This is a genomic window from Streptomyces boluensis (assembly GCF_009908195.1).
Taxonomy (GTDB): Bacteria; Actinomycetota; Actinomycetes; order Streptomycetales; family Streptomycetaceae; genus Streptomyces; species Streptomyces boluensis.
In genome coordinates this window covers 1-46,066 of record NZ_JAAAHS010000014.1, presented here as the reverse complement: position 1 = coordinate 46,066, position 46,066 = coordinate 1, and the positions used below count along the sequence as shown (strand labels likewise).

At 70.7% G+C, this 46,066-nt stretch carries 37 protein-coding genes and 2 tRNA genes; 35 read left to right on the top strand and 4 right to left on the bottom strand.

Features of this window, described 5'->3' with window-relative positions; all coding sequences use genetic code 11:
• Window positions 1-152: 152 nt before the first annotated feature.
• A complete protein-coding gene (locus tag GUY60_RS03745; RefSeq protein WP_161693693.1) occupies window positions 153-1,160 on the bottom strand; it encodes a rod shape-determining protein in 1,008 nt (335 codons plus the stop codon).
• A 101-nt stretch (window positions 1,161-1,261) separates the two neighbouring features.
• On the opposite strand from GUY60_RS03745, the gene folC reads away from it, so the two are divergent.
• The 17 genes from folC (at window position 1,262) to obgE (ending at window position 24,276) form a co-directional block, all read left to right on the top strand.
• Window positions 1,262-2,800 carry a bifunctional tetrahydrofolate synthase/dihydrofolate synthase gene (gene folC, locus GUY60_RS03740; protein WP_161693691.1) on the top strand — a complete coding sequence of 513 codons (1,539 nt, stop codon included), beginning with the start codon at window positions 1,262-1,264 and terminating at the stop codon, window positions 2,798-2,800.
• Window positions 2,801-2,804: 4 nt separating this feature from the next.
• Window positions 2,805-3,158 carry a DUF4233 domain-containing protein gene (locus GUY60_RS03735; protein ID WP_161693689.1) on the top strand — a complete coding sequence of 118 codons (354 nt, stop codon included), beginning with the start codon at window positions 2,805-2,807 and terminating at the stop codon, window positions 3,156-3,158.
• 138 nt (window positions 3,159-3,296) lie between these two features.
• A complete protein-coding gene (gene ndk, locus GUY60_RS03730) occupies window positions 3,297-3,710 on the top strand; it encodes a nucleoside-diphosphate kinase (RefSeq protein WP_161693687.1) in 414 nt (137 codons plus the stop codon).
• Between the two features lie 350 nt (window positions 3,711-4,060).
• The gene (locus tag GUY60_RS03725) at window positions 4,061-5,080 is read left to right on the top strand and encodes a rod shape-determining protein (RefSeq protein WP_161693697.1); all 1,020 of its coding nucleotides are present in this window, start codon (window positions 4,061-4,063) and stop codon (window positions 5,078-5,080) included.
• Between the two features lie 173 nt (window positions 5,081-5,253).
• Complete coding sequence (mreC, locus tag GUY60_RS03720) at window positions 5,254-6,285, top strand: rod shape-determining protein MreC (protein ID WP_161693685.1); 1,032 nt, start codon at window positions 5,254-5,256, stop codon at window positions 6,283-6,285.
• A 5-nt stretch (window positions 6,286-6,290) separates the two neighbouring features.
• Window positions 6,291-6,962, top strand: a complete 672-nt coding sequence (mreD, locus tag GUY60_RS38765) for a rod shape-determining protein MreD (RefSeq protein WP_161693683.1) — start codon at window positions 6,291-6,293, stop codon at window positions 6,960-6,962.
• Window positions 6,959-9,139 carry a penicillin-binding protein 2 gene (gene mrdA, locus GUY60_RS03710; protein WP_161693681.1) on the top strand — a complete coding sequence of 727 codons (2,181 nt, stop codon included), beginning with the start codon at window positions 6,959-6,961 and terminating at the stop codon, window positions 9,137-9,139. Before mreD ends, mrdA begins: the two co-directional genes overlap by 4 nt.
• On the top strand, window positions 9,139-10,329 hold the full coding sequence (rodA, locus tag GUY60_RS03705) for a rod shape-determining protein RodA (RefSeq protein ID WP_161693679.1): 1,191 nt from the start codon (window positions 9,139-9,141) through the stop codon (window positions 10,327-10,329). Before mrdA ends, rodA begins: the two co-directional genes overlap by 1 nt.
• A 60-nt stretch (window positions 10,330-10,389) precedes the next feature.
• A complete protein-coding gene (locus tag GUY60_RS03700; protein ID WP_161693677.1) occupies window positions 10,390-11,934 on the top strand; it encodes a CYTH and CHAD domain-containing protein in 1,545 nt (514 codons plus the stop codon).
• A 69-nt stretch (window positions 11,935-12,003) separates the two neighbouring features.
• On the top strand, window positions 12,004-13,929 hold the full coding sequence (locus tag GUY60_RS03695; protein ID WP_161693675.1) for a TIGR03960 family B12-binding radical SAM protein: 1,926 nt from the start codon (window positions 12,004-12,006) through the stop codon (window positions 13,927-13,929).
• A 108-nt stretch (window positions 13,930-14,037) separates the two neighbouring features.
• Window positions 14,038-15,165 (top strand): phosphatidylglycerol lysyltransferase domain-containing protein, encoded by a 1,128-nt coding sequence (locus GUY60_RS03690; RefSeq protein WP_246234239.1) that lies wholly within the window; start codon window positions 14,038-14,040, stop codon window positions 15,163-15,165.
• A gap of 48 nt (window positions 15,166-15,213) precedes the next feature.
• Window positions 15,214-16,005, top strand: coding sequence for a TIGR03936 family radical SAM-associated protein (locus GUY60_RS03685; protein ID WP_161693671.1), 792 nt, complete (start codon window positions 15,214-15,216; stop codon window positions 16,003-16,005).
• 240 nt (window positions 16,006-16,245) lie between these two features.
• Window positions 16,246-20,283: an Rne/Rng family ribonuclease gene (locus GUY60_RS03680; RefSeq protein WP_161693669.1), complete on the top strand. Its 4,038-nt coding sequence runs from the start codon at window positions 16,246-16,248 to the stop codon at window positions 20,281-20,283.
• A 215-nt stretch (window positions 20,284-20,498) separates the two neighbouring features.
• The gene (locus GUY60_RS03675; RefSeq protein WP_161693667.1) at window positions 20,499-21,854 is read left to right on the top strand and encodes a phospholipase D-like domain-containing protein; all 1,356 of its coding nucleotides are present in this window, start codon (window positions 20,499-20,501) and stop codon (window positions 21,852-21,854) included.
• A gap of 214 nt (window positions 21,855-22,068) precedes the next feature.
• On the top strand, window positions 22,069-22,389 hold the full coding sequence (gene rplU, locus GUY60_RS03670; protein WP_161693665.1) for a 50S ribosomal protein L21: 321 nt from the start codon (window positions 22,069-22,071) through the stop codon (window positions 22,387-22,389).
• A 14-nt stretch (window positions 22,390-22,403) separates the two neighbouring features.
• Window positions 22,404-22,658, top strand: a complete 255-nt coding sequence (rpmA, locus tag GUY60_RS03665) for a 50S ribosomal protein L27 (protein WP_161693664.1) — start codon at window positions 22,404-22,406, stop codon at window positions 22,656-22,658.
• Between the two features lie 178 nt (window positions 22,659-22,836).
• Window positions 22,837-24,276, top strand: coding sequence for a GTPase ObgE (obgE, locus tag GUY60_RS03660; protein ID WP_161693662.1), 1,440 nt, complete (start codon window positions 22,837-22,839; stop codon window positions 24,274-24,276).
• A gap of 70 nt (window positions 24,277-24,346) precedes the next feature.
• Here obgE and GUY60_RS03655 read toward each other — a convergent pair whose 3' ends face one another.
• Window positions 24,347-26,413, bottom strand: a complete 2,067-nt coding sequence (locus GUY60_RS03655; RefSeq protein WP_161693660.1) for a CDP-glycerol glycerophosphotransferase family protein — start codon at window positions 26,411-26,413, stop codon at window positions 24,347-24,349.
• A 430-nt stretch (window positions 26,414-26,843) separates the two neighbouring features.
• On the opposite strand from GUY60_RS03655, the gene proB reads away from it, so the two are divergent.
• The 5 genes from proB (at window position 26,844) to GUY60_RS03630 (ending at window position 32,017) form a co-directional block, all read left to right on the top strand.
• Window positions 26,844-27,950, top strand: a complete 1,107-nt coding sequence (proB, locus tag GUY60_RS03650) for a glutamate 5-kinase (RefSeq protein ID WP_161693658.1) — start codon at window positions 26,844-26,846, stop codon at window positions 27,948-27,950.
• 223 nt (window positions 27,951-28,173) lie between these two features.
• Window positions 28,174-28,635: a DUF8830 family protein gene (locus GUY60_RS03645; RefSeq protein WP_161693656.1), complete on the top strand. Its 462-nt coding sequence runs from the start codon at window positions 28,174-28,176 to the stop codon at window positions 28,633-28,635.
• A gap of 197 nt (window positions 28,636-28,832) precedes the next feature.
• Window positions 28,833-30,116 (top strand): glutamate-5-semialdehyde dehydrogenase, encoded by a 1,284-nt coding sequence (locus tag GUY60_RS03640; protein WP_161693653.1) that lies wholly within the window; start codon window positions 28,833-28,835, stop codon window positions 30,114-30,116.
• 75 nt (window positions 30,117-30,191) lie between these two features.
• Entirely contained in the window at window positions 30,192-30,791 is a 600-nt protein-coding gene (locus GUY60_RS03635) for an SCO2584 family spore wall biosynthesis protein (protein WP_161693651.1), read from the top strand.
• Between the two features lie 122 nt (window positions 30,792-30,913).
• Complete coding sequence (locus GUY60_RS03630) at window positions 30,914-32,017, top strand: SCO2583 family membrane protein (RefSeq protein WP_161693649.1); 1,104 nt, start codon at window positions 30,914-30,916, stop codon at window positions 32,015-32,017.
• 106 nt (window positions 32,018-32,123) lie between these two features.
• On the opposite strand, the gene GUY60_RS03625 is transcribed toward GUY60_RS03630, so the two are convergent.
• On the bottom strand, window positions 32,124-33,281 hold the full coding sequence (locus GUY60_RS03625) for a M48 family metallopeptidase (protein WP_161693647.1): 1,158 nt from the start codon (window positions 33,279-33,281) through the stop codon (window positions 32,124-32,126).
• 143 nt (window positions 33,282-33,424) lie between these two features.
• Here GUY60_RS03625 and GUY60_RS38180 point away from each other — a divergent pair, with 143 nt between their 5' ends.
• From GUY60_RS38180 to GUY60_RS03590, 9 genes are all read left to right on the top strand, one after another.
• The gene (locus tag GUY60_RS38180; protein WP_187369922.1) at window positions 33,425-33,598 is read left to right on the top strand and encodes a hypothetical protein; all 174 of its coding nucleotides are present in this window, start codon (window positions 33,425-33,427) and stop codon (window positions 33,596-33,598) included.
• Between the two features lie 84 nt (window positions 33,599-33,682).
• Window positions 33,683-33,847 carry a hypothetical protein gene (locus GUY60_RS38175; protein WP_187369921.1) on the top strand — a complete coding sequence of 55 codons (165 nt, stop codon included), beginning with the start codon at window positions 33,683-33,685 and terminating at the stop codon, window positions 33,845-33,847.
• 54 nt (window positions 33,848-33,901) lie between these two features.
• Window positions 33,902-34,528 carry a nicotinate-nucleotide adenylyltransferase gene (gene nadD / locus GUY60_RS03620; RefSeq protein ID WP_161693645.1) on the top strand — a complete coding sequence of 209 codons (627 nt, stop codon included), beginning with the start codon at window positions 33,902-33,904 and terminating at the stop codon, window positions 34,526-34,528.
• Window positions 34,529-34,544: 16 nt separating this feature from the next.
• Complete coding sequence (locus tag GUY60_RS03615) at window positions 34,545-36,383, top strand: LCP family protein (RefSeq protein WP_161693644.1); 1,839 nt, start codon at window positions 34,545-34,547, stop codon at window positions 36,381-36,383.
• A 153-nt stretch (window positions 36,384-36,536) separates the two neighbouring features.
• Window positions 36,537-36,974 (top strand): ribosome silencing factor, encoded by a 438-nt coding sequence (gene rsfS, locus GUY60_RS03610; protein WP_161693641.1) that lies wholly within the window; start codon window positions 36,537-36,539, stop codon window positions 36,972-36,974.
• The gene (locus tag GUY60_RS03605) at window positions 36,971-37,642 is read left to right on the top strand and encodes a histidine phosphatase family protein (protein WP_312866170.1); all 672 of its coding nucleotides are present in this window, start codon (window positions 36,971-36,973) and stop codon (window positions 37,640-37,642) included. The genes rsfS and GUY60_RS03605 overlap by 4 nt, the downstream gene beginning before the upstream one ends.
• 94 nt (window positions 37,643-37,736) lie before the next feature.
• Window positions 37,737-37,809 (top strand) — tRNA-Ala (locus GUY60_RS03600).
• A 198-nt stretch (window positions 37,810-38,007) separates the two neighbouring features.
• On the top strand, window positions 38,008-38,241 hold the full coding sequence (locus tag GUY60_RS03595; RefSeq protein ID WP_161693639.1) for a hypothetical protein: 234 nt from the start codon (window positions 38,008-38,010) through the stop codon (window positions 38,239-38,241).
• A gap of 3 nt (window positions 38,242-38,244) precedes the next feature.
• Entirely contained in the window at window positions 38,245-38,478 is a 234-nt protein-coding gene (locus tag GUY60_RS03590) for a hypothetical protein (RefSeq protein WP_161693637.1), read from the top strand.
• Here the strand turns inward: GUY60_RS03590 and GUY60_RS03585 are convergent.
• A complete protein-coding gene (locus GUY60_RS03585) occupies window positions 38,457-39,707 on the bottom strand; it encodes a glycosyltransferase 87 family protein (protein ID WP_246234241.1) in 1,251 nt (416 codons plus the stop codon). The two genes, GUY60_RS03590 and GUY60_RS03585, sit on opposite strands and share 22 nt — an antisense overlap.
• A gap of 251 nt (window positions 39,708-39,958) precedes the next feature.
• On the opposite strand from GUY60_RS03585, the gene GUY60_RS03580 reads away from it, so the two are divergent.
• The 4 genes from GUY60_RS03580 (at window position 39,959) to GUY60_RS03565 (ending at window position 45,533) form a co-directional block, all read left to right on the top strand.
• Window positions 39,959-40,031: transfer RNA gene (locus GUY60_RS03580), tRNA-Ala, on the top strand.
• A 450-nt stretch (window positions 40,032-40,481) separates the two neighbouring features.
• Complete coding sequence (gene leuS / locus GUY60_RS03575; RefSeq protein WP_161693633.1) at window positions 40,482-43,367, top strand: leucine--tRNA ligase; 2,886 nt, start codon at window positions 40,482-40,484, stop codon at window positions 43,365-43,367.
• 179 nt (window positions 43,368-43,546) lie between these two features.
• A complete protein-coding gene (locus GUY60_RS40040) occupies window positions 43,547-44,527 on the top strand; it encodes a hypothetical protein (RefSeq protein WP_446696994.1) in 981 nt (326 codons plus the stop codon).
• Window positions 44,528-44,687: 160 nt separating this feature from the next.
• Complete coding sequence (locus GUY60_RS03565; protein ID WP_161693631.1) at window positions 44,688-45,533, top strand: DegV family protein; 846 nt, start codon at window positions 44,688-44,690, stop codon at window positions 45,531-45,533.
• Window positions 45,534-46,066: the final 533 nt, after the last annotated feature.

Here is a 46,066-nt window from a genome sequence, read left to right as displayed (position 1 = left end):
GCATCGGGGGATGCGGTACGAGGTGGTGGCGGAGGTGCCGGCCGGAAAAATCAGCCCCTCCGGCGTTTGAGGTGGGGGCACCTCCCAGCGGTAGCTGGGGGAAGGGGTCCGGGGGCGGAGCCCCCGTGGCGGCAACACCCGTGCCGGGCGCCTCAAACCGCAGACAGCAACCGTTCCAGCGAGTCGAAATCCTCCACGCACCTGCCGCAGCCGAGGGCGACCGAGTCGAGCGGGTTGTCGGCCACCACGACCGGGATGCCGGTGGCGGAGGCGATGCGCAGGTCGAGCGCGGGCAGCAGCGCGCCGCCGCCGGTGAGCACGATGCCGTGTTCCATGACGTCGCCGGACAGCTCGGGCGGGCAGTCCTCCAGGGTGGCGCGTACAGCGGTGATGATCGCCTCGACCGGCTCGTCGAGCGCGGCCCGCACCTCCTTCACGGTCAGGTCGACGGTCTTCGGCAGACCGCGCACCTTCTCCCGTCCTCGTACCGCGTGGGTCCGCATCTCGAAGGAGTCGGCGCCCGGCACCGGCCAGGCCGAGCCGATGGCGACCTTGATGTCCTCGGCGGTGCGCTCGCCGATGAGCAGCCCGTGCTCCTTGCGTACGAAGTCGGTGATCGCCGTGTCCAGGCGGTGGCCGCCGACCCGCAGCGACTGGGCGGTGACGATCCCGCCGAGGGAGATCACGGCGACCTCGGTGGTGCCGCCGCCGATGTCCACGACCATCGAACCGCGCGGCTCGGACACCGGCAGGCCCGCCCCGATCGCGGCGGCCATGGGCTCCTCGATGAGATGCACCGCGCGGGCCCCGGCACGCTCCGCGGCGTGCACGATCGCGCGCCGCTCGACCGGGGTGACCCCGCTGGGCACGCAGACGACCATGCGGGTACGGGGACGGCGGCCCGGCACGGCCTTGCGCACGAAGTGCCGGATCATCTCCTCGGCGGCCTCGTAGTCGCTGATCACACCGTCCCGCAGCGGGCGGATCGCGGTGATCGACCCGGGGGTGCGGCCGATGGTCTCCTTGGCCTCCGCGCCGACGGCGAGGGCCCCGCGGGCGCCCGCGCGTACGGCGACGACGGAGGGTTCATTGAGCACGATGCCCTGGCCGCGGGCGTAGAGCAGGGTGTTGGCGGTGCCGAGGTCGATACCTATGTCCATGATCGCCAAGTTTGCCCGGCGTTCCGGGCGAAGGGCGGGCCCAAGGTCCTGAACCGGGCGGGTCGAAGGACCTGTCACACCCCCTCCGTAGACTGGTCGGCGTGAGCGACCTCCCCCCGCCCGGCAGCCCGAGCGACCACAACGACCCGGACGACCTCGACACGCATGACTCCTTCGAGGGCATCGTGGAGAACGAGACAGAACGAGACCCCGACCTCGCCGTGATCGAGGCCGGCAGCCGCACCCTGCGTGCCCAGTCGGCCCCGCAGCAGGCCGATGTGCCGGCGCGCCCCGAGGACCCCGAGGTGGACCGGGCGCTGCGCGAGGTGGAGACGGAGCTCGCCTCCCGCTGGGGCGAGACGAAGATCGACCCCTCGGTCACCCGCATCCAGGCCCTGATGGACGTGCTCGGCGACCCGCAGCGCGCCTACCCCTCGGTGCACCTGACCGGCACCAACGGCAAGACGTCCACGGCCCGCATGATCGAGGCGCTGCTCGGCGCCTTCGAGCTCCGCACGGGGCGGTACACATCGCCGCACGTCCAGTCGATCACCGAGCGGATCAGCCTGGACGGCGCCCCGATGTCGGCCGAGCGCTTCATCGAGACGTACCAGGACATCAAGCCGTACGTGGAGTTGATCGACGCACAGGAGGACTTCCGCCTGTCGTTCTTCGAGGTCCTGACGGGCATGGCGTACGCCGCGTTCGCGGACGCCCCGGTGGACGTCGCCGTCGTCGAGGTCGGCATGGGCGGCACCTGGGACGCGACGAACGTCATCGACGCCGATGTCGCCGTGGTCACCCCGATCGACCTGGACCACACGGACCGGCTCGGTTCGACGCCCGGCGAGATCGCCACCGAGAAGTCCGGTGTGATCAAGCAGGACGCGACGGTCATCCTGGCCCAGCAGCCGGTGGACGCCGCGCAGGTGCTCCTGAAGAAGGCCGTCGAGGTCAACGCCACGGTGGCCCGCGAGGGCCTGGAGTTCGGTGTGGTGTCCCGACAGGTCGCGGTCGGCGGCCAGTTGATGAACCTGCGCGGACTCGGCGGGGAGTACGAAGGCATCTTCCTGCCGCTGCACGGCGCCCACCAGGCGCACAACGCCGCGGTGGCGCTCGCCGCGGTGGAGGCGTTCTTCGGCGTGGGCGCCCAGCGCGCCGAGCCGCTCGACGTCGACACGGTCCGCAAGGCGTTCGCCTCGGTCATCTCGCCCGGCCGCCTCGAAGTGATCCGCAAGTCGCCGACGGTCGTCCTGGACGCCGCGCACAACCCGGCCGGGGCCCGCGCCACCGCCGAGGCGATCAGCGAGGTCTTCGACTTCAGCCGGCTCATCGGTGTGGTCGGCGCGAGCGGCGACAAGGACGTACGCGGACTCCTCGAGGCCTTCGAGCCGATCTTCGCGGAGATCGTCGTCACGCAGAACTCCAGCCACCGCTCCATGGACGCGGACGCCCTCGCCGCCGTGGCCGTCGAGGTCTTCGGCGACGAGCGGGTGCAGGTCGAGCCGCGTCTGGACGACGCGCTCGAAGCCGCGATCACCCTCGCCGAGGAAGAGGGGGAGTACGCCGGTGGCGGTGTGCTGATCACCGGTTCCGTCATCACCGTCGGCGAGGCCCGACTGCTTCTGGGGAGGCGCTGACTCCATGCGCACGCTCTGTTCGTCCACGCTGATCGGCGAGTTCTTCATCATCGGCTTCGCCGGTCTGGTCGCCATGAAGGACCCGGACCTGACGATGGGCACGGTCTGGACGGTCTGCGGCATCGCCATGGTCGTCTCGGTGCTGCTCTGCGCCATGGTCAGCAGGCCCGGCGGTGTGCAGCTCGGCTGGGCCCTGCAGATCGGCCTGATCCTCTCCGGCTTCGTGGTCCCGACGATGTTCTTCCTCGGCGCGTGCTTCGCCGCGCTGTGGTGGTGCTCGGTGCACTTCGGCCGCAAGGTCGACGAGGCGAAGGCCCGCTTCGCCGCCCAGGCGGAAGCGAGCGCGGATCCTGTGTAGGTCTTGCGGGTGTCCGTCGTCCGGACCGGGGGCGACGGCCCTGCCGCGGGCTTGACGCTGCGTAACCGGTGCTGCTCCTGGCCCTGTAGCCTCTGACGCACCGCGAACCCGCATTTGCACTTTGAAGGAGCCGACACAGTGAGCCAGCGCACCCTCGTCCTGCTCAAGCCCGACGCCGTACGCCGTGGTCTGATCGGCGAAGTCATCGGCCGTATCGAGCGCAAGGCGAACTGGACCATCAGCGCGCTGGAGCTGCGCACCCTGAGCCAGGACGTCCTGGAGCAGCACTACGGCGAGCACAAGGGCAAGCCGTTCTACGAGCCGCTCGTGGAGTTCATGTCCTCGGGTCCGGTCGTCGCCCTGGTCGTCGAGGGCGAGCGGGTCATCGAGGGCGTGCGCGCGCTCGCCGGCCCGACCGACCCGATCGCCGCCGCACCCGGTTCCATCCGCGGTGACTTCGGCACGATCGTGCGCGAGAACCTCATCCACGCCTCGGACTCGGAGGAGTCCGCGGAGCGCGAGCTGAAGCTCTTTTTCCCCTCGCTGGTCTGAGACTTCATCTGAGATCTCGTCCGAGACATCGACTGAGACCTGTCCGGGACGCGGCTGACGCGCCCTGCTGAGAGGTCGTCAGAATCTGCTTCTGTGTCAAGAGGTGGCCATGAATTACGGGCCGCCTCTTGGCATATGCAAGCCGTTTGGGGGAACGCATCCTTCCGTCGGCTCGTCCCCATTAGCGGGGCGGCGAGTCATCTGCTGACAATGGCGGAGACCCTCGCGCCGTGTCCGTGCAGGCGAGACTACGATGTAAGCCTCCACGCCACAGCACCCACCTTGCCGACCTGACAAAGCCATTGACGCTCGACTTTGGGAAGGCCAGACGCATCCTGATGGGACCAAACATGTCGTTCATCGGCCGGGACATGGCTGTCGACCTCGGGACCGCCAACACGCTGGTGTACGTCAGGGGCCGCGGCATCGTACTCAACGAACCGTCCGTCGTCGCCATCAACACGAATACGGGCGGCATCCTCGCGGTCGGCGCTGAGGCGAAGAAGATGATCGGCCGCACCCCTGGCAACATCGTCGCGGTCCGCCCGCTGAAGGACGGCGTCATCGCCGACTTCGAGATCACCGAGCGGATGCTCCGCTACTTCATCCTCAAGATCCACAAGCGCCGCTACCTGGCCCGCCCCCGCGTCGTGGTGTGCGTGCCGTCCGGCATCACCGGTGTGGAGCGCCGCGCGGTCATCGAGGCCTCCACGCAGGCCGGTGCCCGCCAGGTGCACATCATCGAGGAGCCCATGGCCGCCGCCATCGGCTCCGGCCTCCCGGTGCACGAGGCCACGGGCAACATGGTGGTGGACATCGGCGGCGGCACCACCGAGGTCGCCGTCATCTCGCTCGGAGGAATCGTCACAGCACAGTCGATCCGGGTCGCCGGCGACGAGCTGGACAACGCGATCATCCAGCACATCAAGAAGGAGTACAGCCTCCTCCTCGGTGAGCGCACCGCCGAGCAGATCAAGATCACGATCGGTTCGGCGTACGACCTGGACGCCGACGAGCACACCGAGATCCGCGGCCGCGACCTGGTCTCCGGCCTCCCCAAGACCGTGGTGATCTCCGCGGCCGAGGTGCGCAAGGCCATCGAGGAGCCGGTCAACGCGATCGTGGACGCGGTGAAGACCACCCTCGACAAGTGCCCGCCGGAGCTCTCCGGCGACGTCATGGACCGCGGCATCGTCCTCACCGGCGGCGGCGCGCTCCTGCGCGGCCTCGACGAGCGGCTGCGCCGCGAGACCGGCATGCCGATCCACATCGCCGAGGACCCGCTGGACTCCGTGGTGCTCGGATCCGGCAAGTGCGTGGACGAGTTCGAGGCCCTGCAGCAGGTCCTCGACTCCTCGCCCCGTAGATGAACCAATTCCACGACATCCGCCGTACGGAGCTGTCTTTTCGTACGGCGGATCGTTGATATAGAGGCATGAGTCCGACCTGCCCCGGACCCCCGCCCGACAGGACAAACGCGCCCCGCAGGCGTACATAAGCAAGAGGCACAACCATTCCGACGAGGAAGGCACGGCCGCCGCACGTGAGGGACACACGAGAGAGCCGGCTGCTCCTGGTGCTGCTGATCGCCATCGCGTTCGCATTGATCACGGTGGACATCCGCGGTGGAGGGGACTCCCCGGTCGACGGTGCCCGACAGGCCGCCGCGACAGTCTTCGGACCGGTGGAGAACGGCGTTTCGACAGCGGTCGACCCGCTGGGCAACGCCATCGCCGCGGTCCGCGACTCCGACGGCAGGCACAGCCGTATCAGCGAACTGGAGCGGGAGAACGCCGCGCTCAAGGCGAAGCTCGGCAGTGACGACCGGAACCGCAGCCGGGTCCGCCAGCTCGACCAGATGCTGAAGAAGGCGGGCGCCGGCCAGTACGGCATCAAGGGCGCCGAGGTCATCGCCATAGGAGCCGCGCAGGGCTTTTCCTGGACCGTCACCATCGACGCGGGCGCCAACGACGGCATCCGCCGCGACATGACCGTCCTCAACGGTGACGGACTCGTCGGCCGGGTCACCACGGTCGGCCCCGGCACCGCGACCGTACTGCTCGCCAACGACCCGGACTTCACCGTGGGCACCCGGATGGAGAAGACCGACGAACTGGGCTTCGCCACCGGCCGCGGCGACCGTGACCTCGCCGTGCAGATGCTCAACGGCAAGGCCAAGGTCAAGAAGGGCGACCGGATGGTCACCTTCGGCTCGCAGGCCGACAAGCCGTTCGTGCCGGGCGTACCGCTCGGCGAGGTCGTCAAGGTCGACCCCACCGGCGGCGACCTGACCCGCACCGTCCACGTCAAGCCGTACGTCGGCTTCACCAAGCTCGACATCGTCGGCATCGTCGTCGAAGCGCCCCGCACCGACCCGCGCGACAAGGTGCTGCCCGAGCCGGTGAAGCCCAAGCCGACCCCGACCGTCACGGTCACCGTCGCCCCGCCGGGCCCCGGCCAGGAAGGCCAGGCGGGACAGGGTGAGCAGGGCCAGGACGGCCAGGCGCCACCCGCCGACGGCGCCGCGGACGACGCGGCCGGGACCGGTCAGCAGCCCCAGGACGACCAGGAGTAACACCCATGCGCTTCAACCGGATGCTCCTGTCCACCACGCTGGTGGTCGTCGCCCTCGTCATCCAGGTCACCGTGCTCGCCAGGCTCCATCTGCCCGGCGCCGTACCGGACTTGATGCTCCTCACCGTGCTCGCCCTCGCACTCGTCTACGGACACGTCGGCGGCGCCCTCATCGGCTTCGGCGCCGGACTCCTCGCCGACCTCGCCCCGCCCGCCGACCACGCCGCCGGGCGGTACGCCCTGGTGCTCTGCCTCGTCGGGTACCTCGCGGGCCTGATGAAGCCCGACTCGGGCCAACTGCGGTCCGCCACAGGCCCGATGGCCGTCGTGGTCGCCGGAGCGATCGGCTCCACCCTGCTGTACGCCGGAGTCGGCGCCCTCGTCGGCGACACCGCCGCCGCACAGGTCGGCCTCGGCAGCCTGCTGTTCACCGCGACGCTCTACGACCTGCTGCTCGCGCCCTTCGTGGTGCCCGCGATCATGGCCCTGGCCAGACGCGCAGAGAACGACCCGCTCGCCGACTCGGGCGGCGGCAAGACCAGTGACGTCTCCACCGGCTGGCTCTCCGCCGGCACCGGACTGCGCATCGGCAGCCAGCGCGGCTCGGGTCTGCGGATGAAGTCGGCCAAGGCACGCGTGGCCCGCGCCGGCCGCATCAAGGGGGTCAAGCGGCTGTGACCAACATTCCCGAAACAGGCCGGACACCCCGGGTCCGGATCCGGCTCGTCATCATCCAGGTACTCGTCTTCTCCCTCCTGCTCACCCTCGGCGGCCGCCTCTGGTACCTCCAGGTGCGCAACGGCGAGGAGTACGCCGACGAGGCCAACGGCAACCATGTGCAGCGCGTCGTCGACCCCGCCGTACGCGGCTCGATCCTCGACGCCACGGGTGTGCCCCTCGCCGACAACCAGACCCGGCTCGTGGTCTCCGCGTCGCGTACCGAGCTGATGAAGATGAAGGACGACGGGGACGCCGTCCTCACCCGGCTCGCCGGGGTGCTCGGCATGACGCCCAAGGAAGTCGGCGACAAGGTCCGGCTCTGCGACGCCAAGACCCCGCAGCCCTGCTGGAACGGTTCGCCGTACCAGCCCATCCCGATCACCGACGAGGCCACGCCCCGGCAGGCCCTGCAGATCCGGGAGCGCGCCGAGGAGTTCCCCGGCATCAGCGCCGAGCCCACCGCCGTCCGCCGCTACGCCGCACCCGGCGGTGCCCAGACCTCGCAGGTGCTCGGCTACCTCTCGCCGGTCACGGACGCGGAGATCCAGGCGGCCAAGGACACCGCGTCACCGTATCTGCGCTCCGACTCGGTGGGCCGCTCCGGTCTTGAGCGCACCTACGACAAGGACCTGCGCGGCAAGGCGGGCGTCACGGCCTACGAGGTCGACAAGCTCGGCCGCGTCATGGGCAAGACCCAGTCGGACCCGGGGCGGCCCGGCTCCAACGTGGTCACCAGCATCGACGCCCGGGTGCAGCGCGTCGCCGAGTACGAGCTCAACGAGGCGATGAAGACCGCCCGCCTGGAGACCGACAAGATCACCGGCCGTAAGTACGAGGCCGACTCGGGTGCCGTGGTCGTCATGGAGTCGAAGACCGGCCGCGTCGTCTCCATGGCCTCGCAGCCGGACTACGACCCCAACGCCTGGGTCGGCGGCATCTCCGGCAAGGACTACGCCAAGCTCACCACCAAGAAGTCCAACTACCCGCTGCTCAACCGGGCCATCCAGGGCCAGGCCCCGCCCGGCTCCATCTTCAAGGTGGTCTCCGCGAGCGCCGCCGTCCGGGGCGGGCATCCCTTCGACGGCAAGTACAACTGCTCCAGCTCCTACAGCCTCGGCAACCGCAGCTTCGCGAACTTCGAGTCGAAGGGGTACGGCCCGATCACCCTCGGCCGCGCCCTCGAAGTCTCCTGCAACACCGTCTTCTACGCCCTCGGCCACAGCGAGTGGAAGCGCGACGGCGGCAACCAGCCGAAGAAGAGCCCTTCCGACTGGTTCTACAAGACGGCCCGCGACTTCGGCCTAGGCAAGGAGACCGGCGTCGACCTCCCCAACGAGGTCACCGGCCGCATCCCCGACCGCCAGTGGAAGAAGGACTTCTGGAAGGCCAACAAGGACGTCTGGTGCAAGCAGGGCAAGAAGGACGGCGACTACGCCGAGAAGATCGCCTTCGAGAACTGCCTGGAGGGCAACCGCCTCAAGGCCGGTGACAGCGTCAACTACGCCATCGGACAGGGCGACGTCCTCGTCACGCCCATCCAGATGGCCACCATCTACTCCGCCATCTCCAACGGCGGGACCCTCTACGACCCCACCGTCGGCAAGGCGGTCATCAGCCCCGACGGCAAGCAGGTCGAGGAGATCAAGCCCAAGTCGCACGGCAAGTTGCCGGTCGACGCCAAGACCGTCGCCGACCTGAACAAGGCCCTGGCCGGCGTCGCCACCAACGGCACGGCCGCCTGGAGGTTCGGCGGCTGGCCGCAGGACAAGATCCCGATGCACGCGAAGACCGGTACCGCACAGGTCTACGGCAAGCAGACCACCGGCTGGCTGGCCACGTACACCGACGACTACACGATCGTGATGACCATCTCCCAGGGTGGTACCGGATCCGGCTCCGCCGGCCCCGCCGTCCGCAAGATCTACGACGCGATCTACGGCCTCGACGCCAAGGGCCAGCAGAACCTCAAGAAGGCCCTGCTGCCCAAGCCCCAGTCCGCGCTGCCCAAGATCCAGGGAGACGGTTCCATCGACGCGCCCGAGGTCAAGCCGTACGACCCGCAGAAGGAGGAGCCGCCCGCCGAGCAGGAGCTCGCGGCCGGCCTCGCCGCGCAGGCGCCGGGGAGGCGGGACTGATGGCCGGCGGATTCTCCGTCTCCGGATACGGGCCCGAACGCGGCTCCTGGTCCAAGCTGTTCGCCCGTGACGCGGTCACCCGGCGGCTCGACTGGCCGCTGCTCCTGGCGGCGGTCGCGCTCTCCCTGGTCGGTTCGGCGCTGGTCTACTCCGCGACCCGCAACCGCACCGAACTCGTCGGCGACGACCCGTACTCGTACCTGTTCAAGCACATCCTGAACATCGGGATCGGGCTCGCCCTGATGGCCGGCACCATCTGGCTCGGCCACCGCACGCTGCGTACCGCGGTGCCGATCCTGTACGGCCTCTCGGTGTTCCTCGTGCTGCTCGTGCTCACCCCGCTCGGGGCGACCATCAACGGCGCGCACGCGTGGATCAACATCGGCGGACTCTCGCTGCAGCCCTCCGAGTTCGTGAAGATCACGATCATCCTGGGCATGGCGATGCTGCTCGCCGCGCGGGTCGACGCGGGCGACCGGGACCACCCCGACCACCGCACCGTCGTCCAGGCACTCGGCCTCGCCTTCGTGCCGATCATGGTCACCATGCTGATGCCGGACCTCGGCTCCGTCATGGTGATGGCCGTGATCGTGCTCGGCGTGCTGCTCGCCTCCGGCGCCTCCAACCGCTGGGTGCTCGGACTGCTCGGCACCGGTGCCGCGGGGGCCGTCGCGGTCTGGCAGCTCGGACTGCTCGACGACTACCAGATCGCCCGGTTCGCGGCCTTCGCCAACCCGGCGCTCGACCCGGCGGGCGTCGGCTACAACACCAACCAGGCCCGTATCGCCATCGGCTCCGGCGGACTCACCGGTTCCGGGCTCGGCAACGGCTCGCAGACCACCGGCCAGTTCGTGCCCGAGCAGCAGACCGACTTCATCTTCACCGTCGCCGGTGAGGAACTCGGCTTCCTCGGCGCCGGGTTGATCCTCGTCCTGCTCGGTGTGGTGCTCTGGCGTGCCTGCCGGATCGCCCGCGAGACGTCTGAGCTGTACGGCACGATCGTCGCCGCCGGCATCATCGCCTGGTTCGCCTTCCAGGCCTTCGAGAACGTCGGGATGACCCTCGGCATCATGCCGGTGGCGGGCCTTCCGCTGCCGTTCGTGAGTTACGGCGGTACGTCGATGTTCGCGGTCTGGATCGCCATCGGACTGCTCCAGTCGATCCGGGTGCAGCGGCCGATGTCGGCCTGAGCACGACCGGCCCGCCGAGGGGGCTGCCCAGGTCCGCGCCGCGCGACTAAATTTTGTTCTATGGCGGATACGAAACGCGAGATCGAGCGGAAGTACGAAGCCACCGGAACCAGCGGATCGACCGGATCGGCCGACGGCCCCGGACTGCCCGACCTGACGCGGGTGTCCGGGGTCGCCGCCGTCCTGGACCGCGGCGTGGTCGACCTGGACGCCACCTACTACGACACCGCCGACCTCCGCCTCGCCGCCTCCGCGCGCACCCTGCGCCGCCGCACCGGCGGGGACGACGCCGGCTGGCACCTCAAGCTCCCGGTCGCCGCCGACGTGCGCGACGAGGTGCACGCCCCGCTCTCCGCCCAGGTGCCGCGCGCCCTTGCCGGACTCGTACGGTCCCGCGTCCGCGACGCCGCCCTCGTCCCCGTGGTCCGGCTCCGCTCCGCCCGCGCCCTGCACCACCTCGTGGACGCGGACGGCGCGCTGCTCGCCGAGGTCAGCGTCGACGCCGTACGGGCCGACCGGCTGAGCGGCGGGGACGGCAGCGCGGGGTGGACCGAGATCGAGGTGGAGCTGGCGGAGGGCGGCGACCCCGCGTTCCTCGACCGGGTGGAGAAGCGGCTGCGCAAGGCGGGCATCGTCCCCGCGGGCTCCGCGTCGAAGCTGGCCCGCGCGCTCGCCGAGACCGGTACGGCGCCGCCCGGGGGGACGGAGCCGGCGGCGCCCGTCACCGCCGGGGACCATGTGCTCGCGTATCTGCGCACCCAGCGCGACGCCCTCGTCGCCCTCGACCCGGACGTCCGCCGTGACCTGCCCGACGCCGTGCACCAGATGCGGGTCGCCACCCGCCGGATGCGCAGCGCCCTGCGCTCGTACCGCAAGGTCCTGGACCGGGCCGTCACCGATCCGGTCGGCGCGGAGCTCAAGTGGCTCGCCGGTGAGCTCGGGGTCGACCGGGACCGCGAAGTGCTCACCGCGCGCCTGGGGGAAGCCGTCGCGGAACTGCCCCGCACGCTGGTCGTCGGGCCCGTGCGGGGGCGGCTGCGCACCTGGTCGGCGGCCCGGCGCGGTGGTTCGCGGCGCCGCCTGACCACGGTGCTCGACGGCCGGCGCTACCTCGCGCTGCTCGACACCGTGGACGCGCTGCTCGCCGCTCCGCCGCTGCGCGCGGCCGCAGCGAAGCCCGCAGGGGACGTGCTGCCGAAGGCGGTGCTGCGCGAGTTCGAGCGGCTGTCCGGCCAGGTCGAGGCGGCGCTCACCGCGGACCCGGGCACCGAACGGGACGTGGCCCTGCACGAGGCCCGCAAGAAGGCCAAGCGCACCCGGTACGCGGCGGAGCTCGCGACCCCCGAGCTCGGCAAGCCCGCGAAGCGCCTCGCCGCCCGCGCGAAGCAGCTGCAGAGCGGGCTCGGCGAGCACCAGGACAGCGTGATGACACGGCTCGCGCTGCGCGATCTGGCCACGCAGGCACAGGCGGCGGGGGAGAGTTCCTTCACATACGGGCTGCTGTACGGCAGGCAGGAAAAGGCCGCCGAACACTCCGAGGCCGGGCTGCCCGCGTGGTGGGAGGGGGCGGTCTCGGCGGCCGAGAGGCTCCGCCGGACGCGTTAGGCTTGAGGGTCACCCTGCCCCTGCCTCCGGCTAGGGGATGCCCCCAGCCAGCTCACGAAGGTTGCTGTGATGCCTGCCGAGTCCGTCTTCCCCCAGCTAGAGGCTCTGCTGCCGCACGTGCAGAAGCCCATTCAGTACGTCGGTGGCGAGCTGAACTCCACCGTCAAGCCGTGGGACGAATGTGACGTCCGCTGGGCGCTCATGTACCCGGACGCGTACGAGGTCGGGCTGCCCAATCAGGGCGTCATGATCCTTTACGAGGTGCTGAACGAGCGCGAGGGTGTCCTCGCCGAGCGCACCTACAGCGTGTGGCCCGACCTCGAAGAGCTGATGCGCGAGCACAATGTGCCGCAGTTCACGGTCGACAGCCACCGCCCGGTGAAGGCGTTCGACGTCTTCGGGCTCTCCTTCTCCACGGAGCTCGGCTACACCAACATGCTCGCGGCCCTCGAGCTCGCGGACATCCCGCTCGAGGCCAAGGACCGCACGCTGGACGACCCGATCGTCCTCGCGGGCGGGCACGCCGCGTTCAACCCGGAGCCGATCGCCGACTTCATCGACGCGGCGATCATCGGCGACGGCGAGCAGGCCGTGCTCGACATGACGGAGATCATCCGCGGCTGGAAGGCCGAGGGCCGTCCCGGTGGCCGTGAAGAGGTCCTGTTCCGCCTCGCGAAGACGGGCAACGTCTACATCCCCGCGTTCTACGACGTGGAGTACCTGCCCGACGGCCGCATCGGCCGCGTCGTACCGAACAAGTCGGGCGTCCCGTGGCGTGTGTCCAAGCACACGGTGATGGACCTCGACGAGTGGCCGTACCCGAAGCAGCCGCTCGTGCCGCTCGCCGAGACGGTGCACGAGCGGATGTCCGTGGAGATCTTCCGCGGCTGCACCCGAGGCTGCCGTTTCTGCCAGGCCGGCATGATCACGCGCCCCGTGCGGGAGCGAAGCATCACCGGCATCGGCGACATGGTGGAGAAGGGCCTCAAGGCGACCGGCTTCGAGGAGGTCGGCCTGCTCTCGCTGTCCTCCGCCGACCACTCCGAGATCGGCGAGGTCGCGAAGGGCCTCGCGGACCGGTACGAAGAGGACAAGATCGGCCTCTCGCTGCCCTCCACCCGCGTGGACGCCTTCAACGTCGACCTCGCCAACGAGCTGACCCGCAACGGCCGCCGCTCGGGCCTCACCTTCGCCCCCGAGGGCGGCAGTGAGCGCATGCGCAAGGTCATCAACAAGATGGTCTCGGAAGAGGACCTGATCCGGACCGTCGCGACCGCGTACGGCAACGGCTGGCGCCAGGTGAAGCTGTACTTCATGTGCGGCCTGCCGACGGAGACCGACGAGGACGTCCTGCAGATCGCCGACATGGCGACCTCCGTGATCGCCAAGGGCCGTGAGGTCTCCGGCAAGAACGACATCCGCGCCACGGTCTCCATCGGCGGCTTCGTGCCCAAGCCGCACACCCCGTTCCAGTGGGCCCCGCAGCTCTCCGCCGAGGACACCGACGCCCGCCTGGAGAAGCTCCGCGACAAGATCCGCGGCGACAAGAAGTACGGCCGCTCCATCGGCTTCCGCTACCACGACGGCAAGCCCGGCATCGTCGAGGGCCTGCTCTCCCGCGGCGACCGCCGCATCGGCTCGGTCATCCGCGCCGTCTACGAGGACGGCGGCCGCTTCGACGGCTGGCGCGAGCACTTCTCGTACGACCGCTGGATGGCCTGCGCCGAGAAGACGCTGCCGGCGTACGGCGTGGATGTCGACTGGTACACGACCCGCGAGCGCACCTACGAAGAGGTCCTGCCCTGGGACCACCTGGACTCCGGTCTCGACAAGGACTGGCTCTGGGAGGACTGGCAGGACTCCCTCGACGAGACCGAGGTCGAGGACTGCCGCTGGACCCCGTGCTTCGACTGCGGCGTCTGCCCGCAGATGGACACCCACATCCAGATCGGCCCGACCGGCAAGAAGCTGCTTCCGCTCACGGTCGTCAAGTAGCGGTTCCCGCCGGGGCGTTCACGCGCCCCGGCGATTCCGTTTCCCGCCGGGCGCATCCAAACCGGCCGGCGAAGCGTCATCGTCGACATGGAACGGGAGAAGCGCCCCATGACCCCACCGCCGTCGGCGGGGCCCGAGGGCTGTCTGGTGACGGCGATCCGGCTGCCGGTACGGATCGTGGTGCTGGTCCTCGTCGTACCGGTGCGGCTGATCTGGGACGCGCTCGTCGTCAGCGGCCGGTTCCTGCACCGCTATCTGCTGCGCCCCCTCGGCCGCGCCCTGTTCGTCGTGCCGTGGGTGTGGGCGTACCGCAATCTCCTCACCCCGCTCGGCCACGGCCTCCGCTGGTGCTGGCACACCCTGGCCGTGCTGCCCGCCCGCTGGCTCTACGCGCATGTGCTGACCCCGGTCGGCCACCTCCTCGCCCTGGTCACCAAGGCGATCGGCGACGTGCTCGGCCGGCTGGTGCTCGCGGTGTTCGTGTGGCCGTGGGTGGGTCTTTGGCGGTACGTCGTCGTCCCTGTCGGGCGCGCGCTCGCGTGGCTCGGCCGGGTGCTCCTCGTGGCGCCCGCGCTGTGGCTGTACCACCGGCTCCTCACCCCGCTCGGGCACGGCATCGCGTGGGCGGTACGCGCACTCGGCACCGGACTCGCCTTCCTGTGGCGGTGGTTGGTGGTCGTACCGGCCGTCTTCCTGTGGCGGTGGCTCGTGGTGGCGCCCGCGGTGTTCGTGTGGCGGTGGCTCGTGGTGGCGCCCGCGGTGTTCGTGTGGCGGTGGCTCGTGGTCGCGCCGGCGGTCTTCCTGTGGCGGTGGGTGCTCGTGCCCGTCGGGCGGGTGCTCGCGGTGATCGGGCGCGAGGTCGGCGCCGCGCTCGGGCACGCGTGGCGGATCGCCGGGTACGTGTCCCGCGCCGTCGGCCGCTTCCTCGGGCAACTGCTGCGGTGGGTGTTCGTGGAACCGGTGCGGTGGACGTACCGGCACGTCATGACCCCCGTCGGCCACCTGGTGCGCGACGGACTGTGGCGGCCCGTCGCCCGAACCGTGCGCGCCGCCCTGACAGTTGCCCGCGACAGCGCCCGCCAAGTACGGGCCGACCTGCGCCGCGCCCTCTTCGGCGCACCCCGGCCGGAACCCGAGCCGCTCGCCCCCGCGACGGCCCACGGGGAACCGGGAGCGGCCGGTGCACGTACTCTAGGTAGCAGTACGACCGCATACACGAAGCTCACGAAGGACTGAACGACACTGGGCAAGCGACAGCCCGAAGGCCCGCCGCCCGCACCGGCGGTGCAGCGCATCCGACTGCGCTACACCAAGCGCGGCCGCCTCCGGTTCACCAGCCACCGCGACTTCCAGCGCGCCTTCGAGCGCGCCCTGCGTCGCGCCGAGGTCCCCATGGCGTACTCGGCGGGCTTCACCCCGCACCCCAAGGTGTCGTACGCCAATGCCGCACCCACCGGCACGGGCAGCGAGGCCGAGTACTTGGAGATCGCCCTCACCGAGCACCGCGACCCCGCGATGCTCAAGGACCTGCTCGATGAGTCGCTGCCCACCGGGCTCGACATCACCGACGTGGTCGAGGCCCGCACCTCCGGTCTCGCCGACCGGCTCCAGGCCTCCGTCTGGGAGCTGCGGCTCGACGGAGTCACGGTCGAGGACGCCGCGCACGCGGCCGAGACCTTCCTCGCCGCCGAGGCGGTAGAGGTCCAGCGGCGTACGAAGAACGGCATGCGCACCTTTGACGCGCGTGCCGCCGTCGCAGCTCTCGAAGCGTCCCGTCCACATGCTGATAGGCCCGTGGACGGGCCCTGTGCGATACTGCGGCTGGTTGTTCGGCACGTGACGCCTGCCGTTCGACCCGACGACGTCCTGTCCGGTCTCCGAGCTGTGGCCGACCTGGCGCCGCCGGTCCCCGTAGCGGTGACCAGGCTGGCGCAGGGGCCATTCGATGAAGAGTCCGGCACGGTGACCGACCCGCTCGCGCCCGACCGCGAGGCAGTCACGGCCGCCCCGGCCGATCGCTCAGGGGCCGCCGGATCGCCCGTCGCGGCAGCGCAGGCGCCGGAAGGCTCCGCGTAGGGATGTCCGTCGTAGCGCAGCCCTCGTACTCGGGAGCCACCTGGGTCGGGCCGCGCGCTGACCACCAAGACTTTCGCCAGGCCGTGCGTACATCGCGTACGGAACCGGCGAGACAGACACTGAAAGCTCCCGTGCGGCGCCCGCGCCTACCGGACGGCGGCCCCGCGCTTCGCGCGCAGGCCGCGGACGTCACCGGTTACCAGGCGCGGCGCCCGGGAGCCTGACGGGAGAACCGCCCGCATGCTCGAGCCCAACGAGTCCGGTGTGACCGGCGACGCCGAGGAACACAACAACGCACCTGGCGACAAGCTGCCGCCGCGCCGTCGGCGCCGCGCCGCTTCCCGCCCGGCAGGGCCGCCCACGGCGGCCACCGAGAGTGGTACGGCCGCGGCTGTGACCGCGTCCGCCGACGAGCCCGCGTCCGCTGTCGACCCCGAGGCCGAAGAGGCCGCCGCGGTCGAGGCCGTCGACACTGCCGCCGCTACCGCCACCGAAGAGGTCGCCGCGCCGCGTGCCCGGCGCCGTGCCACCCGCCGCGCCTCCGCGCCCGCCGGGGCGCCGAAGGCCGCCGCCGCGAGCGACGAGACCGCCGCGCCCGTCGAGGCTGCCGCGCCCTCCGAGGTCGCTGAGCCGGTCGAGGTCGCTGAGGCCACTGAGACCGCTGAGGTCGCGCCCGTCGAGGAAGCGCCGCGTCGTAGCCGTCGCCGTGCCACCCGTAAGGCGACCGCCCCGGCCGGTGCCCCCAAGACCACTGATGAGAGCGAGACGGCCGCCCCGGTGGCCGAGCCCGTCGCTGAGCCGGTCGCGGCTCCGGCCGCTGTCGAGGCTCCGGCCGAGGCGCCCGCTCAGGACGACGCCGAGGCCGCGCCGCGCGGTCGTTCGCGTCGCCGTGCCACCCGCAAGGTCAGTGCGCCCACCGCTGACGCCCCGGTCGCCGAGGCGCCCGCCGCTGAGGTCGCGCCCGTCGAGGCCGCTGCGGCTGAGGCCGCGCCCGCCGAGGTTCCGGCCGCTGAGGCCGCTCCCGCCGAGGCTCCCAAGCGGGGTCGTCGTCGGGCCGCGCGCAAGTCGTCGGCGATCTTCTCCGAGCCGGGCGGCGCCCGGGGTGCGAAGGACGCCGAGCAGGACACCGAGGAGACCGGTTCGCGGCGCCGTAAGCGCCCCGCGGTCGCGGTGTTCCAGGCGCCCGTGTTCACCGAGCCGATGTTCCAGACGCCCGAGCGCGCCGCCGCCGCTGCCGCCGCCGAGGCGGCCGGTGAGGCCGAGCAGGTTGAGCCGGTCGAGGAAGCGCCGGAGGAGGAGCCCACCGCGGGTGCGCGCCGTCGGCGCCGTCGCCGGGGTGAGCCCGCCGAGCCGGTGGCCGCCGAGCCCGCGAAGGCCGCTGCCCCGGTGGCCGAGCCCGCCGCGGCCGAGGAGTCCGCCGAGCCCGTCGAGTCCGTCGAGGACGAGTCGGCCGAGGAGTCCGTCGAGGGTGACGACTCCGACGAGCAGGGCGGCCGTCAGGGCCGTCGTCGCCGTCGCGGTGGCCGTCGCCGTCGCCGCGGTGAGTCCGCCGACCAGGAGCACGAGGACGGCGAGGACGGCGCGAGCGACGAGGCCGCCGAGCAGGCCGAGCAGGACGCCGAGGACACCGCCGAGCAGATCGAGGAGGACGCCGCCGACGAGCGCGCGGAGCGCGACTCCGGTGGTTCCTCCAGCAGCCGTCGTCGTCGGCGCCGTCGCCGTCGCGCCGGTGACTCCGGCCCCGACAGCGAGCAGGCGGGCGACGGCGACCCGGAGCGTACGGTCGTCAAGGTCCGTGAGCCGCGGCCGAAGAAGGAGTCCGAGCCGTCCGACGAGGTGCAGTCCATCAAGGGCTCGACCCGTCTGGAGGCCAAGAAGCAGCGCCGCCGCGAGGGTCGTGAGCAGGGCCGTCGCCGTGTGCCGATCATCACCGAGGCCGAGTTCCTGGCCCGCCGCGAGGCGGTCAACCGGGAGATGATCGTCCGCCAGCACGGCGACCGCACCCAGATCGGCGTGCTCGAGGACAACATCCTCGTCGAGCACTACGTCAACAAGGAGCAGTCGACCTCGTACGTCGGCAACGTCTACCTGGGCAAGGTGCAGAACGTCCTGCCGTCGATGGAGGCCGCCTTCATCGACATCGGCAAGGGCCGCAACGCCGTGCTGTACGCGGGTGAGGTCAACTTCGAGGCGCTCGGCATGGCCAACGGGCCGCGCCGTATCGAGACCGCCCTCAAGTCCGGCCAGTCCGTGCTCGTGCAGGTCACCAAGGACCCGATCGGCCACAAGGGCGCCCGGCTGACCAGCCAGGTGTCGCTGCCCGGCCGGTACCTGGTGTACGTGCCCGAGGGCTCGATGACCGGCATCAGCCGCAAGCTGCCCGACACCGAGCGGGCCCGCCTGAAGACCATCCTCAAGAAGATCGTCCCCGAGGACGCGGGCGTCATCGTGCGCACCGCCGCCGAGGGTGCGAGCGAGGACGAGCTGAGCCGCGACGTCGAGCGGCTGCAGGCGCAGTGGGAAGAGATCCAGAAGAAGTCCAAGCAGGCGTCGACGAGTTCGCCGAGCCTGCTGTACGGCGAGCCGGACATGACGGTCCGGGTCGTCCGCGACATCTTCAACGAGGACTTCTCGAAGGTCGTCGTCAGCGGTGACGAGGCCTGGGAGACCATCCACGGCTACGTGCAGCACGTCGCGCCCGACCTGTCGGACCGTCTGCAGAAGTGGACGTCCGAGGTCGACGTCTTCGCGACGTACCGGATCGACGAGCAGCTGATGAAGGCGCTCGACCGCAAGGTCTGGCTGCCCAGCGGTGGTTCGCTGGTGATCGACAAGACCGAAGCGATGATCGTGGTCGACGTCAACACCGGCAAGTTCACCGGTCAGGGCGGCAACCTCGAAGAGACCGTGACCAGGAACAACCTGGAGGCGGCCGAGGAGATCGTGCGCCAGCTGCGGCTGCGCGACCTGGGCGGCATCGTCGTCGTCGACTTCATCGACATGGTCCTGGAGTCCAACCGGGACCTGGTCATGCGGCGCCTGCTCGAATGCCTGGGCCGGGACCGTACGAAGCACCAGGTCGCCGAGGTCACCTCGCTCGGCCTGGTGCAGATGACGCGCAAGCGGGTCGGGCAGGGGCTCCTGGAGTCCTTCTCCGAGACCTGTGTGCACTGCAACGGCCGTGGCGTGATCGTGCACATGGAGCAGCCGAGCTCCGCCGGTGGCGGCGGTAAGCGCTCCAAGAAGCGCGGCCGCAAGGACGGGCAGGACCAGGGTCACGAGCACGCCCACGAGGCTGCCGCCGAGGCCGTCGAGACGGAGGCGGAGGTCGCCGCCGAGGCCGCGGCCCCGGCGAAGCTCGCCGAGCCCGAGTTCGCCGTGGACGAGGAGCTGTACAGCAGCGCGGCCGAGGCCGAGGCCGCCGCGTCCCGTGGCCGTTCGCGGCGTCGGGCCACGCGCAAGGCGTCGGCGCCCGCCGGTTCGCCGCGGTCCGCCGAGGCCGAGACGCCGGTAGCGGCTGAACAGCCCGCGCAGCCCGAGCAGTTCGAGAAGGCTGAGCAGGTCGCGAAGGCCGAGAAGGCCGAGAAGCCCGCCAGGCGTGCGAAGGCGGCAAAGGCCGACAAGGTCGCGAAGGCCGAGCCGGTGGAGCCGGAGCCGGTCCAGGAAGCGGTGGCTCCGGCCGCCGAGCCCGTGGCCGAGCCCGCCCCCGCCGCGGTGGTGGACGAGGCCGCGCCGAAGGGCCGTACGCGCCGTCGGGCCACCCGGAAGGCGTCGGCCCCGGCCGGTTCGCCCAAGGTGACCGAGGAGGCGCCGGTGGCGGAGACCGTGGTGGAGCCCGCCCCGGTGCGGGTCGAGACCCCGGCCGAGCCGGAGCCCGCCGCCGAGCCGGTGACCGTGTCGGCGCCCGCCGTCGAGGCCGCGCCCGCGCGTCCGCGACGCCGTGCGGTGCGCAAGGCCGCGGCGCCGACCGCCTCGGAGGACTCGGCCGTCATGGTCGTGCCCGCCGCCGAGACCGCTGCCGAGGCTCCGGCCGAGACCGCGGTCGAGTCGGCTGACGAGGCGCCCGCGCCGGCCAAGAAGGCCGCCCGTAAGACGGCGGCGAAGAAGGCCACGACGAAGAAGGTCGCCGCCAAGAAGACGGCCGCGAAGAAGACCGCGGCCAAGAAGACGACGACGACCAAGAAGGCCGCCGCCAAGAAGACGACGAAGAAGACCGCCGCGGCCGAGCAGCAGACGCTGCCGTCCGTCTCGGCCTCCGCTCCGTCCGACGAAGGCTGACCGGCCGGTCGCTCCGACCGTACGATCCGACGCCGCCCCCGCACTCCGGTGCGGGGGCGGCGTCGTTTCCAGCTCTCGGCCCCTTTGAACAGGGGCCGACCACCCTCTACAACCGTCCGGCCACGCTGTGTAAAACTACGTACGTCAGACAGATGTACCCACGGCCACGCGTTCGGGAGAAACGCGACGCCGGGGGCAAGGGGAGGGGAATCGTCATGGCGCATCTGCGTCGCAAGGGCGGAGGGCGGCACCGTGCCGTGCCGCCGCAGAACGGCGCGAGACGGCTGGCCGCGCTGGCCACCGTCCTGTCGGCCGCCGGAGTGCAGCTGGCCGCGGGGGGAAGCGGCACGGCCGCGGCGGCGGAGGCCCCGGAGTGGACGGAGGGGCCGGTCTTCAACGACCCGCTGGGCAGCACCGACCAGCAGTACGCGATACGCGCCCGGCTGCTGCAGCTCACCGACGCGGCCGTGCCTGGGTCGACCATCAAGGTCGCGGTCTACCACGTGTGGGAGGCCACCATGGTGAACGCCCTGGTGCGGGCGGCCGAGCGGGGGGTCCGCGTGCAGATCCTGCTGGACGAGACCAGCGTGAGCGACCGCCCCGAGAACACCTCGTACGCGACGCTCAAGGCCGCCCTCGGCACCGACCGGGCGAAGCCGTCGTTCGTCGCGCTGTGCCCGGCGGGGAAGTCCTGCCTCGGCGACCCGAAGTACGGGAAGTCGATCATGCACAACAAGTTCTGGCTGTTCTCGGAGGTCCAGGGCGCCCGGGACGTGGTCGTGCAGACGACCTCAAACTCGACGCCGTCCGCGCACACCAAGTTCTTCAACGACGCGCTGCTGCTGCCGGACAACCCGACGCTGTACGACGCGTACGCGGGCTACTTCGACGACATGCTCGCCAAGGACTGGCGGAACTGGCGGTACCGCACGGTCAGCAACGGCCTGTACAAGGCGTACTTCTATCCGCGGGCCGGCAGCACCAACGACACCGACACCGTGTACTCGGTGCTGAACAACGTGAAGTGCACCTACCAGGACGCCGCCGGGGTCACGCAGCGCACCAAGGTCCGGGTCGGCATCTTCAAGCTGACCCGGCAGGCCATCGCCGACAAGCTGGTCGCCCTGAAGAAGGCGGGCTGCTCGGTGTACGTGACGTACGCGGAGACCGACAGCGCCAAGAGCCAGGGCGGCATCAAGGGCACCTGGGAGACGCTGCACACCACCGGCGGCCCCTCCGTGCGCTGCTACAACGACGACCGGGACCCGCTGAACCCCGGCCAGAAGCTCACCACTCCGTACATCGTGCACAACAAGTACGTGCTCATCGACGGCATGTACGACGGCAAGCGGAACAAGGTCTCCTTCACCGGCTCGGGCAACTACACGGCGCCGGCGCTCCGGGAGAACGACGAGGCGATCGTGAAGGTCGACGACGACGCGGTGCACGAGGTGTACCGGGCGCACTTCGACCGGCTGCGCAGCGTCGCCTGGCCGGGCAGTGCCGACTCGACGGACTTGTGCAAGGGCGTCAAGCCGCTGCCGCCGGACGGTGAGAAGCGGCTGGGCTGAGGCCGCTACGGGGCCGGTTTGACCCTTACGGGTGGGCCCCGTAACCTGGGCCGTCGGCGTGTCCATAGGTACGCCGCACCCCTGTAAACCTTTCTCCTCCCGGATCTCTGTCCGGGAGCCCCCCGCGCCTTCGTGCCCGGGGGAGGCCGGCCACCTTCGAGTGGACGGCTGGACTGCGGGGGTCCCGTTCCGAGTCGTAGAGAGTGAGATCCGCGTGTACGCCATCGTGCGCAGCGGTGGCCGCCAGCACAAGGTTGCTGTCGGTGACATCGTTGAGGTTGACAAGATTTCCACTGCCAATGTTGGCGACACGGTCGAGCTCTCGACCCTGCTGCTCGTCGACGGCGAAGCTGTGACCAGCGACCCGTGGGTTCTGGCCGGCATCAAGGTCCAGGCCGAGGTCGTGGACCACCACAAGGGCGCGAAGATCGACATCCTTCGCTACAAGAACAAGACCGGCTACCGCCGTCGTCAGGGCCACCGCCAGCAGTACACGGCGATCAAGGTCACTGAGATCCCCACGGCTGCGAAGTAAGGGACTGAGGAGACATGGCACATAAGAAGGGCGCATCGTCCACTCGGAACGGTCGCGATTCCAATGCTCAGCGGCTCGGTGTGAAGCGCTTCGGCGGTCAGACCGTGAACGCCGGTGAGATCCTGGTCCGCCAGCGCGGCACCCACTTCCACCCGGGCAACTCGGTCGGCCGCGGCAAGGATGACACCCTGTTCGCGCTGACCGCTGGTGCGGTGGAGTTCGGTACTCACCGTGGCCGCAAGGTCGTGAACATCGTTCCGGTCGCCTGATCACGGCACCGTAGAGCGAGTTCTCTCGCGGTTTCACCGCGGTTTTTCCGAGGGCGGACCTCACTTCTCGTACGGCATTCGTACGGGAAGCGGGTCCGCCCTCGGCGTGTTACTAGATAGACAGACCCGTATGTACTCCCTCAGCTCCGGCCGGGGGGACCCCCAGGAGGCCCTAACCATGACCACCTTCGTGGACCGCGTCGAGCTGCATATCGCCGCGGGTAGCGGAGGTCACGGCTGTGCCTCCGTACACCGGGAGAAGTTCAAGCCGCTCGGCGGCCCCGACGGCGGCAACGGCGGCCGGGGCGGCGACATCACGATCGTCGTCGACCAGTCCGTGACCACCCTGCTCGAGTACCACCACAGCCCGCACCGCAAGGCCACCAACGGCCAGCCCGGTATGGGCGGCAACCGCTCCGGCAAGGAGGGCCAGGACCTGGTCCTGCCCGTGCCGGACGGCACCGTCATCCTCGACCCGCAGGGCAACGTCCTCGCGGACCTGGTCGGCGAGGGCACCTCGTACGTCGCCGCGCAGGGTGGCCGCGGTGGGCTCGGCAACGCCGCGCTGGCCTCGGCCCGGCGCAAGGCGCCCGGCTTCGCGCTGCTCGGTGAGCCGGGGCAGAGCTCCGAGATCGTCCTGGAGCTGAAGACCGTCGCGGACGTGGCGCTCGTCGGCTACCCGAGCGCCGGCAAGTCCTCGCTCATCTCCGTCCTCTCGGCCGCCAAGCCGAAGATCGCGGACTACCCGTTCACGACGCTCGTCCCCAACCTCGGTGTGGTGACGGCCGGTTCGAACGTCTACACCATCGCGGACGTGCCCGGCCTCATCCCCGGCGCCAGCCAGGGCAAGGGCCTCGGCCTCGAGTTCCTGCGGCACGTCGAGCGCTGCTCGGTGCTCGTGCACGTACTCGACACCGCCACCCTGGAGTCCGAGCGCGACCCGGTCTCCGACCTCGACGTCATCGAGGCGGAGCTCAAGGAGTACGGCGCGGGCCTGGAGAACCGGCCGCGGCTCGTCGTCCTCAACAAGATCGACGTGCCCGACGGCAAGGACCTGGCCGAGATGGTCCGGCCCGACCTGGAGAAGCGCGGCTACCGCGTCTTCGAGGTGTCCGCGGTCGCGCACACCGGCCTGAAGGAACTCTCGTACGCGCTCGCCGAGTTGGTCGCCGCCGCCCGTGCGGCCAAGCCGAAGGAGGAGGCGACCCGGATCGTCATCCGCCCGAAGGCCGTGGACGACACCGGCTTCACCGTCGTACAGGAAGAGGACGGGCTGTTCCGGGTGCGTGGCGAGAAGCCGGAGCGCTGGGTGCGGCAGACCGACTTCAACATCGACGAGGCCGTGGGCTACCTCGCCGACCGCCTTGAGCGGCTCGGTGTGGAGGCTGAGCTGATGAAGGCCGGTGCCCGTGCCGGTGACGGTGTGGCCATCGGCCCCGAGGACAACGCGGTCGTCTTCGACTGGGAGCCGACCATGGCCTCCGGCGCGGAGATGCTGGGCCGACGGGGCGAGGACCACCGCTTCGAGACGCCCCGCCCGGCCGCGGTGCGCCGCCGCGACAAGCAGTCGGATCGGGACGAGGCGGACGAGGAGTTCGACGAGTTCAAGCCGTTCTGATCCACGGCAACGACAAGAGGGCGGCCCCCCGGAGAGTTCCGGGGGGCCGCCCTCTTCGTGTCGCCGTGGGTCAGGCCGAGACCTCTTCGGCGTCGGCCTCTTCCTCCGTGGCCACATCTCCCGTGCGCTGGGCCGGGATCTCCGAGACCAGACGGGCCTCGGTGCGGGCGCGGCGGGCGTCCGCCTGCTCGCACAGGGCGCGGATCGCGGCGTTGAAGCGGTCGATGGAGGGCGGGTCCGACGGGCCGAGGAGGTGCTCCTTCAGCTCGGCGCGGGAGCCCGCGTACGGGTCGTCCTCGGGGTGGCGCACCGCTTCCATGAGCGCGGGTACGCCGTCCGCCTCGGGGCTGAGGATCGTGGCCGCGCGCACCGTCGGGAACCCGGCACGGAACTCGGCCTCGGCCATGCCCGAGGTGTTGGCCACCGCGTACGGCTTCTCGCTGCTCAGCCAGTCCGAGACCACCGAGGAGACATCGCTGATCAGCAGGTCGGCCTGGTTGAAGCAGGAGAAGATCGCCGGGCGGGCGGTGGTGATGATCTGGTGCTCCCACTCGGGGAACGAGCTCCAGTACGCCGTCTCCCAGGCCGCGGTGGCCGCGGCGACGGCCGCCTCACGGTCCTCGGAGGGCGCGCTCTGCAGCATCATCCGCTCCTGCTCGTCGGCTCCGGTACGGAACGACGTGGAGGTCAGGGCGTCCAACTCGGCGATGCGCAGGGCGAGTTCCTGCTCGGCCTCGGGGCCGGGGCGGGCGCCGGAGCGGCCGGTGTTGGCCTCGCGGATCATCGCCTTGATGCGATCGTTGGCGACGCCCGCGCGCGGGTCCTGGGAACCGGTCATCGGGTGCGGCTTGTAGAGCAGCCGGACCTTGGGGTCGGCGAGCAGCTCGCGCACGATGTTCTCGCCGGCCAGGACGACCGAGGTGTTGCCGGGGTTGCCGTCCCAGCCCTCCCAGGTGGGGGCGTAGAGGACGGTGGTGAACTCGCCGGTCGGGGCGCCCGTGTACGGGCGGATCGGGGAGAGCTGCGGGCGGCCGACCTCCACGACGTCCTTGTCGTCGACGCCGATGTCGGCCATCTGGTACCGGTCGCGGGCGGCGGGTCCTGCGACCCAGACCTCGTCGTACGCCTTGGCGTACGGGTTGCAGGAGGAGAGCTTGTCGCTCTCGCCGTGGTTGATGAACGCGTGCTTCAGCGTGGGGATGCGCAGGACCTGCGAGGTCTTCGCGGCGTTGGCCGGGTGCAGCATCATCTTCAGCGTCGAGTTCTCCAGGGCGAACATGTTCGCGACCTTGGGGACGCACAGGATCGGCACGTCGGTGGCGTCGATCTTCTGCACCATGAACCGCTCACGCAGCACGATCAGCGGCTTGCCGTCGACCTTGGCGAGGGTGGAGAGCCACATGTTCGCCTGGTAGGCGGAGGTGGTGCCGCCGGAGAAGTACATGGCGACGGTCGGCTTGTACTCGTCCAGCCACTCCGCCAGCCACTCCATGACCTTGGCGTCGTGCGCGGCGCGCTTCCTCGGCAGGATCCAGGTGGCCAGGTACGCGGTGCCGCCGCCCATCAGGGCGAGCGAGACGCCGACGCCGACGGCGCCCGCGAAGACGGTCTTGGTGATCGCCGAGACCAGCAGGCCGACTGTCGCGGGGGCCGAGAAGACAAGGAGGCGGTGGGCCTGGCGGCGGGCCAGGATGCGCGGCGGAGCGGCGGTGAGGTGCAGCGCCGACGCGTCGATGTTCCGCGTGACGATCGGGAGTTGGCGGCTGCGCCGGACCAGTACGGCGAGGGCCTGGCAGACGAAGTGCGCCAGGTAGAAGGCGAGCAGCGCGATGGTGAGCGGCGCCTGCTCGTTCAGCGGGTTGATGCCGGGCAGGCGGAGCAGGCCGACCACGATCAGCATGTCGCGCAGCAGCTGCCGCACGGTCACGTCGAAGCGGATCTTGCCGAGCAGGGCGAGCAGGCCCGGCTTCTTGTACTGCAGGTACGTGTCGAGGGCCAGACCGCCGGCTCCGGCGATGATGAAGACGGGCAGGTTCGGCAGCAGAGCGCTGGCGAGCTGCGCCGTGAAGAGCGCGAACATCGTGAAAAGCGTGAGTAGCTGCACGATGCGGCGGGGGGCGAGTCCGGCGGAGGGCACGGGCTGGGCTCCTGGCAGTTCGGATGGGGGGAAGCGGTGAGTTCGGCCCCGGCAACGACCTCGTGGGGGAAGGCCGTGGGGAAGGCTGACCCCTGACCGTATGACCATCGGCGCTGCCTGGGCAATCTTCCGTGACAACTATCACCGGATACCGGGGCAAAGCGACTGAACTCCAGTGGGGAGCCCGCCGTCCGTCGCGCGGGCGGGCTCACGGCACCCTCGCCGGGGCGCTGGCCGCGGCCGCTGGCCAGGGTCGCTGACCACAGCCGCTGACCACGGGGCGGAATGCGGCGGCGGTGCCCGAGGCCTCTCACGTACATTGCGGGCGAGTGGATCGTTACCGGTCGTGGTCAGTGGTTCGGCACTGGTCGTAGAACGTCGCCGGTCGGGCAGCAGGGGATCGCAGGTGTCAGGCGTAGCAAGGAAGAGCGTGGCCGAGGCCCGTCGCATCGTGGTGAAGGTGGGCTCCTCGTCGCTCACCACCGCCTCGGGCGGCCTGGACGCGGACCGGGTGGACGCCCTCGTGGACGTCCTCGCGAAGGTGCGCAGTGGAGGGGAGAAGGAGATAGTCCTCGTCTCCTCCGGCGCCATCGCCGCCGGGCTCGCCCCACTTGGCCTGCGCCGCCGCCCACGCGACCTGGCCCGGCAGCAGGCCGCCGCCAGCGTCGGCCAGGGCCTGCTCGTCGCCCGCTACACCGCCTCCCTCGCGCGCTACGGCGTCCGCGTCGGGCAGGTGCTGCTCACCAGCGACGACATGGCCCGCCGCGCCCACCACCGCAACGCCTCCCGCACCCTCGACCAGCTCCTCGCCATGGGCGCGCTGCCCGTGGTCAACGAGAACGACACGGTCGCCACCGACGAGATCCGCTTCGGCGACAACGACCGGCTCGCCGCCCTCGTCGCCCACCTGGTCCGCGCCGACCTGCTCGTGCTGCTCTCGGACGTGGACGGCCTGTACGACGGGGACCCGGCCAAGCCCGGCAGTGCGCGGATCGAGGAGGTACGCGGGCCCGAGGACATCGCGCATGTGCAGATCGGCAGCGCGGGCAAGGCGGGCGTCGGCACCGGGGGCATGGTCACCAAGGTCGAGGCTGCCCGGATCGCCGCCGCGGCCGGTATCCCCGTCGTCCTCACCTCCGCGGTGCACGCGGCGGACGCGCTCGCCGGGCGGGACACCGGCACCCACTTCCACAGCACCGGACGGCGCTCCGCGGACCGGCTGCTCTGGCTGCAGCACGCCTCCACGCCGCAGGGCGCGCTGACCCTGGACGAGGGGGCGGTACGGGCGGTCACCGAGCGGCGCACCTCGCTGCTGCCCGCCGGGATCAAGGCGGTCGAGGGCGAGTTCAGCGCGGGCGATCCGGTGGAGCTGCGCGACCCGGAGGGCCGGACGGTCGCCCGCGGCCTCGTGAACTTCGACGCCAAGGAGATCCCGCAGCTGATCGGCCGCTCCACCCGCGAGCTCGCCAAGGAGCTGGGTCCCGCGTACGAGCGGGAGGTCGTGCACCGGGACGACCTGGTGCTGCTGCACGACTGAGTGTCTCGTAAGGCTCGTGCGGCAGGCTCGTACGGCCGGTGCGTGACCTGCGCAGGGTTGACGCCGTCGTCGCAGCTCGGGCCGGGGGGCGGCCGAAACGGGCCGCCCTGGGCGGGGGACCTTCCGCGAAACGCCCACGCGGAGCGCCAAGGGCTGGTCAACTTTGTTGCGGGGCACAGGTGCGGACAGGTCCGCACGAAGAAGGCAGAGCGGGAGGCCGCCGGTGAGACGAGCGCGCCCTGGGGCGTCGTCACGAAGTGGGGAGCGGGCCCTGACGAGCGTCAGGACGGGCGACGGCCCGGCGGAGCCGGACGAGCGGACCGGCCGGGAGAAGGCCGCCGACGAGCCACGCCTGTGGCACGTGACGCTGAGCGTCTCGGGCCCCGCGACCCCGCTCCCGGACATCAGACGAGGCCTCGAACAGCTCGCCCACGACCACCCCTTCCTGCTGACCAGTCGGTACGCGAACGACCACGCCGAGATCCGGTACTGGGAAGAGGCCCGCGACCTGCACGACGCCGCCGCGGTCGCGCTGCGGCTCTGGGGCGAGCATCGGCAGAGCGCCCAGCTGCCACCGTGGGAGATCGTCGGCCTCGAGGTGATCGACCGCGACACGTACCACCAGCGCATCGCGGACGGGTACGGGCCACCACCGGCGGCGCCTGTGGGGGTGCACCCCTTCTGAGGGGCTGTTTCCGGCCGTCCTGGGGGTGGGATGCGGGTGCGTTCCCGGTGCGTTCCCGGTGCGTTCTCGGTGCGTTCCCGGTACGTGAGGGGCGTGGGGGAGCGGGTCCGGTGTGCGCCCGGTCGCGCGTCTCGTCGTACGTCTCGGAGTGCGGAACAGCGGCTGGACGCGCCGGGCGCCCCGGCTACGCTGCGGGCATGACCTCGCTCTCCCCGTACGCCGACATGTCCCCGGTCGCCCAGGCCGCCTACCGCGCCCGCGCCGCGGCCGCCGACATCGCTCCGCTGCCACGGGCCGCCAAGGACGACGCGCTGCTCGCCATCGCGGACGCCCTGGAAGTGCGGACCAAGGAGATCGTCGAGGCCAACGCCGAGGACATCGCCAAGGCGCGCGAGGCCGGTACCAGCGAGTCCATCGTCGACCGCCTCACCCTCACCCCGGAGCGCGTCCGGGCCATCGCCGCCGACGTACGCGACGTGGTGGCGCTGCCCGACCCGGTCGGCGAGGTGGTGCGCGGCTCGACCCTGCCCAACGGCATCGACCTGCGCCAGGTCCGCGTCCCGCTCGGCGTCGTCGGCATCATCTACGAGGCCCGGCCCAACGTCACGGTGGACGCCGCCGCCCTCTGCCTCAAGTCCGGCAACGCGGTCCTGCTGCGCGGCTCGTCCTCCGCGTACCACTCCAACAACGCGCTCGTCCGCGTCCTGCGCGACGCCGTCGGCGGTGCGGGTCTGCCGGCCGACGCGGTGCAGCTCGTACCGGGTGAATCCCGTGACTCCGTACGGGAGTTGATGCGCGCCCGCGGCCTCGTCGACGTGCTGATCCCGCGCGGCGGCGCCTCCCTGATCCGTACCGTGGTCGAGGAGTCCACGGTCCCGGTGATCGAGACCGGCACCGGCAACTGCCATGTGTACGTGGACGCCGAGGCCGACCTCGACATGGCCGTCGACATCCTCATCAACTCCAAGGCCCAGCGCCCCAGCGTGTGCAACGCCGCCGAGACGCTCCTCGTCCACCAGGACATCGCCGAAGCGTTCCTGCCGCGCGCCCTCGACGCCCTCGCGGAGGCCGGCGTGACCGTGCACGCCGACGAGCGGGTGCAGGAGTACGCGGAGAAGTCCCAGGCCACGGTGGTCGCGGCGACGCCCGAGGACTGGGAGACCGAGTACCTCTCGTACGACATCGCGGCCGCCGTCGTCGACTCCCTCGACAAGGCCGTCGAGCACATCCGGCTCTGGACCTCCGGGCACACCGAGGCCATCGTCACCACCTCGCAGCAGGCCGCCCGCCGCTTCACCCAGCTCGTCGACTCCACGACGGTCGCGGTGAACGCCTCGACCCGGTTCACCGACGGCGGCCAGTTCGGCTTCGGCGCCGAGATCGGCATCTCCACCCAGAAGCTGCACGCCCGCGGCCCGATGGGCCTGCCGGAGCTGACCTCGACGAAGTACATCGTGACCGGCGACGGCCACATCCGCTGAGCCGGACGTGTCCGCGTAGCGGGTGAATTCCGTTACGCACTGCCCAAATTGACCCCCCAGGTCTACTCTGGACCCGTGCCGGAGGACGTGGGGGGCACGCCGTCCGCGGACGGCCGGGAGCCCGACGACGACCGCGACCGCGGGGGTGCGGACGAAGAGTTCGCCTCCGTGGTCTTCGACGAGGACTTCGTACGCTCCGCCGAGTTCCACGAGCCCAGCGCCGTGGAGCGCCTGCTCGCCGCGGCCGAGGCCCGCGCGGAGGCCGAGCACCGCCGCGCCCGCGCCCGCCGCCGCGACGACCGCACCTCCGGCTCCGCCCGCGACCCGCAGGGGTCCGACCCGTACGGCGCCGCCTGCCCGCACGACCGGTACGACCGTGAGGCGTACGGCGACGACGGCACTGGCGACACCTGCCCGGCCTGTGTCGCGGAGCTCATGGAGGACCGGGCCGGGCGCCGCCCGCGCGGCCGCTGGCACCGGCCCGTCGCCTGGCTGCTCGCCATCGTGATGGGCATCGGCATGGTCGCGCTCGCCTTCACGGCGGTCTACCGCGGCTCCTCGCCCGACCGCCAGGACCCGGTGCCGCCGCCCGCCACCACCGGCGTGGACCGTGGCGCCTCGGCGTCGACCGATCACTCCGAGCCACCGGTCCCGGCGCAGACACGCACCCCCTGAGAGCGGCCGGGCGTACGGACACGGGTCAACTGCCGTGCGCCGCCCGCAAGTTCTGTCCCGTCGGCGGAAGTTGACCCGTACCAGCGCGTTTACCCGAGGCTCCGCCGACCTACCCTGAAGGTATGGCCGGGCCTGGAGAGCCACCTGAGGGCACACCCGAAGGCACCCCCGAAGGCGTCCCCGGTGGAGGCGAGGAAGAGTACCGATCCGTCGTCTTCGACGAATCGTTCGTCCGCGCTGCCCGCCTCCAGGAGTCCTCGGCGAGCGAGCGCCTCGGCGAGCAGCACGCACCGGCCGTGCGCCGCCGCCCGGCGACCTCCGCCGCGGCCGCGGCCACCAGAGCCCTCTCCCGGCAGGCCCTGATCCTCGTCCTGCTGATCGTCATGGCCTTCGGCACCGCGATCTACATGGGCGTGCGGGCGCCCGAGGGGCAGCCGCCGCTGCGCTCGGCCGAGCCCCTGCGGATGACCGTCGTGCCGCTCGCGCCGACCGGACCCGTGCCCGGTGCGCGGCAGGCCGCCGATCTGTTCGCCCGCAGCCCCGCCGCGCAGTTCAAGTCCGGGGCCGCGGGCATCGCCCTGCCCGCCGTGCGCCGCACCGCGCACTTCGCGGACAGCCAGGTCATGACCGCCTTGACCACCGCCAAGGAATACCTCGTCGAGTCCTCCCTCGACCCGGCCGTGCTCACCGGCAACGAAGTGCGACCGGTGCGGATCCTGCTCGACCCGGCGCAGTTCAAGCAGTTCGACCAGAGCTTCGTCCGGCCCGCCGCCGACGGACGGCACGCCGCCACCGGCTGGCTCGTCCGCCTCGACCCGGCGCGCACGGCGCTCGCCGACAGCGGCATCCGCGTCCACGGCACCCTGCACGCCACCGAGGTCAACTCCGAGACGCTGGAGGTCACTTCGGACCACACCTTCGTCTACGCGCTGCGCCCGGCAGGCCCCGACGGCGGGCAGGCCTCGCTCCTCACCGTCCGACGCGAACTGCACTTCCGCTTCGACCGCGAGGACCTGCAACGCCATCGCGCCGAACTGCTCGCCTCGTACGTCCAGGCCGGTCCGCTCTCCTGCGGCACCGACTCGGCGGAACGGCTGCGGCCGCTGCACGCCGGGCAGAGCGCGAAGACGGGCGGGCCCGCGGGCACCGATCCGTACGAGACCGGCGACGTGACGGCGCTGTGCGGCTCCCTCGCCCCGTCCGCACAGCCGTCACCGCGGGCTTAGCGCGGCGGGTGTGCGGTGGGCGCTCCGTGTGGGCTCTCTGCGTGGGCTGTCCGTGCGGGGTCTCCGTGGGCTGCCCGTGCGCTGTCGTGCGCTCGTCCGTACCGGCTCAGCGCGGGCCGTCGTTTCTGCCGCTCTCGTCGGTGCCGTCGCCTTCGTCGCTCGCGTCACGGCCTTCGGTGCCGCTGCTGCTCTCGGTGCCGGTGCCGGTGCCGGTGCCGGTGGCGCTTCCGCTTCCGGTGGCCGTTCCCGTGAACTTGTCGCGCAGCTTGCCGCCGAGGTCGCCCGCGCCGCCCGCGATGTCGGAGACCAGCTTCATCAGCGGGTCCTTGGAACCGCGCACATCGCTGGCGTAGCTGGACGCCGACTGGCGGAAGGAGTCGGAGACCGAAGTCTCCTTGTCCTCCTCGCGCTTGGGGTAGTGACCGTCCATGATCCGCTGGTAGTCGCGGGACTCGGACCACTTCTTGAGCTCGGCCGCCCGCACCGTGGTGAAGGGGTGCGAACGCGGCAGTACGTTCAGGATCTTGAGGACCGAGTCGCGCAGGTCGCCACCCGCTTCGTACTCCTCGGCCTGCTCCAGGAACGCGTCCACGTTCATCTCGTGCAGGTGGTTGCCGCCCGCGATCTTCATCAGGCCGCGCATCGACGCCTGCAGGTCCTGGCCGACGAGCAGGCCCGCGCGGTCGGCGGAGAGCTCCGACTTGCGGAACCACTCGCGCAGCGCCGTCACGATCGCCATGATCGCGACGTTCCCCAGCGGGATCCACGCCACCTTCATGGCGAGGTTGGTGAGGAACAGCAGGATCGTGCGGTACACCGCGTGCCCCGACAGGGCGTGCCCCGCCTCGTGGCCGACGACGGCGCGCATCTCCTCCTCGTCGAGCAGCTCCACCAGGCCCGTGGTGACCACGATGATCGGCTCGTCCAGGCCGATGCACATCGCGTTCGGCTTCGGGTCCTGCGTGACGTACATCGGCGGGACCTTCTCCAGGTCCAGGATGTAACAGGCGTCGCGCAGCATCGTGTTGAGGTGCGCGAACTGGGCGTCGCTCACCCGCACCGAGTCCGACAGGAAAAGCAGACGCAGGCTCCGCTCCGGCAGCAGACCGCTGAGCGCCTTGAAGACGGTGTCGAAGCCGCTGAGCCGACGCAGGGCCACCAGCGCCGAGCGGTCCGCCGGGTGTTCGTACGCCCGTGAGGAGATTCCCGGGAAGCGCCGGCGCTGCCGGCCCGGGAGGTTCTCGTGTCCGGAGTTCTCGGTCATGTGGCCCCCTATGTCTGCGGCTGGTCCCGCCTCCGAAGAACGTCCAGCCTATGCGTTTCGGTTCCGCCGCAGCGGGGTCACATCGATCCACTTTCCGGACGCGGGCTACGGTGGCCGGGCAGCACACCAAAGGAGTACGCGTCATGGAGCACGCCCACACAGCCCTGCTGGCCGCAGCCGAGCTCGCCGCGAAGGAACAGGGGCCCGGCAACGTCCTGCGGATCGTCCTGGCCGTCGCCCTCGTCGGCTCCGCGCTGCTGGCCTGGCTGCTCCTTCGCGGCTACCGCCGGGACGCCGACGACGACACCGATGCCTGAGTCGGCGTGAGGGCCCGTGAGGCGCCCGCATACGATGTGCCAGAAGTCTCGAGCCCGCTCCCACCCGGATAGGTCCTGCCGACGATGAGCCTCCACAGCACCGCAGCCCAGCTGGTCACCCTCGCCGCCGAGGGCGGCGAGCACGTAGACGAGCACGCGAGCATCAGCCCCTACCTCACCGGCGGTGGCGCCTTCGTGGTGCTGCTGCTGCTCCTCTGGATCACCACGCGCTTCAACCGGGACCGCTGAGCCGGACACCGCCGCCGACGGGGCCACAGGTCCGGGCCGGTAGGGTCTGCACGCATGGGAGAGCAGGACATGCCTACCGGCCCCGAGATCACGGGCAAGCGCCGCCTGGGCGTCATGGGCGGAACGTTTGACCCGATCCATCACGGGCACTTGGTGGCCGCCAGCGAGGTGGCCGCCCAGTTCCACCTGGACGAGGTCGTCTTCGTACCGACCGGGCAGCCCTGGCAGAAGAGTCACAAGACGGTCTCCCCGGCCGAGGACCGGTACCTCATGACGGTCATCGCGACCGCGGAGAACCCGCAGTTCTCGGTCAGCCGCATCGACATCGACCGCGCCGGGCGGACGTACACGATCGACACGCTGCGCGATCTGCGGTCGCTCAACCCCGACACGGATCTGTTCTTCATCACCGGGGCCGACGCCCTCGGCCAGATCCTCACCTGGCGGGACGCGGAGGAGCTGTTCTCCCTCGCGCACTTCATCGGCTGCACCCGGCCTGGCCACACACTGACGGACGCCGGCCTTCCGGAAGGCGGCGTCTCGCTGGTCGAGGTGCCCGCCCTCGCGATCTCCTCGACGGACTGCCGTGCGAGGGTCGCCAAGGGCGACCCCGTCTGGTATTTGGTGCCGGACGGCGTGGTGCGCTACATCGACAAGCGCGAGCTGTACCGCGGCGAGTGAGCCGAGAGGGGCACCGGTGAACGACCGACAGTACGACCCTTACGACCCGTATGCCGGCCAGTACGAGATCGTCGGCTACGACGAGTTCGGGCAGCCGGTGTACCAGCAGGTCGCGCAGCAGGCGCAGCAGCCGGCCCAGCCGCCCCGGAGCTACGACCCGTACGCCCAGCAGCCCCAACAGCCTCAACAACCCCAGCAGCCCCAGGGGTACGGCTACGACCCGTACGCCGCCGGCTCGGACACCGGCCGCCAGCAGCCGGTCCAGGACTACGGCCAGCAGTACGCCGAGCCCTCCGCGCCCGACCCGTACGGGAACTCCGGGTACGACAACTCCGGCTATGGCGGCGCGGGTTACGACAATGCCGCGTACGACACCGGGTACGACCCCTACGGGCAGGCCGCGGGAAGGGCGCCGCAGCAGCGCGTCGACGAGCAGACCGCGTGGGTGCCGCAGCAACAGCACGCCGAACCCCCGCAGCAGCAACAGCAGCAACAGCAGCAACAGCAGCCACAGCAGCAACAGCAGCAACAGCGCCGCCCCGAGCCGCCGCCGCAGCGCCAGGAGCCCCCGAGGCAGGCGCCGCCGAGGCAGCGCGGCGACGAGGAGTACCGCACCGAACAGTTCCAGTTCGTCGAGGACCCGGACGAGGAGTCCGAAGACGTCATCGACTGGCTGAAGTTCACCGAGTCACGCACAGAGCGCCGCGAGGAGGCCAAACGCCGCGGCCGCAACCGCGTGGTCGCCCTGGTCGTCGTCCTCGCCCTCGCTCTGACCGGCGGCGTCGGCTACCTCTGGTACGCGGGCAAGCTGCCGGGGCTCTCCGGCTCCGAGGAGGGCGGCGCCGCGGCGAGCGGCCCGCAGAAGCGCGACGTGATCGTGCTGCACCTGCACAACACCAAGAAGCGCGGCACCTCCACGGCCCTGCTCGTCGACAACACCACCACAGGGCAGGGCACCACGGTGCTGCTGCCCAACTCGCTCGCCGTGACGGACGAGGACGGCGCCGCCACCACCCTGGGCAAGTCCGTCGACGAGGACGGCGCGGGCGGCACCCGTGAGTCCGTCGACTCGCTCCTCGGCACCACCATCGAGGGCACCTGGCGCCTCGACACCCCGTACCTGAACAACCTCGTCGAACTCGTCGGCAACATCGAGATCGACACCGACGCCGACGTACCCGACCCGGAGGCGAAGAAGAAGGGCGAGGCGCCGCTCGTCAAGAAGGGCGAGAAGCAGACCCTGAGCGGCCCGATGGCCGTCGCCTACGCCACCTACCGCGCGCCCGGCGAGCCGGAGACGTCCCAGCTGAAGCGGTTCGGCGCCGTCATGCAGGGCGTGCTGCGGAAGCTGTCCAGCGACCCCGACGCCGCCACCACCACCGTCAAGACGCTCGCCCAGATCCTCGACCCGTCACTCAAGGAGAACGATCTGGGCGCCTCGCTGGCGAAGCTGGCGGAGCACGCCAAGAACGGTGACTACAGGACGTCGGTGCTCCCGGTGCAGCAGGACGGCACACTCACCGACCAGGCCACCGAATCCATGGTCAAGGACGTGCTCGGCGGCAAGGTCAAGAGTCCCGACCAGGGCGACGCCGTACGCATCAGCGTCTCCGGCGCCCGACAGGCCGTGCAGAACGCGCGCGTGGATCTGGTCAACGGCGGCTGGGCAGTGGTCCAGGGCAACGCCACCGGCGCCACCGTGTCGCAGGTCACGTACGCCGACGCTGCCCAGAAGGCCCAGGCGGTCGAGGTCGCGAAGACCCTCGACCTGCCCGGCACCGCCGTCAAGAAGGGCAAGGTCGCCGCGAACGCCGACGTCGGCGTGATCCTCGGCACGGACTACAGGGCGGGCTGAACGGGCCCTTCCGCCGCCCTCCCTTACCAGCGGAACGCCCCGGGGCCCGGCAGCACACGCGCGTGCTGCCGGGCCCCGGGTAATCGTGTGGGGTGCTGTCGGCGGTCCGTGAGACCCTTGAGGGGTACTGATCCGCCTAAAGAAAGCCTCGTAGTGACCGCGACGGACCGCTCCACCGAGCTCATCAACGTTGCCGCGCAGGCGGCCGCCGACAAGCTCGCGCACGACATCATCGCCTACGACGTCAGCGACGTCCTTGCCATCACGGACGCCTTCCTGCTGGCCTCCGCGCCCAACGACCGCCAGGTCAAGTCGATCGTCGACGCGATCGAGGAGCGCCTCAACAAGGAGCTCGGCGCCAAGCCGGTGCGCCGCGAAGGCGACCGCGAGGCCCGCTGGGTCCTCCTCGACTACGTGGACATCGTGGTGCACGTCCAGCACAGCGAGGAGCGCGTTTTCTACGCCCTCGAGCGCCTGTGGAAGGACTGCCCCGAGCTCGACCTGCCCGCCGACGCCAAGGCCACCCGTGGCAAGGGCGCCCAGCACGCCGAGGAGCAGGGGGCTGACGCCGCGGCCGGGGACATGCTGTGAGTTCGCAGCGTTCGTTCCTGAACGCGTCCGGTGGCCGTGGCCGTCGCGTCATCCTGTGGCGGCACGGCCAGACGGCGTGGAACCTGGAGCGCCGCTTCCAGGGCAGCACGGACATCGAGCTGACCGACGAGGGCGTCGCACAGGCCCGCCGTGCCGCCCGGCTGCTCGCCTCCCTGAAGCCGGACGCGATCGTCGCGTCCGACCTCAAGCGCGCCGCCGCCACGGCCGCCGAGCTGGCCTCCCTGACCGCCCTCGACATCACGCACGACGAGGGCCTGCGGGAGACCTACGCCGGCCACTGGCAGGGCCTCACGCACGACGAGATCATCGCGCAGTACGGCGAGCAGTACGCCGCGTGGAAGCGCGGCGAGCCGGTGCGCAGGGGCGGCGGTGAGCTGGAGACCGAGGTGGCCGAGCGGGCCGCTCCGGTCGTCCTGGGGCACGCGGACAAGCTGCCCGACGGCGGCACTCTCGTCGTGGTCAGCCACGGCGGCACCATCCGCACCACCATCGGCCGGCTCCTCGGCCTGGAGTCCCACCACTGGGAGAGCCTCGGCGGCCTGTCCAACTGCTGTTGGTCGGTGCTCGGTGAGGGCGCCCGCGGCTGGCGGCTGCTCGAGCACAACGCCGGCACGCTGCCCGAGCCGGTCCTCGGCGACGACGACTGAGCGGGCAGTCCGCGACCATGGACCCGGATTTCACTTTCCGGCAGGTCGCAGGCTAAAGTTCTTCTTGTTCGCCCGCCGAGCGGGAAGAACGCAAGGGGCTATAGCTCAGTTGGTAGAGCGCCTGCATGGCATGCAGGAGGTCAGGAGTTCAATTCTCCTTAGCTCCACAGTTACCGGATCCCGTCCCCTCCAGGGGGCGGGATTTCGTGTTGTCCGGGCCAAGTCTCCCGTGGTGCCGTACCTGACGCCGTGTCCGGACCGGTACGCGCGCGTCGCTGCCCCATCTGGCGGACCGTGGCAGAATCGGGCGGGCCGGCAGGGGGTGCACACCCGGCGAAGGGCGCCCGACGGGAGGGAGAACCGCGATGCCTGCGAGCATCCTCGAGGAGGTCAACGACCTGCTCGACGTGGCCGAGGCGCAGGGCTACGACTGGTTGCCGGAGTACGCGCTCCGCTTCACCTGCCCCCCGTGCGAATGCCCCGAGGTCGCCGCCTTCCTCAACTGCCCGTCCTGCGGTTCCGCACATGTCGCCCAAGTGCTCGGTGACAACGGCGGGATCTCCTACGTGTGCACGGCCTGCGGCCACAGCTGGAGCTGATCGATGGGTGCACACAGGCGTAAGTGCGACTGGTGCGGCAGTGGTACGCCCATCGTCCGCGACATGGAACCGGTCAACTCCGCTTACCAGTACTGGTGTGAGGAATGCGCGCGGGCGCTGATCATAAAAGGCGACCCCATCGAGACGTACCGCGAACTCGAGGGTGAGCCGATCTACGGCAGGCTCCTGGACGAGCACTGCACCCTCAAGCGCTTCTACTCGTTCGCGACGGCCTGAGAGCGCTGCGGCCCGATCGGGGCGCTCTGTTGGGCCCTGAGGAGCCGTCGCGCGGCCAGGGCGAGGAACGCCAGGCCGGCCAGTGTGTAACCCGCCGAGAGCAGGAACTGCCAGGCGTTCTGGTCGAGTTCGGGACGTACGGTCGCGCTTGTGCCGGCGTGCGGCACCCACCAGAGGGCGAACGAGAAGAACAGCACCCCTGTGCCGATCGCCGCCGCCCGCAGCCGCCCGCTGCCCGTGCGGCGCGCCTCCGCCCCGAGCAGGATCAGCAGCGGCACCACCCACACCCAGTGGTGCGACCACGAGATCGGGCTGACCAGAAGCGCGGTCACGGCACACGACACCACCGCCCAGGCGGCACGCGCGCGTAGCAGCGAGAACACCGCGACAGTGAGACCGGCCACGGCGACCAGGGCGGCGACGATCGCGTAGGTGATGCCGGGGTCGGGGGTGTGGAGGAGCCGCGCGAGCACTCCGCGCAGCGACTGGTTGGCGGTGTCCTCGGCCTGCCCCGGGCGGCTCGCGGCGAAGACCATCTCCGTCCAGAACCGCTTCGAGTCGTACGGCAGGATCAGCCAGGACGCCGCGGTGACCAGCAGGAACGTGCCGGTGGCGACCGTTGCCTGACGTAGCCAGGGGTTCCACCAGGACGCGCAGGACCGCGCGAGGCGCACCGCCTGCACGAGACCCGCGAGGGCCAGCATGACGGCGAACAGTGCCGGTGTGAGCTTGACCGCTGTGGCGACGCCGATGCCGATACCGGCCCAGCGGTTGCCGGGTCGGCGGGTCAGGTCCCAGAGCACGAGCAGCGCGAGCAGCAGGTTGATCTGGCCGTACCGCAGCGTCGTCCACACCGGCTCGCACCACACCAGGAGCGCGGCCACCCACAGCGCCACCATGAGGCGCCGGGACCGCCGTTCCACGCCGACCAGGCGCAGGCACAGGTACACGACGCCGAGGACCAGCGCCAGGTTGAAGCCGGTCGCGAAGGTCCGCATCTCCGGTACGCCGAGCAGCGTCAGCGGTGTGAACAGCAGGGCCGCGAACGGCGGGTACGTGGTGGGGAGTTGGGCGACGGTGGCCTTCATCGCGTAGAGGTCTCCGCCGTTGCGTACGGTCCAGCCCTCGGCGCGGTAGACCATGACGTCCAGGAGCGTGACCCCGGCGAGGCGCTGGGCGACCCAGAAGGCGCTGAACGACGCCAGGCAGACGAGCGCGGCGATCACCAGGGAACGCCGCTCGGGGCCTGTGCGGTCGCCCGAGTCGCCTGAGGTGCGGGTTTCCGCTTCGTGTCCGCCGCGGTTCTTCCCGTGCCGTAAGTCGGTCGTCGTGGCGGCTGGTCCCTGAGTGGTCACGCGTGCCGAGAGTACCCGCCCGGGCATCGTCGCCGGTGGGGCGCACAAACGATTTGGTGGACGGGCGGGGTGCCCGCTAATGTTGTCGATGTCGCCGCGGGGAAAACCCGGGCGGCACACCGCAAGGGGCTATAGCTCAGTTGGTAGAGCGCCTGCATGGCATGCAGGAGGTCAGGAGTTCAATTCTCCTTAGCTCCACAGTTGTTGGAGAGCGGGTCGTCCGAATCGGACGACCCGCTTTCTTTGTGTATCCGCATGTATCCGCTTCTGCGCTCGCCGCTGTGTCGAAAAACGACGCACGCGCGTGTGCTTCTGTTTCAACTCCGCCTGCCGTCCTGGGCCTTGTGCGCGCGAGCGCGGAGACAGTGGAGCCGCGGAGCGGGCCGCGCCGTCGTGAGCCCGCGTGGATGGTGCCCACGTCCCGGAATCTCGGTGCGGCCCCCTGGGGCCCTGCGGTACCCTGGCGCCATGCGAGCCGTACGCCTTCTGCTTAGCGAGCCGCGCTGATCAGTACCGACCACTGGTGCCTTCCACGGAAGGCGGTCGGAATCGGCGCGGCAGTCCCCTCCTGTGTGAGGGGATTTTTCATTTCGGTTGTACGCCACAGCCGAATCGCCGGCAGAGACGATCGATGGAGCCTTAAGGATCATGAGCGAGACGAATTCGGCTGCCGAAGTGGCAGCGCCGCACCGCTACACGGCCGCCGTGGCGGCTGACATCGAGGCACGCTGGCAGGATTTCTGGGACGCGAACGGCACCTATGAGGCGCCGAACCCGAGCGGCGACCTGGCCGGCGACCCGGCTGTCGCGGCCCGGCCGAAGAAGTTCATCATGGACATGTTCCCGTACCCCTCCGGTGCGGGCCTGCACGTCGGCCACCCGCTGGGGTACATCGCCACCGACGTCTTCGCCCGCTTCCAGCGCATGACCGGGCACAACGTCCTGCACACCCTGGGCTTCGATGCGTTCGGCCTGCCCGCCGAGCAGTACGCCGTGCAGACGGGCACCCACCCGCGCGCCTCCACCGAGGCCAACATGGTCAACATGAAGGCGCAGCTGCGCAGCCTGGGCCTGGGGCACGACAAGCGCCGTTCCTTCGCGACGATCGACCCGGACTACTACAAGTGGACCCAGTGGATCTTCCTGCAGATCTTCAACTCCTGGTACGACGAGGACGCGAAGAAGGCCCGTCCGATCGCTGAGCTGGTCGCCCAGTTCGAGAGCGGCGAGCGTGCCGTACCGGCCGACGAAACCGGCACCACGCGCGCGTGGACCGCGCTGACCCCGGCCGAGCGCGCCGAGGTCCTGGGCGACTACCGCCTGGCGTACGCCTCCGACGCCCCCGTCAACTGGTGCCCGGGGCTGGGCACCGTACTGGCGAACGAGGAGGTCACCGCCGACGGTCGCTCCGAGCGCGGCAACTTCCCCGTGTTCAAGTCCAAGCTGCGCCAGTGGAACATGCGCATCACGGCCTACGCGGACCGGCTGATCGACGACCTGGACGGCCTGGACTGGCCCGATGCGATCAAGCTGCAGCAGCGCAACTGGATCGGCCGCTCCGAGGGCGCCCGTGTCGACTTCCCGGTCGGCACCGAAGGCGACGCCATCACGGTCTTCACCACCCGCCAGGACACCCTGTTCGGCGCGACCTACATGGTCCTGGCGCCCGAGCACGAGCTGGTCGACAAGATCGTCCCGGCCGCCTGGCCGGAGGGCACGCACGAGGTGTGGACCGGTGGGCACGCCTCGCCGGCCGAGGCGGTCGCCAAGTACCGGGCCTTCGCCGCCTCCAAGTCCGACGTCGAGCGGCAGGCCGACGCCAAGGAGAAGACCGGCGTCTTCACCGGCGCGTTCGCGACCAACCCGGTCAACGGCGAGCAGGTCCCCGTCTTCATCGGCGACTACGTCCTGATGGGGTACGGCACCGGCGCGATCATGGCCGTCCCGGCGGGCGACCAGCGCGACTTCGCGTTCGCGCGAGCCTTTGAGCTGCCGATCCACTGTGTGGTCGAGCCGACCGACGGCCGTGGCACCGACACCTCGACGTGGGACGACGCCTTCGGCGCGTACGACGCGAAGCTGATCAACTCCGCCAACGACGAGATCTCCCTGGACGGCCTGGGCGTCGTCGAGGCCAAGGCGAAGATCACCGACTGGATGGCCGCACAGGGCATCGGCGAGGGCACCGTCAACTTCCGGCTGCGCGACTGGCTGTTCAGCCGCCAGCGCTACTGGGGCGAGCCCTTCCCGATCGTCTACGACGAGGACGGCGTCGCGCACTCGCTGCCCGAGTCGATGCTGCCCCTGGAGCTGCCCGAGGTCGAGGACTACTCGCCGCGCACCTTCGACCCGGACGACGCGGACACGTCCCCGGAGACGCCGCTGTCGCGCAACGAGGACTGGGTCAACGTCACCCTGGACCTGGGCGACGGCCCCAAGCGGTACCGCCGCGAGACCAACACCATGCCCAACTGGGCCGGTTCGTGCTGGTACGAGCTGCGCTACCTGGACCCGCACAACAGCGAGAAGCTGGTCGACCCGGCCATCGAGCAGTACTGGATGGGCCCGCGCGAGGGGCAGCCGACCGGTGGCGTCGACCTGTACGTCGGCGGCGCCGAGCACGCCGTGCTGCACCTGCTGTACGCGCGTTTCTGGTCCAAGGTGCTGTTCGACCTGGGGCACATCTCGTCGGCCGAGCCGTTCCACAAGCTGTACAACCAGGGCATGATCCAGGCGTACGTCTACCGGGACAGCCGTGGCTTCCCGGTGCCGGCCGCCGAGGTCGAGGAGCGCGACGGCCAGTACTTCTTCGAGGGCGAGCCGGTCAAGCGCGAGCTGGGCAAGATGGGCAAGTCCCTGAAGAACGCCGTCACTCCGGACGAGATCTGCGCCGAGTACGGCGCGGACACCCTGCGCCTGTACGAGATGGCGATGGGCCCCCTGGACGTGTCCCGGCCGTGGGACACGCGCGCGGTGGTGGGCCAGTTCCGGCTGCTGCAGCGGCTGTGGAGGAACGTCGTCGACGAGGCGTCCGGCGCCGTCACGGTGACGGACGCCGAACCGGACGACGCCACGCTGCGCGCCCTGCACAAGGCGATCGACGGGGTCAGCCAGGACCTGGAAGGCATGCGGTTCAACACCGCCATCGCCAAGATCACCGAGCTGAACAACCACCTGACGAAGTCAGGTGGCGCGGTGTCGCGTTCCGTGGCCGAGCGCCTGGTCCTGCTGATCGCGCCGCTGGCCCCGCACGTCGGCGAGGAGCTGTGGCGCAAGCTGGGCCACACGTCGTCCGTCGTCCACGCGGACTTCCCGGTCGCCGACCCGGCGTACGTCGTCGACGAGGCCGTGACCTGCGTCGTGCAGATCAAGGGCAAGGTCAAGGCGCGCCTGGAGGTCTCCCCGTCGATCTCGGACGAGGAGCTGGAGAAGGTGGCCCTGGCCGACGAGAAGGTCGTCGCCGCGCTGGACGGTGCCGGTATCCGCAAGGTGATCGTGCGGGCGCCGAAGCTGGTGAACATCGTTCCGGCGTGAGGCGTCGTTCCTCCCCGTGATGTTCGGTTCCGCCCCGGTGGGGTGGGTGCCGGAGGTCGCGTCGGAGGCCTCGCAGGGATGTCCCCTACGGGCAGGTTGGGGGTTCGAAGGAACCCTCGGCCTGCCCGTGTGCGTTTACCGTTGAAGAGACCGCCGTTTCGACCTCCCGGAGGCCCGCCATGGGTGAAGTGATCGCCGTACTGGCGGTGCTTTTCGTGCTGTTTGTGGTGCTGGGGGTGTTCGTCACGGTCAAGGTCGCGAAGGCAGCGGCACGCGGTGTGGACCGCACCATCGAGCAGGCCCGCCGTACGGTCGAGGACACCACCCTCAAGGCGAAGACGTTCACCCAGCCGGGAGCGGCGGGCGAGCTCGCCCGGCTGCGCGTACAGCTGCGTTCGACGATGAAGGCCACCCAGGACGCCCTCGGCGCGGGTGCCGTGGAGGACGCCTCGCTCCAGGAGTCGCTGCGCCTCTTCGAGCGCCTGACCGCGCATGGCCATGAGCTCGACGGTGAGCTGAAGCGACTGGAGCGCGACCCGGACAAGACCCGCCTCGGTCAGCGCCTGCCCGACCTCAAGGAGCGCACGGACCAGATCGTCCATGCGGCGGACTCCCTGCGCTGGGCGGCGCACGACCGCGCCCGCAACTTCGCCGAGGACGACCTGGCCGAGCTCGGCCGCCAGATCGACATGGAGTCGGGAGCACTGCGGCACTGGACGCCTGCAGAGTCGACGCCTGCCGAATCGATGCCTGCTGAGTCGAGGCCCGCTGAGCCGACGCGCGCCGAGTCGAGGTCCGCTGAGCCGACGCGCGCCGAGCCGAGGTCCGCTGAGCCGACGCGTGAGGAGAGCGGCACGGAGGACGGGGCCGGGCGGGGCAGATCCGCTGACACCTCCGGGTCCGCCGACACCGTTGTGTCCACCGGCACTTCGAGCACGGCTGCGCCCGCCACGCCCTCGTGGCCCGAGCCGACGCTGATCGACGGGCCGGCGGCGCCCACCGAGCAGACGTGGCCCGAAGCCCCCGCGGACCGCGACAGGCCGGAGGCGCGGAAGCGCGCGGAATCCGGGCCCGAGGCGATCGAACCGAGCAAGCCGCTGCCCACGTATCCGTGGCAGAAAAGCGTGCAGCGGGACGCCAAGCCGGAGAGTGCTACGTGAGCTGAGCCGGCCTTGACGCGGTTTAGGGCCGGGCGGTCTGAGCAGGGTTCCCGTGGGTTCGGCGGGCGCCCCGTGCAGGCCGTCGACCATGCCGTACTGCCGCTCCGCCCCGCTGGCCCCGGGCTGCCGCGCCCGGGTCCTGGAAGGTAATCTCCAGCTCATGTCCCGCCATGTCGCGATCGTCACGGATTCCACGGCCTACCTGCCGCAACGGGCGATGGAGCAGCACGGCATCACCGCGGTTCCGCTCACTGTGGTCCTGGGCGATCAGGCACTGGAGGAGGGCACCGAGATCTCGGCCCGCTCACTCGCGACCGCGTTGCAGAAGCGCCGCCCGGTGACCACGTCACGGCCGAGCCCCGAGCTTTTCGCGGAGACCTACCGCAGGGTCGCGGAAGCTGGCGCCACGGCCATCGTCTCGCTGCACCTTTCGGCCGAGTTCTCCGGGACGTACGACGCCGCTGTGCTGGCCGCCGCGGATGCTCCGGTTCCGGTGCGGGTGGTGGACACCGGCATGGTCGCGATGGCCCTCGGGTTCTGCGCCCTGTCCGCCGCGGAGACCGCCGAGGCCGGCGGCACGGTGGACGAGGCCGTGGCCGCCGCGGAGAAGCGGGCGGCTTCCACTTCCGCGTACTTCTACGTGGACACCCTGGACTATCTGCGCCGTGGCGGCCGTATCGGAGCCGCGCAGGCGTTGCTCGGGTCGGCCCTCGCGGTGAAGCCGCTGCTCGAACTGGTCGGCGGGCGCATCGAGTTGCTGGAGAAGGTACGCACGGCGTCCAAGGCCATCGCACGGCTCGAGGAGATCGTGGCCGAGCGGGCCGGTGCGAGCGCGGTGGACATCGCGGTGCACCACTTGGCGGCTCAGGACCGGGCGGACGCACTTGCCGACCGGCTCAGGGAACGGGTGCCTGGCCTGGTCGAGTTGCACGTCAGCGAGGTGGGCGCGGTGATCGGGGCGCACACCGGGCCTGGGCTGCTCGGGGCGGTTGTCTCGCCTCGGTAGGGGCGGGTGCCTGTGCGTCCACGTCGAAGATCCACGTTTGCTGTGGTGTGGGTGGTGCGTGGCGTGTGTGGTGGGTGCGGCGCGTGTCGTGCGTTGCGGTGTGGGGTGGCTTGTGTGACTCGTGTGGGTGACGGAGTTATCCACAACTCCCTGGTTCTCCACAGGAATTGACCAAGATCAGCAAGCTTGCTCGGGGCTGCCTAGCGTCGCAGGCATGACTCCTCGATCTCCTCGCTCTCCTCGTGCGTCTCGTCCTTCCGGTTCACCGCGATCCGCCGTCGTCGCCGCCACCAGCGGTCCTGGGCGCGGCCCGGCGTCGGACGGCCGGATGCGGCATCGCCCAGCTGTGGGTCGCGTCCGGGTGCCCTATCGAACGACCGGGGTGCGTGGGGGTGTTCGGCACCGGCGGGCCTCGGCGGAGCATGTCCGGATGCGGGCACAGGCGCTGTTCGACCCGGGCGGTACGCAGGAGAGGCAGCAGGCGCAGCGGTCGGTGCCGTCGTGGGGGCGGGCCGGGGATGACGACACTCTGG

Coding starts and splice junctions, on each gene's coding strand:
- leuS (WP_161693633.1), top strand. CDS start 40,482: ATGAGCGAGACGAATTCGGCTGCCGAAGTGGCAGCGCCGCACCGCTAC.
- rpmA (WP_161693664.1), top strand. CDS start 22,404: ATGGCACATAAGAAGGGCGCATCGTCCACTCGGAACGGTCGCGATTCC.
- GUY60_RS03640 (WP_161693653.1), top strand. CDS start 28,833: ATGACCTCGCTCTCCCCGTACGCCGACATGTCCCCGGTCGCCCAGGCC.
- GUY60_RS03675 (WP_161693667.1), top strand. CDS start 20,499: ATGGCGCATCTGCGTCGCAAGGGCGGAGGGCGGCACCGTGCCGTGCCG.
- GUY60_RS03680 (WP_161693669.1), top strand. CDS start 16,246: ATGCTCGAGCCCAACGAGTCCGGTGTGACCGGCGACGCCGAGGAACAC.
- obgE (WP_161693662.1), top strand. CDS start 22,837: ATGACCACCTTCGTGGACCGCGTCGAGCTGCATATCGCCGCGGGTAGC.
- GUY60_RS03745 (WP_161693693.1), bottom strand. CDS start 1,160: ATGGACATAGGTATCGACCTCGGCACCGCCAACACCCTGCTCTACGCC.
- rodA (WP_161693679.1), top strand. CDS start 9,139: ATGGCCGGCGGATTCTCCGTCTCCGGATACGGGCCCGAACGCGGCTCC.
- GUY60_RS03595 (WP_161693639.1), top strand. CDS start 38,008: ATGCCTGCGAGCATCCTCGAGGAGGTCAACGACCTGCTCGACGTGGCC.
- GUY60_RS03700 (WP_161693677.1), top strand. CDS start 10,390: ATGGCGGATACGAAACGCGAGATCGAGCGGAAGTACGAAGCCACCGGA.
- GUY60_RS38175 (WP_187369921.1), top strand. CDS start 33,683: ATGAGCCTCCACAGCACCGCAGCCCAGCTGGTCACCCTCGCCGCCGAG.
- GUY60_RS03725 (WP_161693697.1), top strand. CDS start 4,061: ATGTCGTTCATCGGCCGGGACATGGCTGTCGACCTCGGGACCGCCAAC.
- GUY60_RS40040 (WP_446696994.1), top strand. CDS start 43,547: ATGGGTGAAGTGATCGCCGTACTGGCGGTGCTTTTCGTGCTGTTTGTG.
- nadD (WP_161693645.1), top strand. CDS start 33,902: ATGGGAGAGCAGGACATGCCTACCGGCCCCGAGATCACGGGCAAGCGC.
- GUY60_RS03735 (WP_161693689.1), top strand. CDS start 2,805: ATGCGCACGCTCTGTTCGTCCACGCTGATCGGCGAGTTCTTCATCATC.
- GUY60_RS03625 (WP_161693647.1), bottom strand. CDS start 33,281: ATGACCGAGAACTCCGGACACGAGAACCTCCCGGGCCGGCAGCGCCGG.
- GUY60_RS38180 (WP_187369922.1), top strand. CDS start 33,425: ATGGAGCACGCCCACACAGCCCTGCTGGCCGCAGCCGAGCTCGCCGCG.
- GUY60_RS03690 (WP_246234239.1), top strand. CDS start 14,038: ATGACCCCACCGCCGTCGGCGGGGCCCGAGGGCTGTCTGGTGACGGCG.
- GUY60_RS03565 (WP_161693631.1), top strand. CDS start 44,688: ATGTCCCGCCATGTCGCGATCGTCACGGATTCCACGGCCTACCTGCCG.
- GUY60_RS03590 (WP_161693637.1), top strand. CDS start 38,245: ATGGGTGCACACAGGCGTAAGTGCGACTGGTGCGGCAGTGGTACGCCC.
- GUY60_RS03695 (WP_161693675.1), top strand. CDS start 12,004: ATGCCTGCCGAGTCCGTCTTCCCCCAGCTAGAGGCTCTGCTGCCGCAC.
- GUY60_RS03630 (WP_161693649.1), top strand. CDS start 30,914: ATGGCCGGGCCTGGAGAGCCACCTGAGGGCACACCCGAAGGCACCCCC.
- mreD (WP_161693683.1), top strand. CDS start 6,291: ATGCGCTTCAACCGGATGCTCCTGTCCACCACGCTGGTGGTCGTCGCC.